Origin of the sequence: uncultured Methanobrevibacter sp., from assembly GCF_900314695.1 — an archaeon.
In the GTDB taxonomy this organism is placed as follows: domain Archaea; phylum Methanobacteriota; class Methanobacteria; order Methanobacteriales; family Methanobacteriaceae; genus Methanocatella.
This window is the reverse complement of record NZ_OMWD01000010.1, coordinates 1-57,671: the sequence shown is the minus strand read 5'-3', so window position 1 is coordinate 57,671 and position 57,671 is coordinate 1. Positions and strand designations below refer to the sequence as shown.

The 57,671-nt window shown below is 31.4% G+C and carries 51 protein-coding genes (1 of these 51 running past the window's edge); 28 read left to right on the top strand and 23 right to left on the bottom strand.

Translation table 11 applies throughout. The annotated features are described in order from the left end of the window. The 8 genes from QZN45_RS04515 to atwA all read left to right on the top strand — a co-directional run. Nucleotides 1-538 carry the 3' portion of a MotA/TolQ/ExbB proton channel family protein gene (locus QZN45_RS04515; RefSeq protein WP_292606129.1) on the top strand. Its footprint begins 302 nt before the window's first position, so 538 of the gene's 840 nt are visible here — the last part of the coding sequence; the start codon falls outside the window, past its left edge; its stop codon occupies nucleotides 536-538. Nucleotides 539-546: 8 nt separating this feature from the next. Beyond that, nucleotides 547-957 carry a biopolymer transporter ExbD gene (locus QZN45_RS04510; RefSeq protein WP_292606131.1) on the top strand — a complete coding sequence of 137 codons (411 nt, stop codon included), beginning with the start codon at nucleotides 547-549 and terminating at the stop codon, nucleotides 955-957. A gap of 14 nt (nucleotides 958-971) precedes the next feature. Next, nucleotides 972-1,598, top strand: a complete 627-nt coding sequence (locus QZN45_RS04505; RefSeq protein WP_292606190.1) for an IMP cyclohydrolase — start codon at nucleotides 972-974, stop codon at nucleotides 1,596-1,598. 35 nt (nucleotides 1,599-1,633) lie between these two features. Continuing rightward, on the top strand, nucleotides 1,634-2,398 hold the full coding sequence (locus tag QZN45_RS04500; protein WP_292606133.1) for a coenzyme F420-0:L-glutamate ligase: 765 nt from the start codon (nucleotides 1,634-1,636) through the stop codon (nucleotides 2,396-2,398). A gap of 9 nt (nucleotides 2,399-2,407) precedes the next feature. Continuing rightward, nucleotides 2,408-3,313 (top strand): 2-phospho-L-lactate transferase, encoded by a 906-nt coding sequence (gene cofD / locus QZN45_RS04495; RefSeq protein ID WP_292606135.1) that lies wholly within the window; start codon nucleotides 2,408-2,410, stop codon nucleotides 3,311-3,313. A gap of 20 nt (nucleotides 3,314-3,333) precedes the next feature. Next, nucleotides 3,334-4,095, top strand: coding sequence for a GTP cyclohydrolase III (locus QZN45_RS04490; protein WP_292606136.1), 762 nt, complete (start codon nucleotides 3,334-3,336; stop codon nucleotides 4,093-4,095). Between the two features lie 29 nt (nucleotides 4,096-4,124). Beyond that, nucleotides 4,125-4,835, top strand: a complete 711-nt coding sequence (locus QZN45_RS04485; protein WP_330047788.1) for a tRNA-dihydrouridine synthase — start codon at nucleotides 4,125-4,127, stop codon at nucleotides 4,833-4,835. A gap of 73 nt (nucleotides 4,836-4,908) precedes the next feature. Further along, on the top strand, nucleotides 4,909-6,510 hold the full coding sequence (gene atwA / locus QZN45_RS04480; protein ID WP_292606140.1) for a methyl coenzyme M reductase system, component A2: 1,602 nt from the start codon (nucleotides 4,909-4,911) through the stop codon (nucleotides 6,508-6,510). A gap of 5 nt (nucleotides 6,511-6,515) precedes the next feature. On the opposite strand, the gene QZN45_RS04475 is transcribed toward atwA, so the two are convergent. Continuing rightward, nucleotides 6,516-7,208: a M48 family metallopeptidase gene (locus QZN45_RS04475; RefSeq protein ID WP_292606142.1), complete on the bottom strand. Its 693-nt coding sequence runs from the start codon at nucleotides 7,206-7,208 to the stop codon at nucleotides 6,516-6,518. 284 nt (nucleotides 7,209-7,492) lie between these two features. On the opposite strand from QZN45_RS04475, the gene QZN45_RS04470 reads away from it, so the two are divergent. From QZN45_RS04470 to hemA, 3 genes are read left to right on the top strand one after another with little or no spacing between them, the layout of a single operon-like run. After that, complete coding sequence (locus QZN45_RS04470) at nucleotides 7,493-7,975, top strand: methanogenesis marker 9 domain-containing protein (protein ID WP_292606144.1); 483 nt, start codon at nucleotides 7,493-7,495, stop codon at nucleotides 7,973-7,975. Between the two features lies 1 nt (nucleotide 7,976). Next, the gene (locus QZN45_RS04465) at nucleotides 7,977-8,594 is read left to right on the top strand and encodes a bifunctional precorrin-2 dehydrogenase/sirohydrochlorin ferrochelatase (protein ID WP_292606146.1); all 618 of its coding nucleotides are present in this window, start codon (nucleotides 7,977-7,979) and stop codon (nucleotides 8,592-8,594) included. Then, a complete protein-coding gene (gene hemA, locus QZN45_RS04460) occupies nucleotides 8,594-9,793 on the top strand; it encodes a glutamyl-tRNA reductase (protein ID WP_292606147.1) in 1,200 nt (399 codons plus the stop codon). Before QZN45_RS04465 ends, hemA begins: the two co-directional genes overlap by 1 nt. Here hemA and QZN45_RS04455 read toward each other — a convergent pair whose 3' ends face one another. Continuing rightward, nucleotides 9,794-10,918: an AAA family ATPase gene (locus QZN45_RS04455; protein ID WP_292606150.1), complete on the bottom strand. Its 1,125-nt coding sequence runs from the start codon at nucleotides 10,916-10,918 to the stop codon at nucleotides 9,794-9,796. It abuts the gene before it with no gap. A gap of 103 nt (nucleotides 10,919-11,021) precedes the next feature. Here QZN45_RS04455 and QZN45_RS04450 point away from each other — a divergent pair, with 103 nt between their 5' ends. Together QZN45_RS04450 and QZN45_RS04445 are read left to right on the top strand one after the other, a co-directional pair. Then, nucleotides 11,022-12,095: a metallophosphoesterase gene (locus tag QZN45_RS04450; RefSeq protein WP_292606152.1), complete on the top strand. Its 1,074-nt coding sequence runs from the start codon at nucleotides 11,022-11,024 to the stop codon at nucleotides 12,093-12,095. A 16-nt stretch (nucleotides 12,096-12,111) separates the two neighbouring features. After that, a complete protein-coding gene (locus QZN45_RS04445) occupies nucleotides 12,112-12,615 on the top strand; it encodes a zinc ribbon domain-containing protein (RefSeq protein ID WP_292606154.1) in 504 nt (167 codons plus the stop codon). Here the strand turns inward: QZN45_RS04445 and QZN45_RS04440 are convergent. Both QZN45_RS04440 and QZN45_RS04435 read right to left on the bottom strand, forming a co-directional pair. Next, on the bottom strand, nucleotides 12,612-13,448 hold the full coding sequence (locus tag QZN45_RS04440; protein ID WP_292606156.1) for a TIM barrel protein: 837 nt from the start codon (nucleotides 13,446-13,448) through the stop codon (nucleotides 12,612-12,614). The genes QZN45_RS04445 and QZN45_RS04440 overlap by 4 nt on opposite strands. Nucleotides 13,449-13,481: 33 nt before the next feature. Beyond that, nucleotides 13,482-14,498: a phosphorylating glyceraldehyde-3-phosphate dehydrogenase gene (locus QZN45_RS04435; RefSeq protein WP_292606158.1), complete on the bottom strand. Its 1,017-nt coding sequence runs from the start codon at nucleotides 14,496-14,498 to the stop codon at nucleotides 13,482-13,484. Nucleotides 14,499-14,733: 235 nt separating this feature from the next. Between QZN45_RS04435 and QZN45_RS04430 the strand changes: the two genes are divergently transcribed. Both QZN45_RS04430 and QZN45_RS04425 read left to right on the top strand, forming a co-directional pair. Beyond that, on the top strand, nucleotides 14,734-16,668 hold the full coding sequence (locus tag QZN45_RS04430) for a SpoIIE family protein phosphatase (protein ID WP_296811355.1): 1,935 nt from the start codon (nucleotides 14,734-14,736) through the stop codon (nucleotides 16,666-16,668). Nucleotides 16,669-16,670: 2 nt separating this feature from the next. After that, on the top strand, nucleotides 16,671-18,548 hold the full coding sequence (locus QZN45_RS04425) for a PP2C family protein-serine/threonine phosphatase (RefSeq protein WP_292606163.1): 1,878 nt from the start codon (nucleotides 16,671-16,673) through the stop codon (nucleotides 18,546-18,548). A gap of 19 nt (nucleotides 18,549-18,567) precedes the next feature. On the opposite strand, the gene QZN45_RS04420 is transcribed toward QZN45_RS04425, so the two are convergent. Next, nucleotides 18,568-18,771, bottom strand: coding sequence for a heavy-metal-associated domain-containing protein (locus QZN45_RS04420; RefSeq protein ID WP_292606165.1), 204 nt, complete (start codon nucleotides 18,769-18,771; stop codon nucleotides 18,568-18,570). Nucleotides 18,772-19,034: 263 nt separating this feature from the next. Next, nucleotides 19,035-19,307 carry a metal-sensing transcriptional repressor gene (locus QZN45_RS04415; protein WP_292606168.1) on the bottom strand — a complete coding sequence of 91 codons (273 nt, stop codon included), beginning with the start codon at nucleotides 19,305-19,307 and terminating at the stop codon, nucleotides 19,035-19,037. A 139-nt stretch (nucleotides 19,308-19,446) separates the two neighbouring features. On the opposite strand from QZN45_RS04415, the gene QZN45_RS04410 reads away from it, so the two are divergent. Beyond that, on the top strand, nucleotides 19,447-19,746 hold the full coding sequence (locus QZN45_RS04410) for an STAS domain-containing protein (RefSeq protein ID WP_292606170.1): 300 nt from the start codon (nucleotides 19,447-19,449) through the stop codon (nucleotides 19,744-19,746). A 127-nt stretch (nucleotides 19,747-19,873) separates the two neighbouring features. Here the strand turns inward: QZN45_RS04410 and QZN45_RS04405 are convergent, their stop codons facing one another. From QZN45_RS04405 to QZN45_RS04375, 7 genes are all read right to left on the bottom strand, one after another. Continuing rightward, a complete protein-coding gene (locus tag QZN45_RS04405) occupies nucleotides 19,874-21,559 on the bottom strand; it encodes an MATE family efflux transporter (protein WP_292606172.1) in 1,686 nt (561 codons plus the stop codon). A gap of 16 nt (nucleotides 21,560-21,575) precedes the next feature. Next, entirely contained in the window at nucleotides 21,576-26,669 is a 5,094-nt protein-coding gene (locus QZN45_RS04400) for a non-ribosomal peptide synthetase (RefSeq protein WP_296811353.1), read from the bottom strand. Next, the gene (locus tag QZN45_RS04395; protein ID WP_296811351.1) at nucleotides 26,597-31,099 is read right to left on the bottom strand and encodes an amino acid adenylation domain-containing protein; all 4,503 of its coding nucleotides are present in this window, start codon (nucleotides 31,097-31,099) and stop codon (nucleotides 26,597-26,599) included. Before QZN45_RS04395 ends, QZN45_RS04400 begins: the two co-directional genes overlap by 73 nt. A gap of 225 nt (nucleotides 31,100-31,324) precedes the next feature. Then, nucleotides 31,325-32,413 carry a DNA topoisomerase IV subunit A gene (locus QZN45_RS04390; RefSeq protein WP_292606177.1) on the bottom strand — a complete coding sequence of 363 codons (1,089 nt, stop codon included), beginning with the start codon at nucleotides 32,411-32,413 and terminating at the stop codon, nucleotides 31,325-31,327. A gap of 9 nt (nucleotides 32,414-32,422) precedes the next feature. Next, nucleotides 32,423-34,123, bottom strand: coding sequence for a DNA topoisomerase VI subunit B (top6B, locus tag QZN45_RS04385; protein WP_292606179.1), 1,701 nt, complete (start codon nucleotides 34,121-34,123; stop codon nucleotides 32,423-32,425). A gap of 439 nt (nucleotides 34,124-34,562) precedes the next feature. Beyond that, nucleotides 34,563-35,180: a KH domain-containing protein gene (locus QZN45_RS04380; RefSeq protein ID WP_296811350.1), complete on the bottom strand. Its 618-nt coding sequence runs from the start codon at nucleotides 35,178-35,180 to the stop codon at nucleotides 34,563-34,565. A 363-nt stretch (nucleotides 35,181-35,543) separates the two neighbouring features. Then, the gene (locus QZN45_RS04375) at nucleotides 35,544-35,894 is read right to left on the bottom strand and encodes a hypothetical protein (protein ID WP_292606183.1); all 351 of its coding nucleotides are present in this window, start codon (nucleotides 35,892-35,894) and stop codon (nucleotides 35,544-35,546) included. A gap of 276 nt (nucleotides 35,895-36,170) precedes the next feature. Here QZN45_RS04375 and QZN45_RS04370 point away from each other — a divergent pair, with 276 nt between their 5' ends. Further along, complete coding sequence (locus QZN45_RS04370; RefSeq protein ID WP_296811347.1) at nucleotides 36,171-36,917, top strand: TMEM175 family protein; 747 nt, start codon at nucleotides 36,171-36,173, stop codon at nucleotides 36,915-36,917. Between the two features lie 299 nt (nucleotides 36,918-37,216). On the opposite strand, the gene QZN45_RS04365 is transcribed toward QZN45_RS04370, so the two are convergent. Then, entirely contained in the window at nucleotides 37,217-37,987 is a 771-nt protein-coding gene (locus tag QZN45_RS04365; RefSeq protein ID WP_296811345.1) for a hypothetical protein, read from the bottom strand. 257 nt (nucleotides 37,988-38,244) lie between these two features. On the opposite strand from QZN45_RS04365, the gene QZN45_RS04360 reads away from it, so the two are divergent. The 3 genes from QZN45_RS04360 to QZN45_RS04350 are packed head-to-tail and all read left to right on the top strand — an operon-like array spanning nucleotide 38,245 to nucleotide 39,113. Beyond that, on the top strand, nucleotides 38,245-38,538 hold the full coding sequence (locus QZN45_RS04360; protein ID WP_058739896.1) for a nucleotidyltransferase family protein: 294 nt from the start codon (nucleotides 38,245-38,247) through the stop codon (nucleotides 38,536-38,538). 35 nt (nucleotides 38,539-38,573) lie between these two features. Further along, on the top strand, nucleotides 38,574-38,861 hold the full coding sequence (locus tag QZN45_RS04355; RefSeq protein WP_296811341.1) for a DUF86 domain-containing protein: 288 nt from the start codon (nucleotides 38,574-38,576) through the stop codon (nucleotides 38,859-38,861). A 60-nt stretch (nucleotides 38,862-38,921) separates the two neighbouring features. Then, nucleotides 38,922-39,113 (top strand): hypothetical protein, encoded by a 192-nt coding sequence (locus tag QZN45_RS04350; RefSeq protein WP_296811338.1) that lies wholly within the window; start codon nucleotides 38,922-38,924, stop codon nucleotides 39,111-39,113. A gap of 342 nt (nucleotides 39,114-39,455) precedes the next feature. On the opposite strand, the gene QZN45_RS04345 is transcribed toward QZN45_RS04350, so the two are convergent. Then, nucleotides 39,456-40,229: a serine protein kinase RIO gene (locus QZN45_RS04345; RefSeq protein WP_292605353.1), complete on the bottom strand. Its 774-nt coding sequence runs from the start codon at nucleotides 40,227-40,229 to the stop codon at nucleotides 39,456-39,458. Nucleotides 40,230-40,258: 29 nt separating this feature from the next. Next, nucleotides 40,259-40,600 carry a translation initiation factor eIF-1A gene (eif1A, locus tag QZN45_RS04340; protein WP_292605355.1) on the bottom strand — a complete coding sequence of 114 codons (342 nt, stop codon included), beginning with the start codon at nucleotides 40,598-40,600 and terminating at the stop codon, nucleotides 40,259-40,261. 71 nt (nucleotides 40,601-40,671) lie between these two features. Here eif1A and glp point away from each other — a divergent pair, with 71 nt between their 5' ends. From glp to QZN45_RS04325, 3 genes are read left to right on the top strand one after another with little or no spacing between them, the layout of a single operon-like run. Next, a complete protein-coding gene (gene glp / locus QZN45_RS04335; protein WP_292605357.1) occupies nucleotides 40,672-41,895 on the top strand; it encodes a gephyrin-like molybdotransferase Glp in 1,224 nt (407 codons plus the stop codon). Between the two features lie 26 nt (nucleotides 41,896-41,921). Continuing rightward, nucleotides 41,922-42,383, top strand: a complete 462-nt coding sequence (locus QZN45_RS04330) for a GyrI-like domain-containing protein (protein WP_292605359.1) — start codon at nucleotides 41,922-41,924, stop codon at nucleotides 42,381-42,383. Nucleotides 42,384-42,391: 8 nt separating this feature from the next. Next, complete coding sequence (locus QZN45_RS04325) at nucleotides 42,392-42,640, top strand: hypothetical protein (protein ID WP_292605361.1); 249 nt, start codon at nucleotides 42,392-42,394, stop codon at nucleotides 42,638-42,640. A 15-nt stretch (nucleotides 42,641-42,655) separates the two neighbouring features. Here QZN45_RS04325 and QZN45_RS04320 read toward each other — a convergent pair whose 3' ends face one another. Genes QZN45_RS04320 through hypD form a run of 3 tightly spaced genes read right to left on the bottom strand, consistent with a single transcriptional unit; the run spans nucleotide 42,656 to nucleotide 45,730 of the window. After that, nucleotides 42,656-43,966: a TldD/PmbA family protein gene (locus tag QZN45_RS04320; protein WP_292605363.1), complete on the bottom strand. Its 1,311-nt coding sequence runs from the start codon at nucleotides 43,964-43,966 to the stop codon at nucleotides 42,656-42,658. A gap of 8 nt (nucleotides 43,967-43,974) precedes the next feature. Next, complete coding sequence (locus QZN45_RS04315) at nucleotides 43,975-44,679, bottom strand: phosphoglycolate phosphatase (protein ID WP_292605365.1); 705 nt, start codon at nucleotides 44,677-44,679, stop codon at nucleotides 43,975-43,977. 7 nt (nucleotides 44,680-44,686) lie between these two features. Further along, entirely contained in the window at nucleotides 44,687-45,730 is a 1,044-nt protein-coding gene (gene hypD, locus QZN45_RS04310) for a hydrogenase formation protein HypD (RefSeq protein WP_292605385.1), read from the bottom strand. 88 nt (nucleotides 45,731-45,818) lie between these two features. On the opposite strand from hypD, the gene QZN45_RS04305 reads away from it, so the two are divergent. After that, on the top strand, nucleotides 45,819-47,483 hold the full coding sequence (locus QZN45_RS04305) for a cytidylyltransferase domain-containing protein (protein ID WP_292605367.1): 1,665 nt from the start codon (nucleotides 45,819-45,821) through the stop codon (nucleotides 47,481-47,483). A gap of 8 nt (nucleotides 47,484-47,491) precedes the next feature. Further along, nucleotides 47,492-48,544, top strand: a complete 1,053-nt coding sequence (locus tag QZN45_RS04300) for an N-acetylneuraminate synthase family protein (protein ID WP_292605369.1) — start codon at nucleotides 47,492-47,494, stop codon at nucleotides 48,542-48,544. Nucleotides 48,545-48,580: 36 nt separating this feature from the next. On the opposite strand, the gene QZN45_RS04295 is transcribed toward QZN45_RS04300, so the two are convergent. The 4 genes from QZN45_RS04295 to QZN45_RS04280 all read right to left on the bottom strand — a co-directional run bounded on the left by QZN45_RS04295 (nucleotide 48,581) and on the right by QZN45_RS04280 (nucleotide 53,114). Beyond that, complete coding sequence (locus tag QZN45_RS04295) at nucleotides 48,581-48,760, bottom strand: 4Fe-4S binding protein (RefSeq protein ID WP_292605371.1); 180 nt, start codon at nucleotides 48,758-48,760, stop codon at nucleotides 48,581-48,583. A 101-nt stretch (nucleotides 48,761-48,861) separates the two neighbouring features. Then, on the bottom strand, nucleotides 48,862-50,409 hold the full coding sequence (locus QZN45_RS04290; protein ID WP_292605373.1) for an NERD domain-containing protein: 1,548 nt from the start codon (nucleotides 50,407-50,409) through the stop codon (nucleotides 48,862-48,864). 137 nt (nucleotides 50,410-50,546) lie between these two features. After that, entirely contained in the window at nucleotides 50,547-52,259 is a 1,713-nt protein-coding gene (locus QZN45_RS04285; RefSeq protein WP_292605375.1) for a glycosyltransferase family 39 protein, read from the bottom strand. 12 nt (nucleotides 52,260-52,271) lie between these two features. Then, entirely contained in the window at nucleotides 52,272-53,114 is an 843-nt protein-coding gene (locus QZN45_RS04280; protein ID WP_292605377.1) for a UbiA family prenyltransferase, read from the bottom strand. Between the two features lie 159 nt (nucleotides 53,115-53,273). On the opposite strand from QZN45_RS04280, the gene QZN45_RS04275 reads away from it, so the two are divergent. The 3 genes from QZN45_RS04275 (at nucleotide 53,274) to QZN45_RS04265 (ending at nucleotide 57,367) form a co-directional block, all read left to right on the top strand. After that, nucleotides 53,274-54,368, top strand: coding sequence for an inositol-3-phosphate synthase (locus QZN45_RS04275; RefSeq protein ID WP_292605379.1), 1,095 nt, complete (start codon nucleotides 53,274-53,276; stop codon nucleotides 54,366-54,368). Nucleotides 54,369-54,537: 169 nt separating this feature from the next. Continuing rightward, nucleotides 54,538-56,250, top strand: a complete 1,713-nt coding sequence (oadA, locus tag QZN45_RS04270; protein WP_292605381.1) for a sodium-extruding oxaloacetate decarboxylase subunit alpha — start codon at nucleotides 54,538-54,540, stop codon at nucleotides 56,248-56,250. A 115-nt stretch (nucleotides 56,251-56,365) separates the two neighbouring features. After that, the gene (locus QZN45_RS04265; RefSeq protein ID WP_292605383.1) at nucleotides 56,366-57,367 is read left to right on the top strand and encodes a tRNA-dihydrouridine synthase; all 1,002 of its coding nucleotides are present in this window, start codon (nucleotides 56,366-56,368) and stop codon (nucleotides 57,365-57,367) included. The last annotated feature ends 304 nt before the right edge of the window (nucleotides 57,368-57,671 follow it).

Below are 57,671 nucleotides of genomic sequence, written 5' to 3'. Positions count from 1 at the left end.
TGAAGAGAGTATGGAACAGATTTTTATTGTTGAAGTAGCTAAAATGACTAAAGGTTTAAATACTCTAAAGACTCTTATCGAATTGGCTCCATTTTTAGGATTAATTGGTACTGTTATAGGTATTTGGATGACTTTCAAATCATTAGGTGTTCATCCTGACTCTGCAGCTATGGCTGAAGGTATTTATGTGGCATTAACCACCACAATTATGGGATTGCTTGTAGCAATCATATTGCTTCCACTTCACACATATATTCAAGGTTTAATTGAAGCTGAAATGGATAAAATTGAACTGGCTACCAAAATGACTAATTGGGGTTATGCTGTAGTTAAAGTTAGAGTTGATTCAAATGTGGAATGTGCTTTAGAAGCTCTTCAAGAAGCTGAAGGTGTTGTTAACACTAGATTAATTTCAGACCCTTATGCTAATATTAAGGTTTCTTTTAAACCGAGTATGTTGGATAAAAGTATTTCAAATATTATTTTAGAAAAATGTAATGTTAATGCTGAAATTACTGAAAGTAAATTAAGACAATAGGTGTTTAAATGGCAATTGATGTAAGAAAACATAAAAAGAAAGTTATTGATCAAAAACCAAGTATTAATTTGGTTCCATTTATTGATATATTGTTTACTATAATGATTTTTTTAGTGGTTACTAGTAATTTTTCAGCTGATGTTCAAACTGATGCTACTGATGCTGCTGAAGAGGCATCAGGAAAACCAAATGTAACTGATGTTTCCGGTGATCAGGAATATTATGTTGTGCCTGTGGCAGGATTAAATAAAGTTACAGTTAATGGTCAAGACAGATCGGATGCCATTGCAGGCGGAGCCGTGGGAGTGCAAGCAAAAGTTATTGATCAAGGTGAAATAAAAATCAAACCTGGTCTAATTGAGATTACTACACCTCCAGGTGTGCCTCCAGAAGTGGCTGTTAAACGTCCAGAACTTTAAATTGAGGGATGAAAATGTATACTGGAAGAATTTTATCAATTGGGATGAATAGTGATGGAAAACCTTTTGTAGCATATCGTGTATCAAGTAGGTCATTTCCTAATAGGCAATGCTTGAAATTTGATAATCGTGCAGCTATCGTACCGAAAGAAGGTTTTGAAAAGGATATTTATGAAAATACATACATTACATATAATTGTATTCGTATTGTAAGAGATATGGCTATCGTATCAAATGGTGCCCATACTGATGTTATAGCTGATAAAATATCCTTGGGAATGAACATAAAAGATGCTATTGCATATTCTTTACTTACTATGGACTATGAAAAAGATGATTACCATACTCCAAGGATTGCTGGAGTTGTTACATCAACAAATAAGAAGGATGAATACGGCTGTTATATAGGAATTGCCAACGATAAAAAATTATTGGTTGAAGCGGTTCCTTATGGGGAAGCAGTATTTATTTCCACTTATGGTAGTCAAGTGCATGATGTAGTTGAATTTGATGCAAAAACAGCTGCTGAATCTGCTAAATTTATTTTTGATGAAGGTACTTTTGCAAATTATAAAAAGCCTGTAACTTCTGGAGCGGCTGTTTTTAATGGAGAATGGACTATTGATGTCTATAATCCATAATTTTTTTTATTTTTTTTTAATTTTTAGATGATATTATGACAATTGAATTGATAGGGTTAGAAAATATTCCAATTGTTGATAGTACAAGCAATATTTCACAGATTATTAAGGATGCTATTGTTGAACAAGGCTGTTCTATCCATCATGGGGATATTATTTTGATTGCCGAAACTTTAATTTCCAAATCCGAAGGTACTTTTATAAATATTGAAGAATTGAATCCCTCTAAAGAAGCTATTGAATTAGCTGAAAAATCTAAAAAAGATCCTAAACTTGTTCAAGCAATTTTAAATGAATCAAATGAGGTTGTCGAAGTTGGCCCTAACTTCATAATTACCGAAACCAAACATGGTTTTGTCTGTGCAAATGCAGGTATTGATGAATCAAATGTGGGGGAAGGTTTAGCCACTCCAATGCCTATCAATCCGGACAAATCCGCTTTGGAAATTAGGGAATTTTTGGAAAAAGAGTTTGAAGAAGAAATTGCAGTTATAATTACTGATACTCAGGGAAGAGCATTTAGATTTGGCGCTATTGGAACTGCAATTGGATGTTCTGGAATTTCTCCATTATGGAGAAGAGTGGGTGAAAAAGATTTATACGGCCGTGAGTTGGAAACTACTGAAATTGCTACTGGTGATGAGTTGGCTGCTGCCGCATCACTTATTATGGGACAAGCTGATGAGGGTCTTCCAGTCGTTTTGATTCGTGGTTTTTCTGGTTTTGATACATTAAGAGATGTGAATTCAAATATGAAATCCATTATCATGCCAAAAGAGTTTGACGTATTTAGAAAATAGGTGGATATTATGATTACTGTTTTTTCTGGAGGTACAGGTACTCCAAAATTATTGCAAGGGTTAAAAGAAATTGTCAATCCTAAGGATTTAACAATCATTGTAAATACTTTGGAAAATGATTATTTTTCTGGAGTTTATGTTTCTGCTGATGTTGATACGGTTTTATACACTATGTCTGACATGATTAATGATGAATTTTGGTATGGTGTTAAAGGAGACACATTTATTACTCATGAAAGACTTTGCGAGTTAGGATGTCAGGAACTACTTAGAATTGGTGATATAGATAGAGCAACTAAAATTCAAAAGACCCAGCTGATGAAGAAATATGGTCTTGCAAAGGCTGTTGAAATTCAAGCGGAGAATATGGGCATTGAATCAAAAATAATACCTATGAGCAATGAAGAATCTGATATTAAACTAATTACTGACATTGGTGAATTGGAATTCCATGATTTTTTAATTAAACATCAATCCCAGCCTGAAGTGCTGGACATTAAATTTTCCAGTGTTGCACCTGCGGGTGGTGTTGTTGATGCTATTAAAAATTCTGAAGCAGTCATTATTGGACCGTCTAATCCAATTACTTCAATTTCTCCGATACTATCATTAGAAGGTGTTAGAGAAGCTTTAAAAGATACTTATGTTGTTGCAGTTTCTCCAATAATTGGGTCTGATTCTGTTTCTGGCCCTGCCAGTAAATTCATGAAGGCTTTGGATATTGAAGTCTCAGCAGTTGGTGTGGCATCATTATATGAAGATTTTCTAGATAATTTTATTATTGATGATAAAGATGTTGATAAAAAACAACAATTAAATCAAATAGTTAATAAGGTAACAGTTACAAATACTATAATGAATAATTTAGGTGCTAAAAAAAATTTAGCACAAATTATTATGGATAGTATTCTTTAATTAAAAGAGGCGAATATTAAATGATACAAATGACATTAATACAAATTGATAATTACGGGCCATGGACTGTAACTCCAAGACCACGTACAGAATCTGATTTACAAATGCTTCAAGCTAGTTTATTTGCTGACTTAAATAATCATTTTGGTAATAAGAAAGGTTTGGTATTCTTTACTAGATTTGATAATTTGCTAGCAATTTCAAATGGTCTTGATGAAGAGGACCATTTAAGAATTCAAAGATCAATCAGAAATAGGTATCCTATTACTGTAAGTATGGGTGTAGGGGCTGCTGAGACTCCTCATGAAGCTCAAAAATTAGCAACAATTGCTCTTCAAAAAGCGGGTAGTGCACAATCAGGTGAAAGAAAAGAAATTTTGGCTATTGATAGTTTGGTTAGTGAAGAGGATAGCTATGTTCAGGCTGCACACATTGATATAAATAGTGTAACTGAAACTTTGACTGATATTGAATCTGCTTTTGATACAAGTTTCATGGTTAATAAAGCTCAACATTATTTGATGACTAAATTAATTAAAAAAGGAGCATTATTGTTCTTCATTGGTGGGGACAATTTCATGTCACCATGTAATGGATTATCTGAAAAAGAAATTGAGGAAATCATGGTTGAAATCGATGAAGAAATAGGTATTAAGCTTAAAGCAGGTATTGGCAGGGGCAAAAATGCTGAAGATGCGGCTTATATGGCTGATATTGGTCTTGAAGAAATCAGAGCTAATAATAATGAAATGTGGACTTGGGTAATTGAAAAAGAATACTAAGTGATTTTATGATGAAAGTAGTTGCCCCTATGGCTGGAATATCTGATTCAGAATTTTTAAATCGTGTTATTCCGTTAGGTTTTGATGTAGCTACTTTAGGCGGATATAGTTTGGATGCACCTACTATTGAAGCAAGTAAAAGAATTATTGAACGGGGAAGAAAAGAATTTGACTTTCCTTTAAATGAAATTTTTTCACATATTGAAAATGAAGTTGATTCTATTAAAAAGGTTCATAGTGATGTAAAAGTATCTGCAAATGTTAGATCAACAACTCCACAACCGATAATTGAAGCTGGTAAAATTAGAAAGTTGGATATTGTTGAAATTAATTGTCATTGTCGCCAAGATGAAATCAGGTCTATTGGTTGTGGACAGGAAATGTTGAAAAATCCTAACCTTGGAAATTTCATATCTGAAGTTGTTGAAAATGTCAATTGTGAAGTTTCAGTTAAGATTAGGGCTAATGTTGATGGAATTGATACAGTAAATGTTGCTAAAATAATTGATGATGCAGGTGCAGATTACTTGCATATTGATGCTATGAAAAATGATGTTTTTGATGCTGATTATAATCTCGTAAAAGAGATTTGTGATAATACCGATATTAAAGTAATTGGAAATAATTCCATGAATTGTGAAAAGAATATTGAAAAAATGATTAATTCTGGTGTTTATGGATTTTCAATAGCAAGAGCAGTTATTTCGGGCAATCTAGATTTTAATATTTCTCAATTTTAATATTTTTAAAACAATTGTTATTAGAAAGTATTATTAATAGTTTATAATATAAATTATGTCAATAGGTGATTTCATGGATTTTATTACACTTAAGAATATTACAAAAAATTTTGATGGTGTTGATGTTCTTAAAGATATTAATTTGAAGATTAATGAAGGGGAAACTTTAGGTATTTTAGGACGTAGTGGAAGTGGAAAATCTGTTTTAATTAACATGCTTAGGGGTACATTAGATTATAAACCTGATGCAGGTAATATTATAATGAATCTTGCTGTTTGTCCTGATTGTTTGGCTGTAGACTCTCCATCTCATGCTGGTGAAAGATGTAGTTGTGGAGGAACTCTTGAAGCTAAGGAAGTTGATTTTTATAATGCTGAAAGAAAGTTATTTTCAAGTATTAAAAGAAGAATAGCTATTATGCTACAACGTAACTTTGCATTATACGATGAAGAAACCGTAATCGAAAATGTAATGAGGGCAATGCCTGAAGATATGGAGTATGAGGAAGGATTATATTTTGCTTTAGAGTTACTTGAAATGGTTCAAATGAACCATAGGATTACACATATTGCCCGTGATTTAAGTGGTGGAGAAAAGCAAAGAGTAGTACTTGCAAGGCAATTGGCTAAAAAACCAATGACATTTTTGGCTGATGAACCAACTGGTACATTGGATCCTCAAACTGCAGTAAAATTACATAATACTCTAAAAGAAGGAGTAAAAGATGAAGGAATCACCATGTTAATCACTTCTCATTGGCCAGAAGTAATGACAGAACTTGCAGACAATGTTATTTGGTTAGATGATGGTCAAATCAAAGAAGAGGGTGAACCTCAAACTGTTGTTGATCATTTTATGGAAACTGTACCAATTCCTGAAAAGCCGGAAATCCCTGAATTCGGTGAAAAACAAGTTGTTCTTGAAGATGTTAAAAAACATTACTACTCAATTGAAAGAGGAGTAGTAAAAGCGGTTGATGGAATCAGTTTGGACATTAATAAAGAAGAAATTTTCGGTATTGTTGGTTTAAGTGGTTCAGGTAAAACTACTACAACTAGGATGTTAATGGGTTTGACTGAACCAAGTAGTGGTGACATTCAAATAAAGCTTGGTGATGAATGGATTGACATGACTAAAGTAGGTCCACTTAATCGTGGTCGTATCATGCCGTACATTGGTTTATTGCACCAGGAATATTCATTATACCCTCACAGAACAATTTTAGGTAATTTAACTGATGCAATTAGTTTAAATTTGCCTGCTGAATTTGGTAAAATCAAGGCTACTCATGCATTGACTACCGTCGGATTTTCTGATGCAACTGCTGCTGCAATTCTTGACAAATATCCTGATCAATTAAGTGTTGGAGAAAAACATAGGGTTGCACTTGCACAAGTTTTAATTAAAGAGCCTAATCTTATTGTTTTGGATGAGCCTACTGGTACTATGGATCCAGTTACCCGTGTTGTTGTAACTGACTCTATATTAAAAGCTCGTACAGAATTGGAACAAACATTCATTATCATTTCCCACGATATGGACTTTGTTTTAGATGTTTGTGACCGTGCTGCTTTAATGAGGGGAGGAAAAATATTAGATATTGGAACTCCTGAAGAAATTGTTCAGCAATTAACTCCAGATGAAAAAGAAGACATGTTAAAAGATAATAGATAGTTTTCTTATTCATTTAACATTTTTTTTATTTTTTTCCAATTTGGACAATAAGTGTCCATTAATTTTTTAAATTTTTTTCCATGATTGAATTCTATTAAATGACATAGTTCATGAATCATGACATATTCTAGGCATATTGGATCTTTTTTTGCCAGTTTTAAATTTAATGTGATTCGTTTATCATGATATCTGCAATTTCCCCAGTTTTTCATGTTTCTTATTTTAACTTCTGAAGGTTTTTTTCCAACAATTTGTGAACATTTGTCTAAAACAGGGGGTATTGCTTTTTTCATTTCAGCCCTGTAAAATTCATTCATTATTTTTTCTCTTTTTTCGATTGTGCTTCGTTTTGTGATTGGCAAATACATTACTGATTTTTTATCATCTATTAAAACATTTTTTATAGTGTCATTGGAAATTAGATGTAATGTGTATTCCTTGCCCCATAAATAATGTTTTTCTCCATTGCTGTATTTCAATGGGGCTTTTATGTCATTTTCGATAATGAATTTTTGTTTTTTCAATATCCAATCTTTTTTCGATTTTACGAATTTGGTGATGTCTTCATCAGATAAAAATAATGGTGCAGATACTTTTACCTCTCCATATGGCGGTAAAATTCGCAAATACATGTTTTTAATGTTTTTTCTTTCTAATGTGATGGTAATGTCTTCAATAATTTTTGTTTCCTTTTTCATATCAATATTAAATATGGTTAAATAATGTTTTTAAACCTTACTAATACGTTTTTGCAATTCTGAATCCAATTGGGTAGATGTCATACTTATCATTAAACTTATGAGAATGTGATGGGGTTTCATAGTGTTATATTTGGCTATCATTTTTTTCTTTTAATACTTAAACGAATCTAATGTTTAAATTATTTTTTATAAAAAAGATTATATATTTAAAGTTTTAATACATTATATTATTATTTTATATTTATCAAACTAATAATGAAAATTATTTTTGGAGGATTATCATGACTTGGGAAGATGCACCGTCTCATATTTGTAGGGGAGGAGATATAAGAGGACTCGCTTTTTGCTGCCCTCCAGTAAAACCTTGCCCAGTATTAAATGCATTGCAAGAAGTTAATTTAACTCCTCAAGAGTTCGTTGACATTAAAATTCAATTTGGAAAAGAAACTAGATTAGGTGAAGGAGCAGGAACTTGTTTTGGATCACTTGTGTGGTGTTGTAAACCATCAAAACCTTGTCCTTTAAGAGATATGACTTTAAAAAATATGGGAATGAGTCATGATGAGTATTTAGATTTAAAAAAGCAATTGTCCGAAAGATTGGTTGGAGTAAAAAAACCTGACCCTGATGAAAGAGCTGAAGCTTTGGCTGAAACATTTCATATTAGCAAACTTGAAGCAATGAAGGTTTTAACTGATTGTAATAACGATTTGAGGGCTGCAGTTAAAGTATTGCATGCAAAATCAATAGAAAAATCTGATTAAAATGGATTGGACTTCTCTTTATTTTAAAACATCTAATTTAAACGTGTTTATTTTAGGTACTGGGGAAGTCGCATCCAGACGTGCCAATAAATTTTTAGACCATGGGGCTAATGTAAAATTGGCTGGAAATAGTTTATCTGATGATTTGAAAGATAAGGGCGCCGATTTATATTCTATTGGTGATGTTGATGAACTGGTTGAATGGTCTGATTTGGTAGTTGTTGCAAGTGGTGATGAGGAATTGTCGGAACATGTTTCAGAAATTGCTCAGGATAAATTGGTCAATAGGGCTGATTTTCCTCTAAAAGGGGATATAATTGTTCCTACAAGTTTTGAAATTGGTGATGTTGAAATATCTATTTTTACTAATGGCAAAAGCCCTTTAATGGCTAGACAGCTTAGAAAGAAAATCCAATCTATAATCACTGAAGAGGATATTCTTGAAATTGAACTTCAGGATTATGCTCGTTTGGAATTAAAGAGGGTTCTTAAAAATCAAAAAGAACGCAGACAGGTTCTCTATGAAATTTTTGAAGATGAAAAAATTAGGGGATATGTTGAAAATAGGCAAATGGATGATGCTAAAGATTACATTGATAATTTAATAAGGGGATTATAGTGATATTAAATTTAAGAGTTGACCATAAAATTGCTGATATTCAATCTATGGAAAATATTTCAAAGGATATTGATGATTTATTTTGGAAATTGCAGGAAAAATATTCCGTAAATGAATATGTTGAGATTTCTACATGTAACCGGAAAGAGTATTATATTAAAAATGATTATATTTCTGAAGATGATGAGTTATTGTCACATGAAAATCAGAGTATCATTATTGAATATGGCAATTCTGCAGTTATGCATCTTCTGCGTATGACTTCAGGTCTGGAATCCATGATTGTTGGTGAAGACCAAATTTTAGGTCAGGTTAAAGATGCTAAGCATAAGGCTATTAAGGATCATCATTGCGGTAAATCTTTAGATACTATTTTTACTAAAGCCATTCATGTAGGTCAAGTTGTTAGGAATAAAACCAATATCAATAAGGGTTCTGTTTCAATTGGGTCTGCCGCCATTGATTTGGCTGAAAAACATATGGGCAGTTTAGATGATAAGTCTGTTTTGGTTATTGGTGCTGGAAAAATGGGTAGATTGGTTGCTAAGGCACTTGCTGAAAAGGATTTAAATGCTATTTTTGTAGCGAATAGAACTTATTATGTTGCAGTTGAATTGGCTCAGGATTTGGGCGGTGAAGCTATTTTATTCAATGACCTTGAGAAGTATTTGGCAACTGCGGATTTGGTTATCAGTGCCACTAGTGCTCCCCATGCAATTATCACTAAAGAACGATTATTAGGCATTGAAAGGGATCATAGTAGTTTAATGATGGTTGACATTGCCAATCCAAGGGATATCTCTGAAGATGTTTGTGAAATCGGTGTAAAATTATTCAATATCGATGATTTGAGAGAAATTGCAGACGAAAATACTAATCTCAGAATTAAAGAATTTGGTCAGGCAGAAAGTATCATTGATGAAGAGTTCATTTTACTTAAAGAGACCTTTAAAATAATGGAAGTTGAGCAAATACTTGCAAGTTTAAGAGCATCAATGGAAGAGATAAGACAACGTGAAACTAAAAAAGCATTAGTTAAATTGGCTGATGTAGATGGTAGTGCTAAAATTTTAAATAATTTAACAAATTCTATTGTAAATAAGATATTTTTTGATATTTCCAAAAATGTAAAGGATGCTGCAAAAGATGAAAATAAGGAAGTTATTGCAGCTGCGGAATATTTATTCAATACAAAATAATTATTCAAACATTCCTTTAACTTCGTTATTTTTTACTTTAGTAGATTTAAGTGCATAATCTATATGTTTCATTGTGATTATGTCTTCATCATTGGCAATGGCATTGTGGAGAGCTGTTTTGAGTATTTTTTCTTTTAAATCTCTTCCGGATAATCCTTTGGTAAGTTTAACTATTTTTCCTAAATTCAAATCATAATCCAAAGGCATTGTTTTTAAATTATTTTCCAAGATGGTTAATCTTTCATTGTCATTCGGTAATTTGAATTCAATTTCTTCTTCAAATCTGCTTCTCACAGCATAATCAAGGCTTGTAGGATTATTTGTTGCACCTATTGTTATGACAGATTCATTTTCATTAATTCCATCCATCTCAGTTAAAAGTGAGTTGACAATCTCGGATACGTCTCCCCTTAATGATTGAAAAGACCTGTCAAGTGCAATGGCATCCATCTCATCAATGAATATTATTGATGGTGATTTTTCTGAAGCTTTTTTAAATAAATCATGAATTTTAGATGCACTGTCTCCAACATGTTCTCCAATTAATGATGTGGCTTTAATTAAATGAAGTGGAACTTCAAGCTCATTGGCTAGAGCTTTAACAAGCATGGTTTTACCAGTTCCTGGAAGTCCATAAAATAAAATATTCTTTGGAGCCCAAGGCCCAAATTTTTCTGGATTTTCTAAATATTTAATTAAAACTTTAATTTTATTTTTTGCATTTTGCTGGCCAACGATATCTGACAGTTTTATTTTATTGTCAACTTTAATTTCATCTGATAACTTATTGTTTTCTTCGTGGATAAGTTTGATTTCAGTTTTTTCAGAAATTATTGACCCGTTTGGTTTTGCAGTTACAATTTCAAATCCATAATCCGGTATGATTTTTTGATCAAAAAGATAAGAGTTTTCATTTACTTCTAATCCTAACCATTGTTCTCGAGCATATTCTTCGAATAATTTTAAGTTAGTAATTTCAAAGTCGTTTTCCATTAGACTGAAATCAAATGGATAACCAACGGCTTTAAGAACAACATATTCGGCATATTCTTTATTTTCCTTTTCAATTTTTGCCGATTTTTGTGTGGTTGATTTGATTTCTTGCTTTTTATTGTCAGTTTTCAATAAATCACCTCCGTGGAATTTGTACAAATTTTTAACATTTCTTTTTTTGTATGTCTTGTTATTAAATAGTTGTTGTTATATATTAAGATGTGGGGATAATAACATGAGTTTTAGAACAAAAAGAGTATTATTCAGCGTTCCATTTTACATTATTTTTCAATTTTTCCTTTTAAAATATATCTTTTTGCTATTTGGTGGAATTGATAATGTAATTTTAATCGTGATAAGTGTTCTGATTGGTTTGATGCGTTGTATTCCAATGTTTTTTGAAGAAAGAAAATCCACAACCGTTGGAAGATTTTTTCAAACGGTCGATGGTATTTGGATGTGGGCATCACTGATGTTTTTAATTGATGTTGTACTCATTTATGTGCTTAACAGTTTTATTACTCTTCCTAAGTTCATTGTTTATATATTGTTGGCTATTGTTCCTGTTTTGGGAGTTTATAACTATTATAATGCCACTAAATTGATTGTTAATTCTAAAATATTGGAATTTGATAATTTAAATAGGAATATAAATATTGTTCATATGTCTGATGTTCATTTTGGTTCCGTAAGGCACAAACAAATAATTTCACAAATTGTGGAAAAATTAAAAGAATTGGAAGATTCTTGTCAGATAGCCATCATCTCTGGAGATTTGGCCGACGGTTCTTCAGTTGTGGAGCCTCATGATTTTGAAGGATTGAAGGATGTAAAAATGCCTATAGTGTTCACACCTGGAAATCATGATTTTTATATGGGTATTGAAAATGTTATTGAAGCATGTCAAAATGCAGGAATCATTGTTTTGGATAATGATAATTTTGAATTTGAAAATCTGAACATATATGGTTTGACATATAGTTTTGATGATATTCCAACACCAACTCCTGATGAAATAAAGAATAATTTAAATCCTAATTTGATAAATATTATTAACTATCATGTTCCTTATAATTGGGAAGAATTTTCATCATTAGGCTTTGATATCCAATTATCTGGCCATACTCACGGTGGACAGTTTTATCCAGTAGTGAATTTTGCAAATATCTTGTTTAAATATAATAAGGGACTTTTTAAAAATAAATCAGGCAATTATATCCATGTCACAACAGGTGTGGGATCAATGGATACTCCAATGAGGTGGGGAACTGATTCTGAATTGGTAATTTTGAAATTAAGAAAAAAATGATTGTATTGGTGTAAATATGATTGGATTTAACTATTGCATAAACTGTGGATTTAAATTGAACGTCGATGATAATTTTTGCCCAAATTGTGGCGTTAAAGTTGGAGATGACAATTCGGAAGTTATTATGGATGATGATTTCTTTTTAAAATATAAAATTAAAATTGAAAATTTAAAAGAAGAATATGATTTGAAGGTAAGTAAAGCCATAGAATTGATTAAAAAAGAGTTTGATCCATCAGAAATTAGTTATAATGACTTCATTTCAACATTAAATAATAGTAATAATATTTTTTATAACAATGTGGAAGTTGCATTGGATATTATTGAGTTGTCAAGCAATCCTTCTGTAAAAATTAAAAATGAACTTGATAATAAAATCAATACATTAAATGAAATTATCGACAAGCTGGAAGATTTTATTGATGAATTGATTATTCATATTGCTGAGGGAAGTGAAAAAGAAGTTAAAAATTTAACTAAGGAATTGGATGATTTAATAGATTCCGTAAAAGATTATTAAATCATATTTTCATATATCTCTTTCATTTTTAAGGCATCCAAATCTCTTTGTGGGGTTTCACAAATTATATTTGCCTTCCAGCCATTATCAATTAGATTTGCCAGTAAATCCTTGATGTTCGGACCATATTCATCACTTTCATCCATTGTGTGATGTTTCACTTCTCCTCCACGACCATACTCAATGGTTGTGAAGTGGCAATGTAGTATGTCAATGTCCAAATTATCTTCAATGATTGAAAATATGCAGTTGTAATCTTCTTTTTTGTTTAAAAATCCTCGTCCACGTGCATGAACATGGGCAAAATCAATTGTAGGTTCAAAATGATCGAATGTGGCACATAGTTCAACTACCTCTGAAACATTTCCAAGTTGTGTTCTTTTACCTGTAGTTTCAGGTGCAAAGGTAAATTCTTCAATTCCTTCTGCTTCTAGTTCTTCAAATAATCTGTTAACTGTATTTTTTGATATTTCCATTGCTTTTTCAGGTTTTCTGTTTAAATAAGCTCCTGGGTGAAATACCAATCGATATGCTCCCATCCATTCGCCGGCACGAGCTGCTGATATTAAATGACCAATACTTTTATCAAGTTTTTCTTCCTCTTTTGCACACAGATTAATATAGTATGGAGCATGCATTGAAATTAGAATATCATGTTTTTCAGATTCCTCTTTAAGTGTGTTTGCAGCCTTTTGGCCAATTCTTACACCATAAGGGGATTGATATTCATAGGAGTTAAGTCCTTCTTCAGAAATATATTTTGGCGCTTTATATGCTGCACCTTTATAGTTGATAGGACTCCCTGCAGGTCCAAAAAGTACTTTATTTTTCATTTAAATCAGTTAAAAAATAGTAAAAATAGGGAATTAGAATATTCCCATAGCTTTATTAGTTTTTGCGATTGATTTTTCGTTATCGCTTTCCATTTCTAGAAGTGCGCGAATTGCATCAATGTTTTCAGGTATTACGTCAGATTCTTGATGAACTGCTTGCATGTAGAATAATTCATTATCCACGACATTGATGGATTCTTTCCAGACTGGAATTTCATACAAATCATTCCTGTTTCTTCCAAGTTCTTTAGCGTATTCCATTAACTCAGCAGTGGAGCCTAAACCTTCTTCTGCAGAAACGACAAGCACTCTAGAACGTTTTTCCAAAGCTTCAATGATTTCTTCTGTTTCAACATCGTTGTTGATTTCAACCATGATGTTGTGCTGGTGCATTAATGTAGTAGGCACGAGCAATGCCATGGTGGTTACGTCAATTCCTTTCATTACGGTTTTCACGTCAGGTCCATGGTGGGATGGTACCTTTGGAGGATTTGGAACAATTGCGTTGATTGGTCCTTTTTTGATTTCGGAAGGATCTGATCCTCTTCTTACCATTACTGCCCTGACTTTCTTAATGTCTGCAATAGGGTCAATTGTAGATAATGTACGGGTTAATCCTGTGGTGTTACAGGACACTACTCTTGTGTAGTCTGCACCATAGGAGTCATCATAATTACCAAAAGCATTAAATGAAAGACCTGTTAATTCATGGTCTTCACCACCTTGATAAATTGCTTTTACTCCTGCTTTTTTATACATTTCAAGGTTTTGCGGTCCAATACTTCCTGGAGTACAGTCCACAACAACATCTGCTTCTTGAATCATATCTTCAACAGTACCGGCTATTTCAATTCCAGCATCTTTAAATAATTGTTCCCTTTCAGGAATGCCGATGTATAATGGGTAGCCTTTTTCTTCAACAGCAGTTCTTGCTTCATAATTTGGTCTAGTTTTACTTACACCAATTATTTTCATATCGTCTTGAGCAGCTACAGCATCTGCCACTCTTTTACCGATGGTTCCATAACCATTAATTGCAACAGTTTTCATTTTAATCCCTTTTTTAGTATAATATATTTTTAAAAATTTATTATATGAATAAAAATTTATTGTTTAAGTTATTTATAATTTGATATTTTTGGTTTATGTTAATAAAATCGATTTTTTTAAATTTTTCTTAATTGTTTTAAAGTTTCAATTAATTTTTCAGTTCAATTAAAAAAATTTTAATATTAATATTAATATAAATGTAATTAGTTATATTTGGCTGTTGATGAGGAGAATCATGTTGGATAAACTTTTTAAAAATAAAAAATTTATTTTCATTTTCACATTTGCGATTGAATTTGTAATGTATTATTCATTCAACCATATGAATTTTGGAGGTAGGTTTTTTATTCCGGATATGGGTTTGGCTCCTGTTTTTGGTTTGATATTCGGTCCTTTCGGAGGTCTTGGTTTTGCCTGTGCAACTTTTGCCGGCGAATTTTATTGGGGAGGAAATTTTTTTGCCAGCTTACTTGATTCATCAATTTTATTCTTCGTATCTGTTTTAGCATATAAATTATGGTATCTGATACCTTTCAAGGAATTGTCCGCTCCCAAGTTTAGTTCATTGTCAACTATTCTTAAGTTTGTAAGTGTAATGTTTATTTCTTCACTCGTTTATTTGATATTGCTACAAATTTCATTTGCTGCCTTTCCGAGCATAATTGGGGATTTATATAGTTTAACAAGTTTTTTAAACCAATTTTCATATGCTTTTAATCTTTTTGATTTTTCAATAATTTATGGTTTGATATTTATCAGTGCTTTTAATATTTTAAAGATTCCTATAAAAATACCTAAAAAGTTTAAAACCAAATTAAATATTCCCTATAAATTTTTCTTAATTCCTTTAGTCTTGTTAAGCGCTTTTATTATATTTGCCCATACTCACAACGATATTTTCACAGAATCTGTATGGAGTTATTTATTTTTCATTATAGCTTTTGGATCAGTAATTCTTTTTAGTTTAAACACGTTTGATGTTGGGGATATTCAAAGTTCTCAATATTATTCCATTATTGAAAAGATTATTGTTTTATTTTTCATTATTATGATCTTTTTTTCAATAGGTATTTTTGATGAGCTGCATGATGTGATAGTAGGATTTTCTTTTGTAAATATTTTAAACATAAGATTTATTTTAATGATTACTATAGGTTTGATAATTCTTCTGAGTATGACTTTAACTTTGATTCATATCTATTTTGTTGAAAAACTTTTAACTAATCCTCTTAAGGGATTGACTGAAGCTACAAATAATTATGTGGTTGAAGGAAAGCTTGAATATCACAAACACACTACATTCAGGATAAAAAATTTCATGAATGATGAAGATGATATGTCTGTATTGATTAATTCATTTAACTCTTTAAGTGATATCATCAAATCTAACCTGAATAATCTTAGAAAATCCACTATCGAAAAAGAAAGATTCAAAACTGAATTTAATATTGCACATGATATTCAAAGAGGTATGTTATCCACAGATTTTGAAGAATTTTCATCTAATGGTCCTTTTGAAATTTGTGCATTTATGAATCCTGCAAAAGAAGTTGGAGGAGATTTTTATGATTATTTTAAGGTGGATGACGAAAACATAATCTTTGTAGTTGGGGATGTTAGTGGAAAAGGTGTCCCTGCTTCATTATTTATGGTTAGAACAATGCATCTAATAAAAAATCATTCTAAATTCGAAAATAATTTGTCGGAAGTATATGAACAGGTAAATAATCTGTCATGTGAGAGGAATACTGACAACCTGTTTGTAACATCTTGGATTGGAAAATTAAATATTAAATCTGGCGAACTGTCTTTTGTTAATGCAGGTCATAATCATCCATTAATAAGACGTAATGGTGGGGATTTCGAATATTTGGAAACTTCTCCTGATTTGGTGCTGGGGGTTATGGAGGATATGCCTTATACTGAAAATAAAATTAATTTAAAACCTGGTGATATGGTATTTTTATATACTGATGGTGTTACTGAAGCAAATAATAATTATGATGGGTTTTATGGTGATGATAGGCTGAAGAATACTCTTAATAAGTATAAAGACCAAAAATTAAATATAATAATCTCGGAATTAACTGAGGATATCTACCAATATTGCGGTACTAGGGAACAATTCGACGATTTAACAATGCTTATAATGAAGTTTGAAGGTGATTAGATATGATAGGTATTCGCAATTTATTCAAATCAAACCTATTTATTTTATTATTTGCATTGGTATTGGATTTGACAATATTTGGGTTATCATTTGTTTTTTTAGGAAGAGTGGAATTTGGTGTAGAAGTTTTCATAATTCCAATTATATGTCTTTTATTCGGCCCATATGCTGCTTTAGGATGTGCAATATCTCAAATAATTATTGGAGTTATTTTTGACTTGAATAATATTTACTATCATTTATATGGATTTTTTATAGTGTTACTTGGTGGGGTTTTAGTTTGGAAATTGTGGTATGCTAGTTTAGATAGATTTGGATTTGAAATTCCTAATTTGGGAAATTATTCTAGTTTTATAAAAATGTTTGTTTCCTATTTTGGATTTTATGCTGTTATGGCATTTTCACTAGTATTGCCTTATACATATTCTTGGATTTTTGATTTTGAAGCATCTCTTTCAATCTCTTTGCTGTTGTTGTTATTTTCAATTTATTTTGTCAATTATGTAAAAATTCCAGTTTATGTTCCAAGAAAACAACTTAAATCAATATTGCCTGAAAAACTATACTCTATAATATTCTTGTTAATAATGTTTGGTGCATTAGTCTTTGCAGTATATACAGATTATTTTGTAATTTTATTTATGTTGGCTTTGGTTGTTATTTATTTATCTAAACCATATAATCCTAGTGTCTTTAAGCTTGAAAGAACTATAAATATTAATTTAGTTCAAAAAATGACTTTTTCAGTATTGTTAATAGCTATTTTTCTTGAATGTTTGTTTTTAATCGCACATATTTTTGGGGATTATAATGGTATTTTAGCTACAGTGGACAACTTCGGGTTATATTATCTGATTCATTTATTCTCAAGGAATGCAACAATTTTTATACTTTTGTTTTTAATTCCTTTTTTATTCTATTTGTACTATTTGGAAAAAAATGTTACCAACCCTATAAATTCGATATCCACTTCTTTAAATGTGGATTTGATTAGTAAAAATTCAAATTTGATGTTAAAAGAGAATTTAAAATCCATCTCTAACGATAATGAAATAAAAAAATTAACTAATTCTCTGATTCAAATGGAAAGTGATGTGGATAAATATCGTAATGAATTGCTTAAGGTCACAGCTGAAAATGAAAGATATGAAACAGAATTGTATTTGGCAGAGTCTATCCAATCTTCATTGATTCCAACGGATTTCGATAAATTTTGTGAAAACAAGAATTTTGACATATATGGTATCGTCCATTCTTCACGTGAGACTAGGGGTGATTTTTATGATTATTTCCAAATTGATGATGAGAATATTGGATTTGTAATAGGGGATGTCGATAATAAAGGTATTCATGCTGCTTTAATTGTGGTTGAAGTAATGACATTGATTCAGGACTATGCAAAACATTATGATGATCTTTCTAAGTGTTTTGTTGAAGTGAATGACTTGCTTTGCAATACTGATGTTAAAAATAGTTTTGTAACATCAATAATTGGAAAATTAAATTTGAATACTGGAGATTTGTTTTTAGTTAATGCAGGTCACAATTATCCGTTGTTTAAATATAATGGCCAGGAATTCGAGTATTTAAATGTCAATAAAGGATTGGCTTTAGCTATTCAAAAAAATGTTGATTATGAGATTCTACAGATGAAAATGAGTCCTGGCGATACATTGTTTTTATACACTAATGGTGTAACTGATGCTGAAAGTGATTCTGAAAGAATTTATGGTGAGGACCGTTTGAGAAATATTTTGAATGAGCATTCATCAGATGATTTGGAATCTATTATTTCATCACTGGAAAAAGATATTGACGTTTTCTGTGATTATCAAGAACAAGTTGACGATAGGGCAATGTTTGTATTAAAATTCAAGTAAAAAAAGAAAATTAGTAGGTTTATTCTATTGTAAAACCTGCTTCTTCAACTGCTTCGTTAATGTCTGCATCACTAACATCATCAGACATTGTAATTTTTGTTATTCCAGAATCTAAATCTGCTTTGGCATCTTCAATTCCATCAACATCTTTTAAACAAAGTTCAACAGCATTTACACATGATGGGCAGTGCATACCCACAACTTTAATTTCTTTTTCAGCCATAATAATTCACCTTTGTATTGATATGTAATGTTTGGTCATTGGAATATATAAACATTTAGTCATGCCTAATTTTCAAAATTATCATTTTTAATCAGGAATATGTATATTCTTAAATTATTTTCAATGATGACAAATCATTAATCCAATTTAATTGGAGATTGCTTCATTTATTTAATAAGTATTTATTCCAACTATGTTCTTGCTTAACTGTATTTTTGATAATTTTGACAGTACATTTTTAGCTGTAAGTTGATTTCAGAAAGTCATATTCTTGAATAATATTCCAATATTGAATTAATATCTCCTAAAGCATCATCCAAATCCCCATTTTCCATAGTTTGTTTCACGCAATGTTCCAAATGACCTTCAACGATAATATGTCCAACTTTATGCAATGCAGATTTGGATGCATTTACTTGCATTAATATCTGTTCACAGGGTATATCCTCATCAATCATTCGGTCAATTGCATTTACTTGGCCTATGATTTTTTTGAGACGTCTATGTAAATTTTCACTGTCCATACATTCTTTCAAAATAACACATCCTATACCTACTAGGGTATATTAATTAATTTTATATTTAAATATTTTTATTAATTTTGAATTGCCTTATCAAAAACTTTAAATTAACTAAAAAACTTATAATTATTTAGAGTCGATGGTTGGAGATATCATGGAAATTGAAAAAAAATATAATGATAAAGAATTAACAATCGAAGTTGGAAATCGTATTGATACTGTTACTGCTCCTGATTTTGAAAATGAGATAATGGATGAAATGGGTAAATTTGACTCATTGATTCTTGATTTAGAAAAGTTAGAATATATTTCAAGTGCAGGATTAAGAGTTTTAGTTTTAGTTCAGAAAAAATTACAACCTGAAGGCATTCCATTTGTTATCATTAATGTAAATGATACTATTAAAGAAATATTTTCCATGTCTGGGTTCGATAAGATTTTAACCATTAAATAATTTTTTCAATCGTTAAAAATAGTTTAATAACTCATTAAGCTATTTTAATTTTTCTATTTTTTTTTTTAATTTTTTAAAAGAAGCTTTTTTTATTTAAAAAATAAAAATTAAAAGCTAAACGTAATATTTAGCTTTTGTCAATTACATATTCTGTATTGTTGAATCCTAAAACTTCAGTAAATTTGATACTTTTATTGTCTAAAAGATCTTTACTAATATTTTCCCAAATGTTCTTTTTACCTTCGTCTTTTATGTTGATTGTAATGTTATCGTCATAATCAACAATCAGAACTTCCATAGCAACATCATTGTTATTGAACTTGAATATTTCATCTATTAATTTAACAATGGTTTCTGTTGATGAATCATCTAAATCCAAAGTTTTCAAGTGTTCCATCATTTCAGTTCTTGTTGCATCATTAACTGATTCTATGGTATAGTTTCTGGTTTTTTGAATCAAATCTTTTTTAATAAAGAACGGCCCACTATATTCTTTTTCTTTTCTTTCAATAATTTTAACATAAATCCATGCAACGGTGATTGCTAAAACAGTTCCTAATGGGAATGATAACCAAATACCATCTACTCCTATTATTGGGTAAAGTGCAAAGGTCAATACTAATGGACCCAAAAATGTTGAAATTAATGAAATAATTGTTGAAACAACAGTTCTCTCAATCGCTTCATAATAGAAGATTAGTAGTGTGGACAATACAAATGGCAAGAATGATAATGAGAATATTTTAAGTGCATTTCTTATTTGATCTGCAGCTGCATTATCTGTAAGGCTAAAGAACATTAAAATTGTATCCGGGGATATCCATATCAATGCAATAAATACAATTGCACATATAGTTGTTGCTAGAAGAGACCTTTTTATTAAATGATTCAGATTCAGATAATCATTGTGGGTATAGTAAACAGGCACTATTGAAGATAATGTCTCTGAAATTCCAACAACTAATATACTTATAATTAGTAATGCATTAGTACAAACGTTATATGCATTTAAACCAGGTTTACCCATAACTGCTTCAAGAACAACGTTCATTATTTCAATTAAAAGCAAATCGAATATTCCGATACTTGCACCCGGAAAACCAATTTTTAACATTTCTGCAAAGGATTTAAACCATTTTTTGATTGGTACATTACCAAATGAGAATCTGAAGGTTCTTTTTGGACTGATGAAGTATAATATTGAACAAATTAGTCCTACTGAATACCCGATTAATAATCCAAGGGATGATCCTTCAATGCCCATATGCATTAAATCCAAAAATACAAAGTTCAATATGATATTTATCAGATTTGCAACAACAATCAATGCAGATGATAAATTTGGCTGGCCATCAACACGAATATATTGGCTGAGCACTGCTAAAGTAACTGAAATTGGCATACTTATAAAAAAGTAAAATCCATATGATTTGGCGAGCGGTGCTAAATCAGCACGACAATGCAATATTGCCATTACATAATCTGGAAACATTAGGCAGAGTATTGCCAAAATTAAAGATATTGCAATTGTTGCTATAATTGATAATGTGAAATAATGGTTACTTCCTTCAGTATCAAATTCTGCTTTTCTATTTAAAGCTAAAATTTGCCCTCCAAGACCAAAGAACCATTCAAAAACTGTAACCAACAATACTAATGGCTCTAAAACTTGTAATGCTGCTTGTGCATCTGCACTAACATATGTTGCTACGAAACTCGCATCAACAATAGCAGTTATATTTAAAGCCATAGCTATTAATATTGTTGGAATTAATAGTTCTCTAAATTTTTTTTCTGCTATTATGACTTTCATGATTTTCATCTCTTACTTAATCGAAATATTTAACGCTATTTAAATAATCTATTAATTTTTTAAGATATTCATCATCAGGTTGTGGCCAATCGAAGCCTAATTCGTGAAGAATTTCTGTAGTCTGTTCGATTTCAATTTTTGCATCGAAGTCATCTACTTCATCAAGGTCATCAATACCAATTTCAGCGGTAATCAATCCTTGGATGTTTTCATCCATATTTTTCTCATATATTTCTTTAAATTCTTCATTGCTTACTTCTTTGATGTCATAACCATAGGTATTTAGCACATTAATTATATCACTATTAAGGATATACTTATTGTTCATACAATGGAATACCCTACATTTATTAGGTGTTTTTGATAATTCAAGAACTCCTCTTGCAACACAATCAATTGGACTCATTTCCACGACTTCTTGAGACATATTAGGTGTTAATGCTTTAAGGTTTTTAATAGCTTTTATGTTGTTTAGGAAAGCATTGGTGTCATAGTTTTTCTGGAATACTCCATCACTATAACGGCTCATGAGGTTTCCAACTCGAATTATTTTTACAGGCAATCCTTTTGTTGCCGCTTCTAAAACCATTCTTTCAGCTAAGAATTTACTGCCTAAGTATTTGTTGGTTAAGTCTTGTTCGTAGTATAAAGTTCTTTCGTTAAACCTTACATCTGGATATGCTTCTTCATTTTCTGAATAACCTGAAAGAACACTCACTGTAGATATTTGCACATATTTGATGTTGTCTCTTGATTGTGCAAATTTGAGTCCGTTAATTACTCCATCAACATTTACCTTAAAGATGTAGTCATCAGCTGTGTAGTGTTTTACTATAGCTGCACAGTTTATTATTGTGTCGATAGGATAGTCTTCAAGTTTTTTGAAGTCATCGAGTGATGTTATGTCACCTTCACTCAATATGATTCTTGAACCTATGAGGTCAGTTAGGTCTTCATCGAAGTAATAGTCCATTAAGTCGATTAGACGATCTTCACAGGAATCAAAGCTGCCTTTTCTTAACATACAATAGATGGTTCCTGTTTCATTTTTAATGTATTCGTATAATACATGAATTCCAAGGAACCCTGTGACTCCAGTTAATAATGCATTGCCGATTTCTTCAGTTTCCCCATCTAAGAAGTTATCCAAAGTATTTTCTTCAAGAAGTTTGTTGATATTGCTGTAGTCATAATTTTTGATTGCATTTGCTTCCATATTTTCTTCATCAACTTCTCCGGATAAGAACTTGGCTAACTTTCTTGGAGTTTGATTATGGAATACATCATCATATTTGACTGTGTAATCCTGTTTTAGTAATTCAATAATGAGTTTGGATGCAATAAGTGATGTTCCACCTATTTCAAAGAAATTGTCTTCAGCACCAACAGTTTCAATATTTAATATATTTGAAAAGATGGTACAAAGTTCTTGTTCCAATTTAGTTTCAGGTGCAACATACTTGATTTCCATTTTTGGTTCTGGTAAACGTTTTGTATCAGTTTTACCATTTGGCAATTGAGGCATTTCATCTAATTGCATGAATACTGTTGGAACCATATATTTGGTTAATCTTTCTTTTAAATATTCTTTTAACTCATCAGTGTCGATTTCATCTTCTGCTGTGAAGTAGGCACATAAATGTTCGGTATTGTTAATCTTTTTAATGACTACAATGTTCTGTTTGATATCTGGGAAGTTTCCGATATTGGATTCGATTTCTCCGATTTCTATTCTTAGTCCTCTGAGTTTGATTTGGTTGTCAATTCTTCCTTTGATATCAATTTCTCCATTTGGTAGTTCGATTGCGTAGTCTCCGCTTCTGTAGTATGGGATGTCGTTGATTGTGAGGTATACTTCTTTGGTTTTGTCTTCCATGTTGTAGTATCCTTTACCTACACCGATTCCTCCGATGTATAGTTCTCCCATGACTCCTTGTGGTAGTAGTTTGCCGTCAATGTCTCTTACTTCAGTTGCATAGTTTCTCAATGCTTTTCCGATTGTAATGTTTTCTGGGTCGGTTATTTCTTTGTAGTTGGATGCTATTGTTGCTTCTGTTGGTCCGTAACTGTTGTATACTTTTGTGGTGTATTGTTTGACTCCGTTGAATGCTTTGGCTGAGAATTGTTCTCCTCCCATTACGATACATTTTGCGCATTCTATTACTTCGCAGAATTCATCTATTTCAAGATATGAAAGCAGTCTTGATGGTGTGAATTCCATTACTTCCGGTTTGTTTTCTTTAATAAGTTTTATCAAATCAACAAGGTTTTTGATTTCCACATCGTTTGCGAAGATGATTTTGATTCCGTTGGTAAGTCCGGTCAGGATATCTTCAAGGGATGTGTCGAATGCGATTGTTGCAATACTTAACAGGTTGTTATATTCAGCTTTTGGATTTTCAGCTACCTCGTTACATGCATTTTCGTGACTGATCATTACTCCTTTTGGATTTCCTGTAGACCCTGAGGTGTAAATCATGTATGCTAAATCATCACGGGTAATTTCAACATCAGGATTGGAAGCATCATCCTCTTTAATTAAATCATGGATATTTAATGAATTTTCTGCTTCTCCACTGGTATTTATGATATAGTCTGCTTGACTGTTTTCATAGATGTAGTCAATTCTTTCTTGAGGATATTCTAAATCCAGTGGTACGAATGTACAACCTGCTTTGAATATACCTAATATGGTTGATATTAAATTGCTGTCTCTTGGAAGCATTGCAAGTACATTGCTTTTTGGTTTTACTCCTTTTTTGATTAGTGCGTTTGCGATTCTGTTTGCTTTTTCGTTTAGTTCTTTGTATGTTAGTGTTGCATCTGTTGCAACCAGTGCTATTTCATCTGGTTTTGTTTCCACTTGTTTTTCGAAACGTTTGTGTAAGAATGGTGTATCTAACTCATCAAATACTGGCATTTCATATTCATTATTTAATTCAATGTCTTTGATGCTGATTTTATCCATATCATTTATGAAGAACTGGAATAATGTGTACTTTATTGCTTGTAGGAATTTTTTAACATAATCTTTGGAATATATTTGGTCATTATATTCAATGTATATTCCAATTATTTCTCCATCATCAAACACATCTAAGTTTATTTTATAATCTGTTGCTACAGTACCGTCGAGTGGAATCATATCATAACTTTTATCACCGATTTTAATCATGTCTTTTTCAAAGTCTTCGTGGAATGCATAAAAGAATTCAGGCTTTAGCTGGTAGTCTTCTGCAAGTTTAGTGTATGGGTAATTGCTGTGAACCAATGCATCCTTCCATGATTTGTCAACCAATTTGATGTAGTCTTCAATCATCATGTCACGTTTTTCACTGTTGACAATAATTGGCAATGTTTTAACTAACATTCCTTGAGTGTCAAAGTAATCTGAATTTGCCCTACCGTTGAAAATGGTTGTTATTAATGATTTATCGTTGAATGTAAATTTATCAAGACTAATCATTGTTGCAGTCATGAATAAAACGTTTGGACTTATGGAATGGTCTTTACAGAAATGTCTGACAAATGTGGAGTTTACAGTATCCTTAATAAGTTTTATGTTTCCTTTATCAGGATTTCCATTTAGGTTAGGTGTTAAAACTGTAGATTCTAAACCTTCACTGAATTTATTTTTGAAGAATTTTTCTGAAACTTCATTTAGTCCCATTTCTTCTTCAATTAAACTGTAAATGTATCCATTAATCTTTTCTGTTTTAAGTTCTTCATTTCTGTATGCTTTTGTCACATCAGCGAAGAAATTATCTTGGGATACTCCATCTGTTATGATGTGATGGAAATCAGAGAACAATATTGTTTCAGATGGTGTATTGTAGATTTTGAATCTGAATAATTGATTGTCATCTAATGGGATTAATTTTATGTCATTTTCCATTATTTCCTCATTGGTTATTGAATCAATTTCGACAATTTCAATTTCATCAATTTCTGCATCATCGCATCTTTTCTGTTTTATTTCTCCATCATCAGTGTTTATTATTCTTGTTTTAAGATATGGGTGTGCTTCAACTGTTTTGATAAGGGCATCTCTTAGTTTATTTGGATCAACATTGTTGTCAAACCTTATTGCATATGGCATTGTGTATTTTATTTTGTCGGTTTGTATACATTCATAGTAGATACCCAATTGGTTTGAAGTCAATGGGAATAACTCCATATCCTTTGAAGATTCAATTATTTCTTCAATATCAATTTGTGATTCTATATTATTGTCAACTTTATCTGCAAGACTTTTAACAGTAGGATTTGTAAATAATGAAGTAATATCGATGTTAACATTAGTTTCATTATAAATCATTGAATTTAATTTCATTAAGGTTAATGAAGAGAATCCTAATGCATACAAATCATCTGTTGTACCGAATTCATCAGTATTGATGAGTTCAGATGTGAGTTTGAATATTTTTTCTTCAGTTTCATTTTCAGGTTTTACATTTTCTAAGTTTAGTACTGGAGCAGGCAATTCCTTGAGATCAGTTTTTCCATTTGGTGTTTGAGGTATTTCATCTATTTGCATAAACACTGATGGAATCATGTACTTGGTTAATTTATTTCCTAAGTAACGTTTTAACAGGTGAGTATCTATTTTTTCTTCAGATGTAAAGTAAGCGCATAAGTGCTCAGATTTATTGATTTCTTTAATTACTACTACAGTTTGCTTTATTTGTGGGAATCTATTAATGTTGGATTCGATTTCTCCGATTTCTATTCTTAGTCCTCTGAGTTTGATTTGGTTATCGATTCTTCCTTTGATGTCTATGTCACCATTTGGTAGTTCGATTGCGTAGTCTCCGCTTCTGTAGTATGGGATGTCGTTGATTGTGAGGTATACTTCTTCGGTTTTGTCTGGCATATTGTAGTATCCTTTACCTACACCTACACCTCCGATGTATAGTTCTCCCATGACTCCTTGTGGTAGTAGTTTGCCGTCAATGTCTCTAACTTCTGTCACATAGTTTTTGAGCGCAGGTCCAACTGTGATGTTTTCTGGGTCGGTTATTTCTTTGTAGTTGGATGCTATTGTTTGGTGTATTGTTTGACTCCGTTGAATGCTTTGGCTGAGAATTGTTCTCCTCCCATTACGATACATTTTGCGCATTCTATTACTTCGCAGAATTCATCTACTTCAAGGTATGAAATTAATCTTGATGGTGTGAATTCCATTACTTCCGGTTTGTTTTCATCAATTAATTTTATCAGGTCAACAACGTTTTTGATTTCATTGTCGTTTGCGAAGATGATTTTGATTCCGTTAGTAATTCCAGTTAGAATATCTTCAAGGGATGTGTCGAATGCAATTGTTGCAATACTTAATAAATTGTTGTATTCTGCTTTTGGATTTTCAGCTACTTGGTTGCATGCATTTTCATGACCAATCATTACACCTTTAGGTTTTCCGGTAGATCCTGAGGTGTAAATCATATATGCTAAATCATCAGGACTTATTTCTACATTTGGATTTTCTGTATTGTCTTCTTTAAGTAGCTCTTCAATATTTAAAGAAACATCTGTTGATTCATCTTCAGTAATTATGTAGTCTGCTTGGCTGTTTTCATAAATGTATTGAATTCTTTCAACAGGGTATTCTAAATCCAATGGTACGAATGTGCATCCTGCTTTTAAAATACCTATAATTGTTGCAATTAATGCACTGTCTCTTTTAAGCATTCCCAATATGTTGCTTTTTGGTTTTACTCCTTTTTTGATGAGTGCGTTTGCGATTCTGTTTGCTTTTTCGTTTAGTTCTTTGTATGTTAGTGTTGCATCTGTTGCAATGAGTGCTATTTCATCTGGTTTTGTTTCTACTTGTTTTTCGAAACGTTTGTGTATGAATGGTGTTTCTACAGGTATGAATTCAGGTAGTGGCCTTTCGGTTTCCAATTCAATATCTTTAATCATTAATTCTTCAATATTGCTTTCCATAATCTGTTTTAAAGTAATTAGGATGGAATTTACAAATGTTTCAATATATTCCTTGGAGTATAATTGGTCATTGTATTGTAGGAAGAATTCGACATTGTCTTTAGTTTCATTCACATCAAAAACAATTTTGTAATTGGTTTCAACGGTATTTACATATTCAACTTCATAAGTTTTATTGTTAATTTCTATTTTTTCAGAATCTAAGTTGTGATATGCATAGAAGAATTCCGGTTTTAATTTAAATTCCTCAGCAATATTTGCATATGGATAATCGCTGTAATTAATAGTATCTTTCCAGATATCTGAAATCTGTTTTAAGAATTCTTTAACAGTTTGATTTCTGTTTTCATTGATTGATACTATTGGTAGTGTTTTTACTAAAAATGCTTGGGTATTGTAGTAATTAGGGTTTGCCCTACCGTTGAAAATTGTTGTTAATAAAGTTTTATCACTGAATGTGTATTTGTTTAATGTCAATATTGTACTTGCCATGACCAATACATTAGGACTTATTTTAGTATTGGAACAGAATTCACTAATTTCGTTAGGATCAATGTTTTTGGATACAGGTTTTAAAATTCCTTTTTCTTGGTCTCCATTTAAGTCAGGTGTTAAGATTGTTGAATCCACTTCATGACTTAATTGGTCTTGGAAGTATTTTTTAGATAATTCGTAATGTTCGCTTTTTTCATTTTCTTTTTCAATAATGCTGTTAAGATATCCGTCAATAGTTTCTTTTTCAAGTTCTTTTCCATCATAAGCATTAGAGATATTGTTAAATAAATTATCAAGAGATTCTCCATCAGTAATTATGTGGTGAACATCTGAGAACAATATTGTTTGTGAAGGAGTTTTATATATTTTGAACCTGAACAATTGATTATCTTCCAATTCAAATGTTTTCACATTTTCTTTTTCAATTTCTTCATCAGTAATGGAATCCACTTCAACAATAGGAATGTCTTCAATTGCAATTGAATCATCACGTTTTTGCATTAGTTCTCCATCATGTGTGACAAGTCTGGTTTTAAGATATGGATATGCTTCAATTGTAGTTATTATAGCTTCTTTTAATTTTTCAGCATCAACTGAATTGTCGAATTTGATTGTAGCTGGAAGATTGTATTGTGCTTCTTCAGTACTCTGGATACATTCGTAGTAAACTCCCAATTGATTTGAAGTTAACGGATAATAAATTGTATCTTTTGTTGATTCGATTAATGCATCTAAATCTATTCCATCCTCTTCGATGTTGTCAATTTGTTTTGCAATATTTTTAATTGTCGGATCATTTAACAGTTCAATAATGTTTAGGTTAGCATGCAACTCTTCATAGATGATTGCATTTAACTTCATCAATGTTAATGAAGTAAATCCGACAGCGTATAAATCATCGGTAGTACCAAATTCTTCAGTTTCTGTAAGTTTTGAAGCAATGCTCATTAATATTTCTTCAGTTTCAGTTTCAGGAAGTGTTAATGATAATTTTAATTCTGGTTCCGGCAATTGTTTAATGTCAGTTTTTCCATTTGGTGTTTGTGGCATTTCATCCAATTGCATAAATACTGTTGGAACCATGTATCTGGTCAATCTTTCTTTCAAGTGTTCTTTTAAATCTTCAGTATCAATTTCCTCTTCAGCAGTGAAGTATGCACAAAGATGGTCGTTATTATTGATTTCTTTAATAACAACGGCATTTTGTTTTATTTTTGGATATTTTCCGATGTTGGATTCGATTTCTCCGATTTCTATTCTTAGTCCTCTGAGTTTGATTTGGTTATCGATTCTTCCTTTTATGTCGATTTCACCGTTAGGTGTTTCAATTGCATAGTCCCCACTTCTGTAGTATGGGAGGTCATTAATGGTTAGGAATACTTCTTTTGTTTTATCGTCTAAGTTGTAATATCCTTTTCCAACACCTGGACCTCCAATGTATAGTTCTCCCATTACTCCTTGTGGTAGTAATTTGCCGTCAATGTCTCTTACATCAGTAATATAATTTCTTACTGGAGGACCCACGGTCAAATCATTAACATCAGTCACAATTTTGTTGTTTGAGGTAATTGTAGTTTCAGTTGGTCCGTAACTGTTGTATACAATTGCGTCACTGTGTTTTATAAATTCTGTGTAGGTAGATGCTGAAAATTGTTCTCCACCGATGAATATGCATTCAATGCATTTGATTGCTTTACAAAATGAGTCAACTTCAAGGTATGCTGCCAATCTTGATGGAGTTACATCCATTACTTGTGGTTCATACTTATTGATTAATTTAACTAGTTCCGGTGTACTTTTAATTTCAATATCATTAGCGAAAATTAATTCAAGACCGCCTGTAAGACTTGTTAAGATATCTTCCAGCGCCACATCGAAGGAAATTGTGGTCATACTTAAAAGCCTATCATAATGTGTCTTAGGATAATCTTCTACTAAGTTACATATGTTTTTGTGGCGAATCATTACTCCTTTTGGATTTCCGGTAGATCCTGAGGTGTAAATCATGTATGCCAAATCATCAGGACTTATTTCTACATTTGGATTTTCGGTATTTTCTTCTTTTAAGAGTTCTTTTATATCGATTGATTCATCGTTTGTTTCGTTTGAAATGATATATTCAGCTTGACTATTTTCGTAGATGTAATCAATCCTTTCTTTCGGGTATTCTGTATCCATTGGTATGAATGCACAGCCTGCTTTTAAAATACCCCATATTGATGCAATTAAGTCACTTGTTCTTTGAAGTTTAATTAAAATGTTATTTTTAGGTTCTACTCCTCTTTTGATAAGGGCATTTGCAATACGATTCGCCTTTTGGTTTAGCTCGGAATAGGTAAATATTTCACCATTGGAGACAAGTGCAGTTTTGTCTGGATTTTCTTCAGCTTGCTTTTCGAAACGTTTGTGAAGATAGGGGATTCCAAAATCAAGAAATTCGATATTTTCCTGCTCTTGTTCAATAGCAATGTCGCAAATGCTTAATTCATTTATGTCATTGCTTATAATCTGGAGCATGATTGTTTCAATGCTTTTTAAAAATATGTCAATATACTCATCAGAGTATAACTGATCATTAAATAAAAGGGATAAAGTTATGTTGTCATCTTCTTCGATGACTTTTAAATAATTTGGATATTCATTTTCGGAAACATCAAACTTCAAATCATCATTGTAGTTATAATAAAACTCTAGTTTTAAATTTGATTCGGAAAGCAAATCTTGACTTGACACATCTTGATAGTTCAATGTTTCCTCGTAAGTTTCATTAATTTCATCCAAGTAATTTTTAACGGAAATTGTTCTATCATCAGTTTTAGATGCGAAAGGGATGTTATTTCCGTAATATATCAATATTTCTTTTGTAAAGTTAAACTTACTTAATGTTAATATTGTACTTGCTAAACAAAGTGTATTTAATGTTATTTTATTATTCTGCAAGAAGTTGTTCAATTCTTCTTTTTTAATTTCTAATGTTGCCTTTTTAGGTTTTCCAGATTCCTTTTCTCCGTTAATATTTGGAGTAATCATTGATGACTCATCAAAATCAGCAATTTTTTTATAAAAATATTCCTTGAATTTTTTTACATCTTCAATTGTCATAATATCATTTCTCGCTAATTATTTATAATATAATAATATGTTTATTTAACATATTTATTAAATATTGTGAATTTATTGATTTTAATGAATGAATTCTCAATTTTTAAATATATTTATTATTTCAATTCAGTAATGGGATTTTTTAAAAAATAGTTATTATTAAAATTAAACGTATTTTGAATATAATTTCAATAAAAAATAAAAAAAGGAGGAAAAAGGATTAATTTATGCTTGGTTTTCCATTTCCTCAAATTTAGCAGGGAAATATGTGTCTACTACATATTCAAGCCCATATTTTGAGAAAGATTGCTGTTCTGCTTTTTTACCAATTTTAAGCATCTTTTTAATTTCTGTTTGCCAGAATTCATCTTTATACCTTGGGTCTTTAGAAAGCTCTTTTAATCTCATGACGTCAACATCTTTGAGTTTATCGGTCGGTAAATCATAGTTGATAATATCTGATGCTGTTACGCCAATAAATTTAGCATCGGGTGTAGCTAAATCTTTGTTAACGTGAGCTAATTTTGCACTTCCTGATATAATAACTTGTGCGATGTGGAATCCCCAAGGGTCTCCGTCGTTACAGATATAAACTGGTAATTTAAGTTCCTCATTAACTCTTTTAAGGAATCTTCTAGTAGCACGGGCAGCCTGTCCTTTTAGCCCTACAATTAATGTGTTGAATCGTTTATGTGCATTTTCTTGAACTAACCTGTGAAACATTCCCATAGTTTCCACAGCTAATACTTTATCTACATTATGATCAAGGAATTCAACTTGGTCAATTGTTGGTGAAATGGTATAACCTGATTTTCCAACATTTGCAGCATTAAGTTCTACTTCATCAAAAAGGGTGATGTCTCCATAAACTGATGCTCCGTCTTCCTCAGGCATTAATCCTAAATCTTCACGAGTAGTTCCTAATGTAACTTCTAAATCTTCTCCAACAATGTTGGATTCTTGTTGTGTTTTAAAACTAATTCCCCAACCTTCAGATACATAATACATTTCCCTGATAGTTGCGGTTTTTTCACGAGCTACGAGGTCTTTACAGAAATTAGCTACATAAACCATTTGACCTAATTTTCTGATTTGTTTTACATTACCTAAAGATCTTCTTCCGTATCTGTCTCCTAACACATAATATCTTTTAGCATCATCATAAACAATATTTCCAGTACCTCTGGATGGAACTCTAATGCTTGGGACTTTATTTTTTTCAATTTCTTCAATAATTTCTTGTCCCATTCCTTTAAGTTTATTAAAGGTGTACTCCTTTCTTTGCTCTTTATGTGATTTTTTTGTTTCACTCATTCAAATCACCTATTCCTCATCCTCATTTTCATCATCTTCAGTGAAGTTATCCAGTGTTGAATTACCGTCAACAGTGTGTCCGAATTCGTCAACTTCTTCCATGATGAGCGCATCAAGCTCTTCTTCTTCCTCTTCCTCTTCAACTTTTTCTCCTAGTAATTCCGCAAGTGCTCTTTTAGTAACTTTCGCTAAAACCTCTTGGTATTCAGGAACTCCAGTTTCTCCAAGTTTTGCAGCTTCTTCAATAATGACTGGAACATATTCTTCAAATACTTTAGAACGTTTTTCTTTTTCTTTTGCAGCTCTTTTAGCCCTAATATGTTTTTGTAGTTTACGGGCTAATTTCATGGTTGCCTGTCTGATTTCATGAACAATTTCTGGCTCTGGGGAGACACTCTGTTTACCTGTTGAAAGGTAAGGGACCTGAGTTGAGATAATATTAACGAATAATGTTAATGGAGTGTTGTCCATATCTTTAAGCCCATAACGTTTCCAATCAATACTTTTAAGAGCTTCTGTGATTGCACAACTTCCTGCATCGAATGTTAATGGAACTCTATTTGCAAATCTCATAATTTCGGATTTTCTTTGTTCATTGACAACCCTACCTGAATCTCCACCATATGCAAGACCTGCTTCTATGATGAATGAAACACCACCTGCATAGGTAACTGGTTTTCTTGTTATTGTGGCCACAAATTCAGGTTTTAATATTTGTTTCATACCTTTTTCAATTTGTTCTGATCCGATTGGTATAAGTCCGTCAGTAGGAGGGGCCATGAATTTCATTTTCTTAAAGCATTGAACAATAGCTTCTGCTTCTTGGAAAGTCATGTCTTTTGGACGTTTGTTCATGTCGATTCCAGTCATTTCTGCGATTTCATCAACTCTTTTTGCTGACATTCTTGACATTGATGAAGTTAACATGCTTTTGTATCTTCTGCTGTCAGTATTTTTCGCCATTGTCATTAAATCGTCAGCACTTACACCTTTAGGGTGTGGCAATACTTCTTTTGGTTGTACTGGAACAACATCTGCTGCTCTTTTGAAGATATATTTGTGTCCTGATGGGTCTCTGAATGTAATTTTAGCATGAGGATTTCCGATCATGGTTCTTCTGATGTATTCAAATGCACCTTGTTCTGCAAGTGAGTATGAAACATCTTTAAATTGTAATTCAATACATACTCCGGTACTTTCGGCAGGATAATCTTCTCTTTCCATTAAAATTCCACGGTTGTTTTCAACATCCATTTGGAATTTCATTTTCACTCCTTTAATTTCATCTCCTTCTTTGTAACATGAAATTACGTGAGCAGGTTTACCGGTGGTCATTTGTGATAATAGAACACAACCACTACAACCTAAACCTTGTTGTCCTCTTGATTGTATGTTTCTGAATTTTGATCCTGCAAACATCATACAGTATACCTGCATAACATAATCTTCAGGGATTCCTGGGCCGTTATCTCTATGTCTTAAAATGTAATGCTCTTTATCAACACGTTTTAACTCAATGTCGATATCAGGCAATATTCCTGATTCTTCAGCTGCATCAAAACTGTTTGTAATTAGTTCGTGGAAAACGATAGTTAATGAACGAATTTTACCTGTAAATCCAAGCATCTGTTTATTTTTTCTAAAGAACTGGGATGGGGTTAATCTTTGAAAGTCCTCTTCCCAATCAAGTCCTATTTGTTGTTGAGCCAAAATTATTTCCTCCTTTAAATAATCTATGCTTTAATTTATTATGGGTTGATATATTTAAATTAAGTTAGAGAGCATTTGAAAAGTAATATTTATACAGCACCCTATCTAACTTGTTTAAATATGTGGTAAAATAATAATTTAAAAACATGTGAAAAATATAGTATTTACACTATGTTATCTATATATCTTGGTTAAAGTATATAATAGTTTGCTATTACTAATGTTATTTTTATATGTTTCTTTCATTAAAATTGATTTGATAATATACTATTCGTTCCAATTAAATTTTGGATATGGAATCTGAAAATTGTATGGTATTATTAATGAAATTTCCAGTGTGGCTGGTGAATAATACATGGTAAATTGTAAGTAATCAATTCTAATTTGGTGAATTTTATTTGGTGTTATAAATTAAAAAATATGATTAGGAGTTTAACTCCTAAAAATCTTTTTCGTCAAATTCGATTCCATCTTTAAATTCGATTTTATCGTCTTCGATTCCAACTAAGTCTTTGAATTCTTTCATTTTTAATGTTTCTTTTTTATGTTCTAAGAATCCATAAACTGATTTGTGTCTGGAACCATTTAAAATCATTTCAACAGCTTCTTTAGCAATCATGATGTTTTCCATTTCACCAATGAATGAAACGGTTTTACCATACACTGCCATGTCAACTTCTGCCATTTCCATAATTATTTCACGTGTTTTTCCATCTTTTCCAATAATTCTTCCTTTATGTCTTGCAAGGGCTTTTTTTGATTTTCCAATATATAATGGTAAGCTAATTACTTCAAGATAAATGTCATCACTAACTAATTTAAGTGCAACTTCTGGATTAAATCCACGTGCCACTGCTTTTACAATATGGTTTGCGTTCCATACTCCTAATGGGTCCTCCATGTTTTCTCCAGGTGTGATATAAACTGTGCCTTCATCACTATCGATGTCTAGGATGGTTCCGGTAGCTTTTTCAATGGATTTTTTAACATTACCATTGCTTCCAATCAATGCTCCTACTCTATTTTGAGGTATTTTCAAATAATCTGTTTCTGGCATAATATCACCTTTTTTTAGTTAATAATATTTTTTTAATCTATTTTATTTAATGATTTCTGAAAAAGTGGTTAGATTTTAGAGTTTCATTGTTTTTAAATCTTTGTATTGATGTTAGTCAATGAAATTTGGAATTAATAAGGTCTGTATTGAAAAGATGTTTGCATTCATGCTATTTCAATTATGAATAAAAGATTCAATAGCAATATTAAAAATTTGTGAATATTTCTATAAAAAAAGAGATTTTGGTCATTAATGTTTAAAACAAAAAAAGAAATAGTTGAAATAAAATTTCAACATTATTTCCTTTAAAATTAATTATTCTTTAGATTTTAAGTTAAGGGTTTGTTTTTCAATTGCAATTTTTTAATCTAAGATATCTGAAATTTCATCCATTTCCTCTTTTAAAAATGTGAGATCTTCTTCAATAGATGCTAATTCCATTACTCTTTCCATATCTTTTTCAAGATTTTTAATTAAATCATTTTTAGTTTTTTGCATTTTTAATTCATATTTCAATAAGATTTCTTCTAACTTATTTGTTGCTTTAAATAAAATGAATTCGATAGGTTTTTCATCATTTTCTACAATTTCCTTGTCAACAGCATCTAATAATTTATTAATCTCTTTATCAGCATCGTCTTCAACTCTATCGATTATTTTAATAGCTTTTTCAAGATGTCCTTCAATTTTTTTGTCAGCATAGGATTCTTTCATTTTTAATTTTCTTTCTTCATGGTTGATTTTAGCTTGTGCTTTTTTTTGTCTAACTTTACTTTTTGTTCATCGATTTCACTGAAAGTTTTTCTTTTTGTTCATCAAAATTCATAATTTCACCTAATTTTATTTAGACAATTTAATTTTTATATTGGATGATTAATATATTTTTTTATAGACTATGTTGTTGTAATATATTTTTCAAGTGAGTAATGTCTTAAGATTACATAGTCTTAAATAAAATAAATTCATTATTTATAATTGATGACAAATAATATGTTTAATAAGTTAACTGATAGGCATGCTGCCATTACTGATGGTGTTTTTGCAATCGCTATGACAATTCTTGTTTTGGAAATTGCGGTTCCAACTGTGGCTGTAATATCATCAGATGCTGCTTTGGATGAATATTTTATAAATTATCTGGCACCTTCCATTTTAATATATTTCATAAGTTTTTATCTTGTATATAATTTTTGGGAAAATACTGTTATTCTTTTTAATTTTAATAAAATAAGCTATGGTATTTTAACATTAAATATGCTTACAATGGCTTCTGTTTGTTTAATACCATTTGCAACAGGATTTTTCTTTAATTTTTACAATTATATTAATGTAAACTTATTCTTTTCATTATTAATACTGATTATCAGTTTATTATACATACTGATTTTTATATTATTAATTAGGAATACTTTTAAGGGGTATTTCGATAAAAAAGATGAAATAAAAAACCATCTTCGAAATGATGGAATTGAATTGCCTAACTTGAAATTATACGTTAGGGGAGTCACATTAACATTGTTCTATATCTTGTTGGCGCCGGTCTGCACTTCATTAATATCTATTGTCTTGGCTTTCGTATCTCCCTTATTAAGTGTTTTGTCCTTTTTATTAACTTTAATTCTCGTATTTATAATCCGTATGAAACGTATGGGCAAAGATCATCTGGAAAATGTTGATTTAACGGATGATGAAAAAGAGTTTGTTGACAATATTCGAAAAAGCATTTATGGCGAATGATGAGTAGGTATGGCCTAAGAATCTCCAGCTTCTACAAGCTGGAGAGGTTCAAGATTCTTTAAATCTGTTTTCAGCATATGCAATCTCTTCATCATTAGCATTCCTGAGGTGATGTCTAATGTTAGTTGATTTTTTTCCGATTTCTTATTGGTGTATTTAAAACTTCGGATTCACATATTCCCGTAGAAAAGATGTTTTACTAACACTTCTGTAACATTTTCTGTAATAAAGTTTGAATTAATTGTTTAATTAATTTTCTCCATAAAAAAATATTTTATTTAAAATTTAACATTTGGTTTTTAAATTATAAAAATGCGTAATATTACTAGAATTACGGCTATTAGTATATATAATTTAATTGTACCATTCCAGCTTCTAAGATTAAATGGCAATATTTTATCTAACAAATCCGGGGATAATAACACGAATAATATGGCTATTGAAAATATTGATTGCAATAAATTGGATGTAAAATATGATGAAACTAAAATGTCTTTGGCATAGTCATTTAAACAGATTCCAATTAGTATGCTTAATGGAAATCCAATAAAATAATACATCACCGGATGATATCCTAATGTATTTTCATAATGGATGTTTCCCATTTCATCTTCTTTTTGAACACGGCAATTTTCATCATCGAATACATTAAGTCTCAATAACATGAAAATTAAGGGTATTTGCTGTGATAAAAACATTATGACTGCAGAATTTGGACCAGAGATTTTGAGATTTGGATAAAAGAACATCAGTGAAAGACCTAAATTCAGAATGCCAATAATATAAAACACTACAGAGTAATTCATTCCGATATGGTATTTTGAAACTAAACCATATTTTCTATCAAACCAATCTCTTTTATAGGTAAAAATGGCCATAAGTGCACTTATTACAGTCAAAGAAAATACTGTGAAAAATATGTTTGTTGAGGGTATTACAGATATCAGAATTGAAAGGATAATTCCTCCTACAAAACCTAAAATAAAAATATATATTGAATATATTTTAAGTTCTTCAGAATCTAAAAGCAACCATGGCTTGTTAATAATTGAAAAAAAATCGTTGTGCATTTATTAAACCTACTTTCAATAATTAAAAAATGTAATCTTTTTTTTTTTACTGATGTACTATTTATATGTAGTTACTTTTAAAATTTTGGGCTCACATATTCCCGTAGAAAAGATGTTTTACTCACGTCTCGGTATAACATTTTTCTGTAATGAAGTTTGGATTAATTGTTTAATTAATTTTCTCCATAAAAAAATATTTATTTAATATAAAATTAAAATTAAATATTAATTAGATTAATTTTCATTAGGTGTTTTTAATGATATTTACAATTGAAGAAATCACAAAAAGAACCATTCCAATTGCCATTAAGCATGGGGTTAATAGGTTATGTCTTTTTGGATCTTATGCTAGAAATGAGGCAAGTGACGACAGTGATTTGGACTTCATCATGGATGATGGGGATGTGACTTCTTTAATTAAATATATGTCTTTTGTTCAAGACTTGGAAGATGAATTCAAATGTCATGTTGATTTGGTTTCATCATGCAGTCATAATAAGGAATTTTTAAACAAAATCAAAAAAGATGTGGTTATAATCTATGAACGCTAAAGATGAAAAACATATTAAGAAAATCATAGAATACTGTGAAGCAACAGCAAGATATTGAGTATTTTGGTGATGATTTTAATGAATATTTGGCCAATGACCATTACCAAAGAGCATGTGCTTTTAACATTATCCAAATTGGAGAGTATATTGGTAGATTGTCCGATGAGTTCAAAGACCAGCATCCAGATATTGCTTGGAATAGTTTAAAAGCAATGCGGAATATTCATGCTCATGATTATGAAAATGTTATTGAACATCTGGTTTGGGAAACTATGAAAGTGGAGCTTCCAGAACTTAAGGAATACTTAGAAAAATTGTTATAATATATTTCTAGATTAAAAATATTTATTTAAAATTTGACAATTGGTTTTTAAATTATAAAAATGCGCAATATTGCGAGAATTACAGCTATTAGTATATATAATTTTATTGTACCTCTCCAGCTTCTAAGATTAAATGGCAATATTTTATCCAACAAATCTGGGGATAATAACAAGAATAATACGGCTATTAAAAATATTGATTGCAATAAGTTGGATGTAAAATATGATGAAACTAGAATGTCTTTTACATAGTCAGTTAAACATATGATATTTTGAAACTAAACCATATTTTCTATCAAACCAATCTCTTTTATAAGTAAAAATTGCCATAAGTGCACTTATTATAGTAAAAGAAAATATTGTGAAAAATATGTTTGTTGAATGTATTGCAGACATCAGAATCGAAAGGATAATTCCTCCTACAAAACATAAAATAAAAATAACTATGGAATATATTTTAAGTTCTTCTGAATCTAAAAGCAACCAGGGTTTGTTAATAATTGAAAAAAAGTGTTATTCATTCATATGCCTCCTTTTAAAAAATTAAAAATGTAATCTTTTTTTTACTAATATTCTATTTGTAAGTAGGTGCTTTTAAAATTTTGGGTTGACATATTCCCAAATTTCATCAAAATTAGTTTTAACACCTAGTTTTGTGTATTCACGAACGAGTGTGTTTATATCTCGTTCAAGCAATTCTTTTGAAATTGGGTTGTCAAGAACTACTGACTGGGATACGTCAATTATCATAGGCTCTTCATTTAAATTTAGGATATTATAATTGGACAAGTCTCCATGCACCAGTTTTGCTTCGTTCACGAATAATTTTAATTGAACCAATAACTTATTGAAGAATTCCTCCGGATTTTGTGGAGGTTGGTTTTTAACTGGTTGGGCAGGATTTCCTTCATCATCACCAATAAATTCAATGAGTAATACATTGTTGGAGCTTGTAATCGGTTCTGGAACATTAACTCCTGCAGAGTATAATCTGGTTAGGTTCTTGAATTCTTTTGTAACCCAGGAATAAATAATTTTTCTTTTATTTTTGGTTTTAACGTTAAATCTTGGATCGCCTTTAAGGTAATAATCCATTTTTTTAAAATCAGAAGTGGCTATCCTATAGATTTTAACGGCCACGAATTTTTCATCATCGGTAATGCCTGCAAGCACGTTGGCTTCTTTGCCGGTACTTATGGCACCATTTAAAATATCAATGTATCCCTGATTAGCTAACTTGTATAATGTCTCTAAAGTAATTTTATCAAAAATTTCATTCCCGGTTTTTCTCTCGGAATTGTCCTTTTTTCTTTTTTGTGAATGTAACTTTTCGTGCTTGGCATCAGCTTTAGCTACTTTAGGATCCATTTAAATCAAAAAAAATAAGTTAAAAAGGCTTACATTTTTAAGTAGCCTTTTCTTTCAAGCCAATTTGATTCGGTTTTTGTGTATCTCCAAATTACATCGGCTTTTTCATCAGATTGGAAATCCCATGGTTTTACAAGGATTACATCTCCTTCACGAATCCAAATACGTTTTTTCATTTTTCCAGGGATTCTGGTCATTCTAATATTTCCATCAGCACAGCGGACTTTTAATTTTCCATGTCCCATAATTTGCTCAACTACTCCAGGGATTTCTCCTTTTTTAGGAGTTCTTACTCTTCTGTATTCTTGTTGTTGATTTTGATTAGGTTTAGACAAATACTCTCCTCCAAAAATATAATAGCATTTAAGCATAAGATTAAATTATTTATATATTTATCAAGATATTATATATTAAGTTATTGGATTTTATATAAGTGAATACTATGGGTACTGAATTTTTAAAAATTAAGGAATGCGAAGAGGCAATTGATATTATTCAAGAATTATTTGATGAAAATCTAAAGCCCCAAAGCGAAGAAATTGATGTTGGCGAAGCTTACGGCAGGATTTTGTATGAGGATGTTTATTCCAGAATGGATTTTCCACCATTTGATAAAGCATTAAAGGATGGATTTGCTGTTTTGTCAGAGGATAGTTTTGGAGCTTCTGAAGAATCACCAAATACTTTGGAAGTCATTGATTTTTTAGAGGCTGGTGCCACAACCGACAAAAAGGTTGAAAAAGGAAAATGTATTGAAATTAGTACTGGTGCGGCTATGCCTGAAGGTGCAGATGCTGTTTTGATGGTAGAATATGCTGAAAAAATGGATGATAAAGTTAATCTCTTAACCACTGTAACACCTTCACAGGATGTCGCCCGCAAAGGCTCTGACATTGAAGAAGGAAACCTGATTCTTAAAAAAGGCGATTTCTTAAATCCGGGTAAAATTGGAGTGTTGCTTTCACAGGGCTTTGAAACCATTGAAGTTTATAAAAAACCGAGTGTTGGTATAGTATCTTCTGGTAATGAAATAACTCTTCAGGGCGAGGAGCTTGAATATGGAAAAATCTATGATGTAAACGGTGGAATGATTAAAAACGATGCTGTTTCATGTGGTGCTGATGCTAAATTTTTAGGTGTCATGAGAGATGACTATGATGAAGTTAAGCAGAAAATCACAGATTCCCTAAATGAAGTGGATATATTGTTCTGTTCCGGCGGAACCTCTGCAGGTCTTGGAGATGTCCTAAAGCATGTATTGGATGAGCTGGGTGAAGTTCACATTCATGGAATTTCAGTTCAACCTGGAAAACCGACAATTGTTGGAGTCATTGATGGGAAGCTTGTAATTGGCCTTCCTGGAAATCCTGTTTCTGCTTTAATGATATTCAATGCATTTGTAGCCGAACCTTTAACAAAACTTGCCGGCATTGAAAAAGACTTTGAACTTGAAACTGTTAAAGGCAAAATCACAAAAAGAATCCATTCGCAAGTCGGAAGGATGCAATATCAGCTTGTAAAAGTTGATGGAGAGAATATTCAGCCAATTTTTAAAGATTCAGGTGCAATCTTTTCACTTTCAACTGCCGATGGTTATGTAAAAATTCCAAAATTGGTGGAATTGGTTGACGAAGGCGAAGAAGTAGAAGTTTATTTATTTAATTAGATTATAAAATTTATGTAGGTGTAATTATGGATTATGAAGTAAAAGTAATTCCAGAACAAAAGTTGGGTGTTATTAACTGTAAAACCCCAATCGAAGATTTAGGTGTATTTCTTTCTATATTGATGGATTGGGTTGATACTGAAGATATTGAAACAGATGGTGATCCATTCATTGTTTACTTTTCACCAAGACATGAAGTAAACCAGGGTGACGTGGTTTATGATGTAAGTATTCCAATTAAACAGGATGCTGAAGAAACTGATAGAATTCGTGTTGTAGACATGATTGAAAATAAGGTTTTGAGTGGAATGCACTATGGCTCAACTGAGAATATTATGGATACCTATGCTGTATTGGTTGAAGTCGCTCAAGCTAATAATTATGATATAATAGGTTCTCCAAAAGAAGTTTTAATCAAGAATTTCTACAACTGTGATGATGAAAAAGATTTCATTACCGAAATACAATTGCCTATTATAGAAATGTAGGTGATGATATGTCTAAAAAAGAATTGGATTTGGATAAGGAAGTTGAAAGGCTTGCTCGAAAATCCAACTTGAATATGAGAAAATCGGAATATGCTTTTGAAAAGCAGCTAAAAAAATTGGATGCTGATATTGACAGTCTTGTAAATGATAGGATAAAAGATTTTGACATTGATAAAAAATTGACTGAGCAATATCTAACAATCGACTACAGCAATTCTACAGTTGACAGGTATAGAGAAAAGTTAAAGAAAATTTAAATTTTCTCTCTTTTTTTAATTTTGACCAACCACTCTTAAATCATGCACCAATAATTTTGGAAGAATAAATGAACCGTATTGCTTGATTTCTGATTTTAATCCTTCTACTTGTTTCATGATTTCAAAGATATTTCCTGAAATCATTGCTTTATTGATTGGTTCGGTAATTTCTCCATTTTCTATTTTGAATGCGTTATTTGCTTCTACTGAAAAGTCTCCTGAAATTGGGTTGGCAGTATGCGCTCCAAGTACGCTGGTAGTCAGCACTCCTTTTTTAATTTCGGATAAATCTTTCATTTCATCAAATTTGAACTCAAGATTTGATGGGGAAATCATTGGAGTTGATAAATAGCTTCCTCGATATCCATTTGATGTTGTTTTCACGCCTTCCTTATTTGCTGTGTAGATGTCATAGATAAATGAATTCAAAACACCGTCTTTAATCAATTCGGTAGTTTCGGATACGCTTCCCTCACCATCACATCTTGTTGTATTCATTCCCTTTTCCAGTAATGGGTTATCAATAATGCTCAATGATGGGTTGACTATTTCGGTGCCGATTTTATCTTTCAATATTGATCTTCCTCTTGCCACATTTTCACCATCAAATGCTGTGATGAATGTTTGAAGAAGTCCTGTAGCAGCGTAATAGTCAAGAACAACATTATAATTGTCTGTTTCAATAGGTTTTGAATTTAAAGAACTTTTGGCCAAATCACATACTTCATTGGCTAATTTTTCACCATCCAAATCATAAAATCTTGATGATGATGAATTATATGCTGTTGCAACTTCACCATCCTTTTGAATGGTCACTGATAATGCTATGCCAAATCCTGTTCCTTTATTTTCTATTGAAACACCGTTTGAGTTAAGTATTAATGACCTTCCAGCGCTTGCAGAAAAACCAGATTCCGTAACTTCACATCCGCTATCGCTAGCCTGTGATATCACACTTTTTAGCAATTCCACGGATTCATTCAGGTCAAGGTCGTTAAATTTTTTATCATAAACTTTTTTGACATCTTTTACTTTTTCCACTTCTGCAAAGGAATAATTTTCATCGATTTTGTTTAATTTTGTATTTTCAATTGACTGTTTTGCGGTTTCGGAAATTTTATTGAGGTTTGAAGTAAATGCAAAACCAATCTTATTGTCTTTTATTACTCTAATTCCTATTCCTGCTTCAATTTCTTCTTTTGCAAAATTTAATTCGTCCTGTTTAGAATCCAGTTCAATAAGTTTGGATTCATCAACATAAATTTCATAAGCATCACAATTGTTTTCAACTTCTTTTTTTGCTTTTTCAGCTATTTCATAAATCATATTATCACTTATAGGGCAAATTTTTCAATAGCTTCAGCTACACCGTCACCAAAGTTATTTTCGCAGGTATATGTGCTTATCTGTTTTAATTTATCTTCTGCATTTCCGACAGCTATTTTATAACCTGCCTGCTTTAAAAAGTCTTCATCGTTTTGGCTGTCTCCAATGGCCATGACATTATCCATGTTGATTCCATTCCTTTCACATAAATATTTAAGTGAAGTTCCTTTGTTAACTCTTTTATCAGTAATGTGGAGAGCAAATCCACTGTCGTATAATTCTAATTGTTCGATGTACTTAAAATCTTTCAGTGCTTCTTCAAGTTCGCTTCTGGCCAGAGTTTTGTAAAATACGGTTTCTGTCAGGCGATACATATTGTCGTGGGATGCATGTTTGTCGAATTTTTCACCCAATTTCTCTTTCAGGTGTTTTTCTGCGGATGTTACAAAATCTCTTTCAACCATTGTTTCAACGGCATTGTTGTTTTCTCCTTCTTTAAAAACAACGCCGCCATTTTCAGCAACTAGTCCTCCGCTGCATCCGATTAATACTTCTGCTGCATAAGCATAATTTACAACATTTCCTGTAACGATGATGGTGGGAATCCCATTTGACTCCGCTTTTCTCAATGCTTCAATTGCAGAAATGCAAATTTGTCTTTTTTCATCTGTAATTGTACCATCAATATCTACTGCAATCGCTTCTATTGTCATTTTATCACTATCTTGAATATCTATGTGCAATATTGCAGGTTCCTTCTTTACTTACCATACATGCTCCGATTGGATGGAGTGGATTGCATGCTTTTCTAAATAGTTTGCAGTCTTCAGGACGTGCAAGTCCTCTTAAAATAGGTCCACATATGCATCCTTTAGGAGCTTCATTAACGTCTTTCACTTCAATGTCATATTTTTCACGGGCATTGAATTCACTGAATTCATCTTTTATTTCCAAAATTGAATTAGGTATTTTTGGAAATCCTCTCCATTCTCTTGAAGTAACATCAAATACCTGATCAATCATGTCCTGGGCAATGACATTTCCTTCTTCTCGAACTGCCCTTTTGTATTCATTTTCTATTTTCGGTGTTTCATTATGAATTTGTCTTAGAATCATATAAACTGACATCAATATGTCTAATGGATTGAATCCGGCTACTGCCTGTGGGATTCCAAAGTCTGTTGAGAAGTATTCGAATGGTTTTGTTCCAATAATTGTACAAACGTGTCCTGGCTGTATTAATGCATTTAAGCTTGTTTCTCCTGAATTGATTAAAAAATCAATTGCCGGTGGAATTAATCTGTGGCATGAAAGCACTGAGAAATTTTCAGGAGGTTTTGCTAATAATTCTGCAGCTGTTGTAGGTGCGGTTGTTTCAAAACCTGCGGATATGAATGCAACATCGTTGTCTTCTTTTTCAGCTATTTCAATAGCTCTGTTGATTCCATACACTACTCTCACATCGCCGCCTTCAGCTTTAGCATCAGCAAGAGACCTTTCAGAACCTGGAACTCTTAGCATGTCTCCAAATGTTGTGATTGTAACTCCCTTGTCGATAAGCTCCAATGCCTCATCAATTTCACGTGATGGAACGACACAAACTGGACAACCTGGACCTGCAATAATTTCAACTTCATCCGGGAGCAAACTTCTAATTCCGTTTTCCATGATTGTGTGTTCATGAGATCCGCATACATGCATTATTTTCACAGGTGCGGATAATTCTTTTATTCTTTTTAATAATTCTTGTGACATGTTTTTCATATTCATATTAACACCGAAGATTTAATATTACATAATAAATATATTAATTGTATTAATTAAATTTTGTTGTAAATTTCTAGGGATTGTTATGTTTAATAATAATAAAATTTTAGTAGTAATTCCGGCTCGGGGCAGTTCTAAAGTCATTCCTCGTAAAAATATGCGTTTACTTTACAGTAGGCCATTAATTTTTTACTCAATTAGAACCGCTAAACTATCCCAATATGTTGATGATGTTGTTGTTACTACTGATGATTCTGAAATTGCATTGCTTGCTGAAAAATTTGGCGCAAGTGTGATTAGATATACTAATTTGGTTGAAGAGGAACCTGTTTCTTTGGATGCGCTTGTTCACAATGCAATGATTCAAAAAGAAAAATTAACTTTTGATGAATATGATATTGTAATAACTTTAAAGCCTACTTCTCCGTTGCTTAAAACACAGACACTGGACAAGACTATTGAAAAATTTGAAGACTTCTCAATAGATAGTGTTGTTACTGTTGTAGATGATAGGCATTTAAATTGGGGATATGATGAGGATAACAAGAGATATTTCCCATTATACATTAAAAGAGTTGAAAAAGAGTTGTTGCCAAAGTCATTTAAGGAAACTGGAGCTATATTAGCTACTCGTAGGTCATTTGTACATGAAGATTCACGTTTGGGAACCAATATTGATTTGGTTGAATTATCAAGGGAAGAAAGTATCGACATTGTTAATAAGGAAGATTGGATAGTTGCTGAAAATTACCTTCAAAAGAAAAGGGTTGCGATTATTGTAAATGCATATGAAGAAATTGGAACAGGACATATTGACAGATGCTTATCTATGGCTTCAAAATTCGTTTTCCATGATATCCTATTTTTAATTGATGAGAATCATCCATTAGGTATTGATATTTTAAAGAAATATAATTATCCTTTTGATGTTTACGATGGTGAAGATGAGTTATTTGAAAAATTACGAAGATTCCATACTCAAATTGTTGTTAATGATATTTTAGACACATCTTCGGAATATATTCTTAAATTAAAAAATGAAGGTTATTTCGTTGTTAACTTTGAAGATTTGGGTGTTGGCAGTGAATTTGCCGATGTTGTATTTGATTCACTCTATGAGCATGATTCCTCTCAAAAAAATATATTTTCAGGTTATAAATATTATATCTTGAAGGAAGAATTCTATTTCCAACCTCAAAAAATAATCACTGATGAAGTAAGAAATGTATTGATATTTTTCGATGGAAGCGATTTGGACAACTTAACCGGAAAGGTATTGAATTCTATTTTGGCTACTAATTATCAAGGTAGAATAAACATTATTTTGGGATTGGATTATCCTAATAAAGAAGAGTTTGTATCTAAAATTGAATCAAATCCTGCCATTCAGGTTTATACTAACGTATCAGATATAAGCGAATTCATTTTTAAAGCAGACATTATTTTTACTTCCGCTGGAAAAACAACATATGATATCTGTTCATTGGGTGTTCCAACAATTTGCTTAAGTCGGGATGAAAGGGAACTTACTCATGTCTTTTGCAGTGAAGCAGCTGGATTTATCAACTTGGGTCTTGGGGTGAATGTTGACGAGACGGAAATTGGCGAGCAATTTGTGAGTCTTGTAAATAATTTTGATCAAAGAATTGAAATGAATAAAAGAATGCTCTCCATTGATTTGAAAAATGGATTTGATAATATTTCATCAACTATTAAAGCTGAATATAGAAGGTTTAAATTACGTAAATAGGTGTTCATTTGAATATTTTTAATAAAAGACCATTTTTAATCGCAGATATTGGATTTAATTTCTTTGACATTGCTCAAAAAGAAGGGATTTCAGACATTGATGCCGCAAAGCTTATGATTGATGAGGCAAAGTCATGCGGTGTTGATGCAGTAATGTTTCAGTCATACAGTTTGAAAAATATAATATCTCAAAATGCTCCTGCTTATTGGGATTTGTCTGACGAACCAATTGATTCTCAGTTTGAATTGTTTAAAAAATTCGATAAATTTGGTCGTGATGATTTCAAACAGTTATCTGATTATTGTAATGATGTTGGAATCATGTTTTTGTCAACACCTTATGATTTTGAAGCTGTTGATTATTTGGATGAGTTTATGGATGTTTATGCCATATCCTCTTCAGACATAACAAATATCCCATTCATTGAGTATATTGCAAGTAAGAATAAGCCGATATTGCTTTCAACAGGAGCATCGACTTTGAAAGAAATTAAAGATGCAATTGATGCAATTGAAGAGGTTTCTACTGTAGATATAGCTATTTTGCATTGTGTTTTATCACATCCTACATTTTATGAGGATGCAAATCTCTTAATGATTAAAGATTTAGCCAAAAATTTCCCTGATTATGAAATTGGGTACTCTGACCATACAAAATCCGATGAAAACATGATGATTTTAACAACAGCATATAATTATGGTGCAGTAATTTTGGAAAAGCATTTCACTCTAGATAAGACTTTACCGGGCAATGACCATGCTCATGCAATGGATGTTGATGATGTTTTAAAATTTAAAGATAATTTAAACTTCCTATCTAAAATTAGCGGTCGCATCAATAAACAACCTTTGATTTGTGAATCTGCTACAAGAAAAGAAATAAGAAGATCTGTTGTGGCTAAAAAAGATATTGCTAAGGGTAAAGTAATCGAAAAATCAGATATTGCATTTAAAAGGCCAGGAACTGGCATATCTCCAACCGATGTTGGTGATGTTATTGGAAAAGTTGCAACTGTTGATATTTTGGAAGATACTTTAATTGATTTTGAAATGTTGCAATGATGTTGGTGATGTGGTGTTTTTTTTTAAATATTTGACCTATTCTATTGTAATGCATTCGTTAGGGCACATGTCAACACATGTTTCACAGTAACTGCATTCATCAGGGTCATTAATAGTTATTTTGCCGTCTTTAAGTACTAAAACTTCCATAGGACAAACATCGCTACAATCACCGCAGTGGTCACATTTTTCCATATCTATTGTAATATCTGCCATTTTTTCAATCTCCATTTTATTTATATAATTTAATTTAGATTTTTAGTATATAAATATGATATTTTTTTTAAGTGATTTTAAAATAATAATAAAAAAAGAAATTAAATTTCTGCAGAACAATCTGCAGAATATTTGTTAATTAAAACAGCGCATTTGTCAATTGTTTCACTATCCAATTTTATTGTGCCTGTTTCGATTTTATTTAAAAGTTCTTCAACAAACAAGTCCTCATCAGTTAGTGGCATATTGATTACAACAACTTCATTGTTGATAAATCCGACTAAAGGTTCAACAAAACAGTTTTTGATATTGTTATCGTTAAGGAAATTAATTAAATCTTCACCTAAACTCAATGATTTTTGCTTAATTTTATTGTCTTGTGAAAATTTAGCTTGCTTAGTTGTATACCTGAATTTGCTCTTGTTTTCTGAAGTGGTTACTTCTTCAATTTTGTCTTCATCTAATTCACTGGATCCAATCATGTTCAAGTTTTCATTTTCTGATTCTAACCTGAGTTTTGGATTGTATTTTTGTGAGAGAAGTGCATAGATTCCAGTTGGACCAACAACTAAATGGTTTATACTGGATGATGAAGTTGGGGTTTTAACATTGTAGAAGACATAGTAATCATCAGGAAGGGTTAATAAATGTTCTCTAATAATTCTTGTTCTTTCTTCTACTTCTTTTACATCACGAGTTTTATAAAATCCATAAATTAAGATAACCACGCCAATAATTAATGTAAATATACCAATTCCACTGTTGATAATGAGAATCTCAATTACACTTAATATAAATATGACTGCACCTATGGCAAGAATTGTTGTATTCGGATCCATATCCGGCATGTTAAATTCAGGTCCGCCATTTTCAATAAATGAAATATTTGATTCTTCAGCACTTTCATCGGGTTCTTTAATACTAATTTTATCTATTAAACTTCCAAAAGACCCATTAGATTTGCTTTCTTCAATTTTTGGATAAGTTTCGTTGATTCCTTTCATGAATTCCTCTTTAAGGAAGTTTTTCATGATGTTATAATCATTTGTTTTTGGAACCGCAAATTCTTTTCCAAATTTGGTCATGACTGCTTGAGGTATGGTTGTTCTAGCAGTTCTAACAGCTTGTTCCTTTTCTTTTTCTTGTTCTTGCTGTTTTTTCTCATCATCAGCTATTTCTAACATATGTTCTTCTGAGAAGAAGTTTTCTAGTTTATTAGTAAATGATTTTAAGGATAGGTTATCTTCTGTTTTTGTTTCTTCAGGTGTTGAATCATTAGACTTTGATTTAGATTCTTCTCTGAATTTAGCAGCTTCTTTTTTCCTTTCTTTTAGATAATTGTCCAGTTCCTTATTCATATCATCATCAAGATATCTTAAAGAACCTCCGCAACTATCACATTCATAATCAAGTATGCTATCGCTACTTTTAATTTTATATTTTAATCCACAATCCTCACATTGGACAATATATGAATTATCATATCTGAATGAATCTATAAAAGATGAACGGGATTTTTTGCTATCATCAGAATACTCTTCTAAATATTCTAACTCTCCTGCACATGAAGAACACTCGAATGTAGTAATGTCGTCGTTATCATCGAGTTGGTATTTCGCACCACAGTTCTTACAGCATACAACTTTCATATTATCCTCTTTATAATTACTTGTTATGATATTACTTTTTTATTTTTTTTATTATATATGTTTCTAAAGTAAGGTAATTTTTGATGCAATATTATTATTTAAATTTTTCCTTATTTTCATCAGTTAATTACTTATTTTTATTTATTTTTATTTGAATATAAATAAACATCTCCGTTTTGGTATATCTTTGTAAATGGTTCTTTGATTGTCTTATTATCTTTGGCAATGAAGTAATCAACATTATTTTTAACCATTTCGTCCGTGAAGTTTGTTTCATTAGATTGTTTTTCGTATGAGTCTATCTGCATTTTCAGTATAAATGACATGTCTCCACCACGATCTGCCCAAATTGTTTTATTCATATATTGGGGGTCGTGATTTACTAACCATTCACCCACCGCCTTTTCTTCGGATGCTGCACTTTCAAAGTTTGGATGCATCTGATTGTCAAAGGTGTGCGGTGAATTTCCCATTGCATAAATTCCTGTACATAACAGTATTATGCAAATCAGTGCAATCGGAGCTATCACCTTAATCTTGTCCATGTATCTGATGGATTTCAATTTGTCAAATATTAATGCTAATGATAAAATTATGTAATACACGATGGCTGGAAACATCGGTATGAAATATCTGTCCACTTTTATGTGATGGTAGGTAAAGAATGATAAATTGACTACAAACCAGTAAATCATTATAAAATCCAGTGGAAAATCATCCATGTCTGTTTTATATAATCCTCTATAAAGAGCTAAAAGGGCTAATGAAATAATTATTATTGAAAGAACAATTGAAATTTTGATAAATGTTAACTGGAATATTACTGTTCCTACGATAAAAATCGCAAGGCATATCATATTTTTCTTATTTTTCATTATTTCTCTATTCTGGGAGCTGAATAATTTTGTCAGATATATTATTGCTCCAACAATTAATATGGTTAGGAATAGGTATGATATTCTTGATGGGTGTCCTCCAATCCATTGCATTTGGGAGATGTTAAATGCTCCTGGTTTGAGGGAATATGGAATGAAATGATTGGCTCCCATATAAATTAAAAAGTTGTCTTTATAATAAAAGATGTTGTTGTATGTTGTATCAATGACTGCATGAGTTGAAGCTGAAATGTCCTGGCCTTGGCTTAAGAAAAACATTCCAATGTTTAGATATTGATAAATTCCAATGAATATTGCAAAAACCAATGCTCCAAAACCTACTCCAATGAGAATGTCTTTTAAATTCTCTTTAATGTAAGTGATAGGTTTTTTGACCATGAAAAATTGAATCAAAAGTACGGGTATCATTAAGACTACCGTAAATCTTGTGAAAAATCCAAGGGCAACTAATGGGAATGCAATGTAGAAATATTTCGTATTTTTCCGGAATGCTAAAAGCATGAAGTAAACGGACCAGATTGAAAAGCACAATCCAGGTATATCAAGCATTCCTTTTGTAACCCATACAATAATCAGCGGAAATGTTGATAAAATCATTGATCCTGTAAAACTTAAAACTTCGTCAAATCTTAGCCTTAGTAAAAAATACATTCCCAAAGCCGAAAATATGTAAAATACGCTACTTACAATGATTATTGTTCCATCGGATATGAATCCCATTCTAAAAAAGATTGAGGTTATCATTGGAATTAAAGGAGATAATCCTCGTGTATTTGCTAATCCAGTATCATAGCCGGCATAAAACAATGCATTGTTCAAATAGAAGAATACGTCTCTGACATAGTAAACTCCGACTTTCAAATCAATATTTAGAAGCAATAACGTTATTGCAGTCACGATTATTAATAGGGATGATATTGCGAGTATATCCTTTTTATGTTCCTGTAAATTCATTTTGATACCTCATTAAAATGATCCGAATATAAAAGCCACAAATGCAATCAGCATTCCAATTTTTAGATATTTTGAGACTTTGGCTGCTGTGGTTTTATCCTGATTTTTAATTATTAAAAATGCGGAGTATAGGAATAGCAGAACTGCAATGGCTATAACTATAAGATAATATAAACCGAAGATATTGACATAGTATAGCAATGGGCATAAAGCACAATCAATGATAATTAGTATGAATGCCAAAATTGAAGTTATTCTTTCTCCATATAATATTGGCAGTGTTTTTGCACCCTCTAACTTGTCTCCTTCCATATCTTCAATATCCTTTACAAGTTCCCGTGCAGTTGTCATGACAAATGCAAAAAATCCTAAGAATATGGATGTGATTATTATGCTTTCATGGTTTAATGTAAATCCTCCAAATACAAATCCAAATCCAGTCATAAATCCTACTGCAAGGTTTCCAATCAATGGTGTTGACTTTAATTTGTAAGCGTACAGATAAAGCACAACATCAGCCAGTAAAACAATCAAAAATGGAATCCAGTTATTGGTCAAGTAACTTATTAGAAAACCGCAGATTGTACCAAGAATAAATAATAGGTATCCATAGTTTTTCCCATTTTTTAGAGATATTCGTCCGGAAGGAATAGGTCTTTCAGGCTTATTTATCAAATCGATATGGTAATCGAAATAGTCATTGATTACATTTCCAGCAGCAGTTTCAAAAAATACTGCAAGCATTGCAAGAAATATTGGCAAATTAAAGCTTCTATCAATAATTGCAACTAAAATTATGACAATTGCACTCATAATTGCATTGCCTGGTCTTATAATTTCAATATAGGGATTCATATTATCTCTCGTAAGAATAATAATCATTTATTTTTTTATTATTTTTTTTAAATTGTATTAAATAAAGCATACTTTTATATAATTTTATTATATACATAATATTAGTATTTTATTTAATAAAAATTATACTCAAATTAAATTATTTAGCTGGTGTTATATTTGAATAAAATTAAGATAGCTATTGTTGGAATTGGTAATTGTGCAAGTTCCCTTATCCAAGGAATTCATTATTATGATGGTAAAAAACCAGAAGATGCAATAGGACTTATGCATTGGGATATTGGAGGATATGAACCTAGTGATATTGAAGTCGTTGCGGCTTTTGATGTTGATGCAAGAAAAGTAGGAAAAACAATTGATGAAGCAATTTTTGCGAAACCTAATTGTACTACTGTTTTCCAAAAAGACATTCCAAAATATGATGTTAAAGTTAGCATGGGTCATGTTTTAGATGGTGTTGCAGATCATATGTCTAATTATGATGATGAATACACATTTGTTGTAAGTGATGAGGAGCCTGTAGATGTAGTAAGTGTTTTAAAAGAAAGCGGTGCTGAAATATTGGTAAATTATTTGCCTGTGGGTTCTGAAGAAGCAGCAAGATACTATGCACAATGTGCTCTTGATGCAGATGTCGCTTATGTCAATTGTATGCCTGTATTTATTGTTAGTGATGATGAATGGGATGCAAAATTCAAAGAAAAAGGAATTCCTATTGTTGGAGATGATATTAAAGCTCAAATTGGTGCTACTATCACTCACAGAACACTAGCTAATTTATTCATGGATAGGGGTGTAAAATTAGATAAGACCTATCAAATAAATACTGGTGGTAACACTGATTTTCTTAATATGTTAAATAGGGACAGATTAGACTCTAAAAAAGAATCTAAAACAGAGGCTGTTCAGTCAGTTTTAACTCAAAGAATGGATGATCGTGATATTCACATAGGTCCAAGTGATTATGTCCCATGGCAAAACGATAATAAATTATGTTTCCTCAGAATGGAAGGACGTACATTTGGTGATGTTCCAATGAATATTGAACTCAGATTAAGTGTAGAAGATTCTCCAAATTCTGCAGGATGTGTAATTGATGCTGTAAGGTGTTGTAAAATTGGTTTAGAAAGAGGTATTGGTGGACAATTAATTTCTATTTCTTCATATACAATGAAACACCCTCCTATTCAATACACTGATGATGAAGCATATGAAAATGTTGAAAAATTCATTTCTGGCGAATTAGAAAGATAATTTTTCATTTTTTCACTTTTTTTTTATTTAATTCTTTTTTTATTTCAACTCTTGTTTTTGCCTTTTTTTTAATATTTAATATAATAAATTTATATAATACAAAAAACATATATTATAGTTGGATTATTATTGATTATTTTTAAATAAATATTAAAAGAGGTGTAATTTAATGGCAAAAGTAAGATTTACAGAAACAGCTCTTCGTGATGCTCATCAATCTTTACTCGCTACCAGGATGAGAACTAGGGACATGATTCCTATTGCAGAAGAAATGGATAAAGTAGGTTATTTTTCAGTAGAAGCCTGGGGTGGAGCTACTTTTGATACATGTATTAGATATTTGAATGAAGACCCGTGGGATAGATTAAGACAATTGAAATCTGAATTTAACAGAACACCAATCCAAATGCTTTTAAGAGGGCAAAATTTGGTGGGTTATAAACATTATCCTGATGATGTTGTAACAAAATTCGTTGAAAAATCTTATGAAAATGGTGTGGATATTTTCAGGGTTTTCGATGCTTTAAACGATATTAGAAATATGGAAAAAGCAATTAAGGTTGCTAAAGACCAAGGAGCACATGTTCAAGGTACAATTAGTTATACTATTAGTCCAGTACATACTTTGGATGATTTTGTAGAATTGGCTAAAAATCTTGAGGCTCTTGATTGTGATTCTGTAGCTATTAAAGATATGGCTGGTTTAATTACTCCTTCAGCTGCTTATGATTTAGTTTCAGCTCTAAAAGAAGAAACTGATTTGCTTGTAGATTTGCATTGTCATTGTACCAGTGGTATGACTCCTATTAGTTATTATGCAGCTTGTCAAGCGGGAGTTGATGTTTTAGACACTGCTATTTCACCTCTCTCTTGGGGAACAAGCCAACCACCTACTGAAAGTATGGTTGCTGCATTGCAAGGCACAGATTTCGACACTGGTCTTGACTTAAAATTATTAACTCACATTAAAAAATACTTCGATGATATTAAAGAAAAATACGCTGGTATTTTAGATCCGATTTCTGAAAGTATTGATGCTGAAGTGTTGTTGTACCAAATTCCTGGTGGAATGCTTTCAAACCTCATTTCACAACTTAAAGAGCAAAATGCTCTTGACAGATACAATGATGTATTGGAAGAAATGCCTCGTGTTAGAAAAGATATGGGATATCCACCTCTTGTAACTCCGACAAGTCAAATTGTAGGTATTCAATCCGTAATGAATGTATTAGGTGGAGAAAGATACAAAACAGTATCTAACGAAGTTAAAGAATATATGAAAGGAATGTATGGTAAACCTCCAGCACCTGTAGATGAAAAAATATCTAAAAGAATCATAGGTGACGAAGAAGTTATTACTTGCAGACCTGCAGATTTATTGGAACCTGAATTTGATAAATTCAAATCTGAAGGTGAAAAGGAAGGATTTGTCAAATCTGATGAAGATGCATTAACTTATGCATTATACCCACCGATAGCTCCTAAATTCCTTAAAGGAGAAGCTGAAGAGGAAGAACTTAAAGCACCTTCTTTAATGGATGAAAATGATGCAATCGGAATTCCAACTCAATATAATGTTGAAGTTGATGGGGATGTATTTGAAGTTAAAATCATGCCTACCGGATTTATGGAAATTGAAGAAACCGATTCAGGAAACTTCAAACCAGTTGAAGGTGGAGTCACTTCATCCATGCAGGGTATGGTAATTAAACTCAATGTTAATGTTGGGGATAAAGTTACAAAAGGGTCCACTATCTGTGTCATTGAAGCTATGAAGATGGAAAATGACATTCAGTCTGAAGTGGATGGTGTTGTAAAAGAAATCTTTATAGAGCCTGGAGATGCAGTTAGTGCAGGCGATACATTAATGGTAATCCAATAGATTACCTTTTTTTACTCTTTTTTTTTGCTTTTTTCAGTAATTTTAAACTTACTAATGTTTTTATATACTTTTTAAAATTATATAATATAAAGAAGTAGTTATTTGTGGGATTATTATGAAGGATATTTTTGATGAATGTCAATTTGGAGATTTAAAACTTAATAGTAGAATTGTCAGAACCGGAACTTGGGAAACTGAAACAGAAGAAGGGGGATTTCTTTCTCCGGCTATTTATGATAGGTATGAAAAAATTGCAGGTAGCGGTGCAGGTTTGATAATATCTGAAATGTTTGCGCTTGATTACAAAGACCGTTTCGCATCATACTCCGCAAATTTAAATTATGTGGGTTTTGTAAAAGATTATAAGATGATAACCGATATTTGCCATAATCATGATGTTCCTATTCTTGGACAATTGGCATTCTTTTACTATGATGATGGTGACAATCAAAAAGCTGAACCAAATGACCTGACAATTGAAGGAATTAGGAAATTGCAATCTGAAGTAATAATGGCGGCTAAAAAATTCTCGTTCGCAGGTTTTGATGGAATTCAAATCGACATGGGAAATAATTTTTATCTGGCACGTTTCATAAATCCTTATTTCAATCAAAGAGAAGACCAATATGGTGGAAATACTGAGAATCGCGTAAGGGTTGCATCAGAAATCATTAAAGTAATTAAAAAAACAATGGATATGCATGTGAGTGTTAGGATTAATCCGTGGGATGTTAGAAAAGATGGAATGACTGCTGAAGAAAGTCTGAAAGTTGCAAAGGAACTTGAAAAAGCGGGTGCAGATAGTATTCAATTGACTGCACGTACAATTTCTTATCTTTATGATGGGAATGAAAAAAATCCGTTTTTAGTTTATGTTGACAAATTAATTGATGAAATTGACATTCCTGTAATTTTAGGGGGATCTCTAAGGGACATGAAATCTATGAATGATGTTTTGAATAATACTGAAGTTGAGTTAATGTCAATGTCCAAGCCATTTGTGGCCCAGGCTGACTTTTTAGCCGATTGGAAAGCCAATGGTGGGGGAGTTTCAATTTGCCAAAGCTGCAATAACTGCTACTCTAAAAAAACCAGTACTTGCTTTAAACATTTTTAAATTTTAGTTAGCTTATAGAGTTGATTTTGTTTAAATTTCATTGAGGAAAAATGGCATTAATTTCAATCCTTTGTTGTGGATGACTTTTGATAATGTCTCCTTCTTTTTTTTTTAATCTGAACTCAATTCAAGGTTCAGTAGTTATATATTTACAACCATTCAACATCGCTAGATTATTTTTTTAGATTGAAACGATTTGGGAAATGGCAATGTTGAAATCCTAGAATTTTTTTCACTTGAAATTTCACATCGATGTGATTTCTTGATGTGAAATTAGTATTTCTTTTATTAGCCGGATATATGT

Bases quoted from the DNA above. Each gene is read 5' to 3' on its own strand.
- QZN45_RS04510 (WP_292606131.1), top strand. From the start codon at position 547: ATGGCAATTGATGTAAGAAAACATAAAAAGAAAGTTATTGATCAAAAA.
- QZN45_RS04505 (WP_292606190.1), top strand. From the start codon at position 972: ATGTATACTGGAAGAATTTTATCAATTGGGATGAATAGTGATGGAAAA.
- QZN45_RS04500 (WP_292606133.1), top strand. From the start codon at position 1,634: ATGACAATTGAATTGATAGGGTTAGAAAATATTCCAATTGTTGATAGT.
- cofD (WP_292606135.1), top strand. From the start codon at position 2,408: ATGATTACTGTTTTTTCTGGAGGTACAGGTACTCCAAAATTATTGCAA.
- QZN45_RS04490 (WP_292606136.1), top strand. From the start codon at position 3,334: ATGATACAAATGACATTAATACAAATTGATAATTACGGGCCATGGACT.
- QZN45_RS04485 (WP_330047788.1), top strand. From the start codon at position 4,125: ATGGCTGGAATATCTGATTCAGAATTTTTAAATCGTGTTATTCCGTTA.
- atwA (WP_292606140.1), top strand. From the start codon at position 4,909: ATGGATTTTATTACACTTAAGAATATTACAAAAAATTTTGATGGTGTT.
- QZN45_RS04475 (WP_292606142.1), bottom strand. From the start codon at position 7,208: ATGAAAAAGGAAACAAAAATTATTGAAGACATTACCATCACATTAGAA.
- QZN45_RS04470 (WP_292606144.1), top strand. From the start codon at position 7,493: ATGACTTGGGAAGATGCACCGTCTCATATTTGTAGGGGAGGAGATATA.
- QZN45_RS04465 (WP_292606146.1), top strand. From the start codon at position 7,977: ATGGATTGGACTTCTCTTTATTTTAAAACATCTAATTTAAACGTGTTT.
- QZN45_RS04450 (WP_292606152.1), top strand. From the start codon at position 11,022: ATGAGTTTTAGAACAAAAAGAGTATTATTCAGCGTTCCATTTTACATT.
- QZN45_RS04445 (WP_292606154.1), top strand. From the start codon at position 12,112: ATGATTGGATTTAACTATTGCATAAACTGTGGATTTAAATTGAACGTC.
- QZN45_RS04440 (WP_292606156.1), bottom strand. From the start codon at position 13,448: ATGAAAAATAAAGTACTTTTTGGACCTGCAGGGAGTCCTATCAACTAT.
- QZN45_RS04435 (WP_292606158.1), bottom strand. From the start codon at position 14,498: ATGAAAACTGTTGCAATTAATGGTTATGGAACCATCGGTAAAAGAGTG.
- QZN45_RS04430 (WP_296811355.1), top strand. From the start codon at position 14,734: ATGTTGGATAAACTTTTTAAAAATAAAAAATTTATTTTCATTTTCACA.
- QZN45_RS04425 (WP_292606163.1), top strand. From the start codon at position 16,671: ATGATAGGTATTCGCAATTTATTCAAATCAAACCTATTTATTTTATTA.
- QZN45_RS04420 (WP_292606165.1), bottom strand. From the start codon at position 18,771: ATGGCTGAAAAAGAAATTAAAGTTGTGGGTATGCACTGCCCATCATGT.
- QZN45_RS04410 (WP_292606170.1), top strand. From the start codon at position 19,447: ATGGAAATTGAAAAAAAATATAATGATAAAGAATTAACAATCGAAGTT.
- QZN45_RS04405 (WP_292606172.1), bottom strand. From the start codon at position 21,559: ATGAAAGTCATAATAGCAGAAAAAAAATTTAGAGAACTATTAATTCCA.
- QZN45_RS04400 (WP_296811353.1), bottom strand. From the start codon at position 26,669: ATGTATCGTAATGGGAGGAGAACAATTCTCAGCCAAAGCATTCAACGG.
- QZN45_RS04395 (WP_296811351.1), bottom strand. From the start codon at position 31,099: ATGACAATTGAAGATGTAAAAAAATTCAAGGAATATTTTTATAAAAAA.
- QZN45_RS04390 (WP_292606177.1), bottom strand. From the start codon at position 32,413: ATGAGTGAAACAAAAAAATCACATAAAGAGCAAAGAAAGGAGTACACC.
- QZN45_RS04380 (WP_296811350.1), bottom strand. From the start codon at position 35,180: ATGCCAGAAACAGATTATTTGAAAATACCTCAAAATAGAGTAGGAGCA.
- QZN45_RS04375 (WP_292606183.1), bottom strand. From the start codon at position 35,894: ATGAAAGAATCCTATGCTGACAAAAAAATTGAAGGACATCTTGAAAAA.
- QZN45_RS04370 (WP_296811347.1), top strand. From the start codon at position 36,171: ATGTTTAATAAGTTAACTGATAGGCATGCTGCCATTACTGATGGTGTT.
- QZN45_RS04365 (WP_296811345.1), bottom strand. From the start codon at position 37,987: ATGCACAACGATTTTTTTTCAATTATTAACAAGCCATGGTTGCTTTTA.
- QZN45_RS04360 (WP_058739896.1), top strand. From the start codon at position 38,245: ATGATATTTACAATTGAAGAAATCACAAAAAGAACCATTCCAATTGCC.
- QZN45_RS04350 (WP_296811338.1), top strand. From the start codon at position 38,922: ATGCGCAATATTGCGAGAATTACAGCTATTAGTATATATAATTTTATT.
- QZN45_RS04345 (WP_292605353.1), bottom strand. From the start codon at position 40,229: ATGGATCCTAAAGTAGCTAAAGCTGATGCCAAGCACGAAAAGTTACAT.
- eif1A (WP_292605355.1), bottom strand. From the start codon at position 40,600: ATGCTTAAATGCTATTATATTTTTGGAGGAGAGTATTTGTCTAAACCT.
- glp (WP_292605357.1), top strand. From the start codon at position 40,672: ATGGGTACTGAATTTTTAAAAATTAAGGAATGCGAAGAGGCAATTGAT.
- QZN45_RS04330 (WP_292605359.1), top strand. From the start codon at position 41,922: ATGGATTATGAAGTAAAAGTAATTCCAGAACAAAAGTTGGGTGTTATT.
- QZN45_RS04325 (WP_292605361.1), top strand. From the start codon at position 42,392: ATGTCTAAAAAAGAATTGGATTTGGATAAGGAAGTTGAAAGGCTTGCT.
- QZN45_RS04320 (WP_292605363.1), bottom strand. From the start codon at position 43,966: ATGATTTATGAAATAGCTGAAAAAGCAAAAAAAGAAGTTGAAAACAAT.
- QZN45_RS04315 (WP_292605365.1), bottom strand. From the start codon at position 44,679: ATGACAATAGAAGCGATTGCAGTAGATATTGATGGTACAATTACAGAT.
- hypD (WP_292605385.1), bottom strand. From the start codon at position 45,730: ATGAAAAACATGTCACAAGAATTATTAAAAAGAATAAAAGAATTATCC.
- QZN45_RS04305 (WP_292605367.1), top strand. From the start codon at position 45,819: ATGTTTAATAATAATAAAATTTTAGTAGTAATTCCGGCTCGGGGCAGT.
- QZN45_RS04295 (WP_292605371.1), bottom strand. From the start codon at position 48,760: ATGGCAGATATTACAATAGATATGGAAAAATGTGACCACTGCGGTGAT.
- QZN45_RS04290 (WP_292605373.1), bottom strand. From the start codon at position 50,409: ATGAAAGTTGTATGCTGTAAGAACTGTGGTGCGAAATACCAACTCGAT.
- QZN45_RS04285 (WP_292605375.1), bottom strand. From the start codon at position 52,259: ATGAATTTACAGGAACATAAAAAGGATATACTCGCAATATCATCCCTA.
- QZN45_RS04280 (WP_292605377.1), bottom strand. From the start codon at position 53,114: ATGAATCCCTATATTGAAATTATAAGACCAGGCAATGCAATTATGAGT.
- oadA (WP_292605381.1), top strand. From the start codon at position 54,538: ATGGCAAAAGTAAGATTTACAGAAACAGCTCTTCGTGATGCTCATCAA.
- QZN45_RS04265 (WP_292605383.1), top strand. From the start codon at position 56,366: ATGAAGGATATTTTTGATGAATGTCAATTTGGAGATTTAAAACTTAAT.